Consider the following 50,785-nt stretch of genomic DNA (forward strand, 5'->3'; position numbering starts at 1 on the left):
ACGAGGGCGGCGACCTTGATGATGGCGAACCAGAATTCCATTTCGCCGAAGACCTTGACGGAGACGAGGTTCAGGCCGAGGACGACGATGAGGGCTGTCAGTGCCCAGACCCATTGGGGGACGTCGGCCATCCAGGGGACGTAGTTGCCGAAGAAGTTCATGTAGAGGGCGGCGGCGGTGATGTCCACGATGGTGGTGGTGGCCCAGTTGATCCAGTAGAACCAGCCGGAGACGAAGGCTGCCTTTTCGCCGAAGAATTCGCGGGCGTAGGAGACGAACGAGCCCGAGGATGGCCGGTGCAGTACCAGTTCGCCGAGGGCGCGCAGGATCAGGAAGGCGAAGAAGCCGCAGACGGCGTAGGCGATGACCAGGGACGGGCCGGCTGCGTTGAGCCGGCCGCCGGCGCCGAGGAACAGGCCCGTGCCGATCGCGCCGCCGATCGCGATCATCTGGATCTGCCGCGGCTTCAGGCTCTTGTGGTAGCCCTTGTCCTCGGCATGGAGAAGGTTCTCGGTGGCATGCGCCTGAACCGGAACCGTGTGGTCAGTGATGGGTTGGTTACTCATGGGAGTCCTTTGATTTCCTGTTGGGGGAGGAATCTTGCTACTTGCTGAGGTTGGCCAGGCGTTCGGGGCTGAGGAGTTCCTGCAGTTGGGTTTCGGTGAGCAGGCCGTGTTCGAGGACCAGTTCGGCCACGCCGCGGCCGGTGGCGAGGGCTTCCTGGGCGATGGCGGTGGCGGTGGCGTAGCCGAGGTGGGGATTCAATGCTGTCACCAGGCCGATGGATTGTTCCACGGTGAGGCGCAGCCGTTCGGTGTTGGCGGTGATGCCTTGGACGCAGCGGGCCCTGAGGGTGCGGCAGGCGGCTTCGAGGTGGGTGATGCTTTTGTGCAGGCTGTGCACGATGATCGGTTCGAAGGCGTTGAGCTGGAGTTGTCCGGCTTCGGCGGCCATGGTGATGGTGACGTCGTTGCCGATGACTTCGTAGGCGACCTGGCTGACCACTTCCGGGATTACCGGGTTGATCTTGCCGGGCATGATGGAGGATCCGGACTGGACGGCGGGAAGGTTGATCTCGCCGAGGCCGGCACGGGGTCCGGAGGAGAGCAGGCGGAGGTCGTTGCAGATTTTGGACAGTTTGACGGCGACGCGTTTGAGCACGCCGGAGAGGTGGACGAACGCGCCGACGTCCTGGGTGGCCTCGATGAGGTCGACGGCGGTGACCAGGGGCAGTCCGGTGATCTGGGCCAGGTGCCGGCAGGCGGCCTCGGCGTAGCCGGCGGGGGCGTTCAGGCCGGTGCCGATTGCGGTGGCGCCGAGGTTGATTTCGTGGATCAGCAGGTCCGCTTCGGCCAGGCGGAGCCGGTCTTCGCCGATGGTGACGGCGTAGGTGCCGAATTCCTGTCCCAGGGTCATGGGGACGGCGTCTTGGAGTTGGGTGCGGCCCATTTTGACGACGGTGCGGAACTCGGTGGCTTTGGCGGCGAACGCTTCCTCGAGTTCTTCCAGGGCGGAGAGCAGTTCGCGGGCGGCGAAGATGGTGCCGAGTTTGACGGCGGTGGGGTAGACGTCGTTGGTGGATTGGCTGAGGTTTACGTGGTCGTTGGGGTGCAGCCGGGCGTAGTCGCCTTTGGGGTGGCCGAGGATTTCCAGGGCCCGGTTGGCGATGACCTCGTTGGCGTTCATGTTCGATGACGTTCCGGCGCCGCCCTGGATGACGTCGACGACGAACTGCTCGCTGAGTTCGCCGTTCATGACGTCGGTGCAGGCCTGTTCGATGGCGGCGGCGCGTTCGGCATCCAGGAGCCCGAGTTCGAGGTTGGTGCGGGCGGCTGCGAGTTTCACGGCGGCGAGGCCGCGGACCAGGTGCATGTTGCTCGAGAGCGGCTGCCCGGTGATGGGGAAGTTTTCCACGGCGCGCAGCGTGTGGACGCCCCAGTAGGCCCCGGCGGGGATGTCGCGGTCACCGAGCAGATCATGCTCGGAACGGACAGCCACCGTCTGGGCGTCCGGCAGGGTTTGGGTTTCGGTCATGTGGTGCAGTCCTTAAAGAACGTCGTTGGTCGGGGACAGGGAGGAAAAGTCTGTGGCCTGCAGCAGGCCCACTTGGCGGCCTCCGCCGAGGACCGCGCCGGTGGCGATGCCTGCAAGGGCGGAGGTGTCGATGTCGAGCGCTTCCAGCGCGCGGACGGTGACGGGCATCCGGGCCCGGTCACCGCCGTCGGAAATCTTGACGGCAACGGCGCGTCCGTCCGGCAGCCCCACCAGTTGGATGCCTTCGAAGCCGTCCTTCGCGAGGGCGCCGGGCAGGAGCCGCATGAGGTCCGTGACGTCGCGGCCCTCGCCGGCCACCATGTCCGGGTGGCGGCGCATGGAATGCGCGACGGCGGCTTCCGGGCTTTCGGGGGCGGACGCACCATCGGCCAGTTCGGCCGAGGCGAGGCGCCCGAAGGCGCGGGCCATGCCGGCGAGGGTGAGGGCGAACAGCGGGGTGCCGCAGCCGTCGGTGCTGGTGCCGGCGGCTTCTTCGCCGGTCAGGTCGGTGACGGTTTCAGCGACGAGCCTCTGCAACGGGTGGGAGGGGTGCAGGTAGCCCTGCACCGGCCAGCCGTTGATGACGCAGGTGGCGGCCATGGCTGCGTGCTTGCCGGAGCAGTTCTGGGCCAGCTGGGTGGGACGACCGCCGTCCCGCAGGTATTCCTCTCGCTCGCGGACGCCGTAGGGGAGGTCCGAGCTGTTTTCGAGGGCCGCGGGCGTGAGGCCGTGCAGTTCCAGGATGCGCATGGCGCCGTCAAGGTGCCGGGCTGCTCCGGAGTGGCTCGCGGCGGTGAGCGCCAGAAGGTCGGCGGGCAGGTCCAGGCCGGCCCGGACCATGGCCACGGACTGCAGCGGCTTAAGGGAGGACCGGGGGTAGAACGAGGCCCGGGGTTCACCGGCGGAGAGCAGCGTGCGGCCCCCCGGGGCGGTGGCGATCAGGGAGCCGTAGTGCACGCTCTCCACCAGGCCGTCGCGGGTCTGGACGGCGAGGGGCTCGTGCCGCGGCAGGACCGCTGAGGCGGCGGGCGGCGCGGAAGGGTAACGGCTTGCCGGCATGGCGGGGGAAGGCATGGCGTCCTCTGGGTTGCGTGTTGATTCGAGTTGGGTGTGGCGTGGAGGAGTTGGGTGTGCTGGTTGGTCCGGGGTGCCAGTAAGGCCGGGCGGCTACCCGCCCGGGCTTACCGGTTAAGGATGGAGTCGAGGGCTTCGCCGACGGCGCGCAGGTGCTCGGCCATGGCGGCGCTGGCTTCTGCCGCTGACCCGGCTTCGATGGCGTCCAGGATGTGGCGGTGTTCGACGTCGGAGGCGTACTGGCGATCGGCCACCATGTTGAGGGTTTCGGACTGGTGGGCGAGGGCGTCGCGGATGTCAGCCACCACGCTTTCGAACACCTTGTTGCCGCTGGCGCGGGCGATGGCGGCATGGAAGCTGGAGTCGAGGGCGACCCAGGCTTCGGGGTCGGTTTCCCCGGCCATGGACGCCATGATGCCACGGAGGATTTCCAGGTCCTCGGGCGTGCGGCGCTCGGCGGCCAGGCCGGCGGCGGGGACTTCGATGTGCGGGCGGGCCTCGGTGAGGTCGCGGGCGGAGAACTGGCCCAGGACGAGGTCGTTGGCAACATGGTCGGCGACGACGAACGTGCCTCGCCCCGTCTTGGTCACGGTCAGGCCGAGGGCGGTGCAGGAGCGCAGCGCCTCACGGATCACGGAGCGGCTCACCCCGTACTGCGAGGCCAGGGCGGCTTCCGAGCTGAGCTTCGCGCCGACGGCCAGGCCCCCGCTTTGGATCTCGCCGCGGATGGCGTTGAAGACAGCTTCGGCCGCGCTAAGGCGCGCCAGCGGAAAGGTGCTGACACCGGTTTGCTGTCCGGCTGTCCGGCTGTCTGACAGGTTCACGATTAAGAATATGGCACGGGTCACAGGAATGTGTCAACCGCAGGCCGGAGACGGTCTGAGCGTGACGTCCCGCCCGGGAAGGGAGAGGTGCGTCCGGCTGGTACGTTCGTTCCGATGCACGCCTTTGCGTCCCCGTGGTCGCGGGCGTAGCGTTGAGAGTACGGACAAACCGGCACGATCGTACCTGAATGCTTGGGAGGTGTCTTGACCGATCCATTCGCCGCCGGCCTTGCGGCAGCCGTCCGCGCCCGCCGTGACGCCCTCCGGCTGAGCCAGCAGGATCTGGCGGACATGGCCGGGGTTTCCGAGCGCTTGGTCCGGTTCGTGGAGCAGGGCAAACCGACCCTCCGGCTGGACACGCTCCTGGCCGTGTTGGAGACGCTTGGCCTGGAGCTAAATCTCGGAATCCGGGCCCGGAACGCTGCCCAAACACTGGCGGCCCAGCCGCCGGCGGACATCCCGCCATCGGCCCAGCCGCCGTCGGACATCCCCGGCAACGAACCCGGACCGGAAAACCGGCCGTGAGGCACCGCATCGCTGACATCTACAAGCGGGGTGTGCTGGCAGCCCGGCTGGAACGGTACGACGGCGGCACCAGGTTCAGCTACCTGCCCGCCTACCTGCAGAGCGGCCGCCCCGCCGTCGCGAGTTCGCTCCCGCTCACCGCCGAGCCGGTGCTGTCCGGGGCGGGTGCGGCGCCGCCCTACTTCACGGGGCTGCTCCCGGAGGGCCGGCGGCTGAACGCGTTGCGCCGGTCCATCAAGACCAGCGCGGACGACGACCTCTCGCTGCTCATCGCCGCCGGCGGCAACCCGGTAGGCGACGTGCAGATCGTGGGCCACGGCGAGCCGCTGGACCCGGAGGAGCACGCCGTCGAGGTGGACCCGCGCAGACCTGTGGACTTTGACGAACTGCTGGGCGACTCGGGGCTGATCGATCCGGTGGCGCTCGCGGGCGTGCAGGACAAGCTGTCCGCCGGCATGATTTCCATGCCCGTGGCCAGCGCGGGGCGCCGCTTCATCCTCAAGCTCAACGCCCCCGAGTTCCCGCATGTGGTGGAGAACGAGTTCATCATGTTCCGCTACGCGGCCAAGCTGCGGATTCCGCTGAGCCGGGTGCAGCTGATGCGCGACGTCGCCGGCCGGCCGGGGCTGCTGGTGGAACGGTTCGACCGCGTGCCACTGGCAGGTGAGCGGGACGCGGTGCAGCGCCTCGCCGTCGAGGACGGAGCGCAGGTGCTGACGCTGTACCCGGCCGACAAGTACAACGTGGGATTCGGGACGGTGTGCCATGCGCTCGCCGAATACTGCGCGGCGCCGCTGCCGGCGCTCCGGAACCTCGCCATCCAGGCCGCCTTCGCGCTGCTCAGCGGCAACGGCGACCTCCATGCGAAGAACGTGTCCATGGTGCAGCAGCCGCACGGGGAATGGTCCATCGCCCCCGTCTACGACATCCCCTCCACAGTGGTCTACGGGGACAAAACGCTCGCCCTGACGCTCGGCGGCAAGCGCAGCGGCATCTCACGCAAGCACTTCCTGGCCTGGGCCACGGGCCTCGGACTGCCCGAACGCACGGCTGCCCAGGGGGCGGATCTGGCGCTGAAGGCCGCAGGCCCGCTGCTCGCGGACCTGGAGTCGGGGACGGCGTTTTCGTCTACTGCCGCCGCTTCAACGGCCACCACTGCAGCGCACGACGGCGGCGCCTCGCCTTTTCCGGACATGGTCACCAAAGCGTGGGTCAAGGAGCTCAAACACCGGCGGCGGCTGCTGGAGGGGTAAAACCGTCGTACCAGTTGAGCACGCGCAGGGCCCGAAGTGTGTTCCAGCGGCTGGGGCGCCCGTCGCCGTCCTCCATGGCGAAGTGGATGCGGCCGGGGTGGGTGTTCTCGAGCAGCCAGGTTCCCCCGGGCTGCCGTTTTGAGCGGAGCAGGCCGACGGCCTCGGCCAGGCGGGTGTCCGGTGGCGCGCCTGCATCCGGGAAGGCGGTGTCCAGGAAGGAAGCGTCCCGGAAGTAGTCGAGGCCGCGGAGCGCGTCATAGAACCAGCGGGTCGGGTAGGAGAACTGCAGCCAGTCCGGGTCAACCAGCTCCCCGGTACTCTTGCGCCGTAGCAGCACACGTTCCAGCAGATACTCCTCGCCCCGCTTCCGGGCAGCAACCGACTCCGGAGTTCCGCCGGTGGCCCGCTCGTGTTCCAACAGCCCTTCCAGAACGTTGATGGTGGTCGCGAAGGACGAGCGCACCGACCCCCGCTCCGCCTCGCAGTTCCAGCCGCCGTCGTCGAGCTGTTCGCCGAGGAGCCGCCGGACGATCCCGTCGACGTTCTCGCCGAAGTAGGCTCCGAGGGCCACGGCCTTGCCGTTGATGCAGGGTTCCACCTCACCGTCGAAGAACGGCTGGCCGCCTTCCTCCCAGCGGCTGTTCTCCCGGACTTTCCCCACCGCGGCGCGGGCTTCTTCGCTGCCCGGGTCGAGACCGAGGTCGCGCAGGAGCAGCAGGCTGTAGGTGGTGGCGGTCCACGGCTGGCCAGCCTCGGAGCCGTCATACGGGACGGGGAAGAAGGTGCCGCCGTCCCACTGGCCGTCGTCGCCCTGCAGGGCGAGCAGGCGCGCACCCCAGCCCTCCGTGGCCACCCGGGCGCGTTCGGCGCGGACCTCTTCCGCAGGCGCCTCCGTCAGGTCGCGCAGGACCTGCCACCGGATCGAGGGGTCGGAATCGAGCAACCAGTCGAGCACGCGTTTACCGGGCCGGAATCCGCGAGTTAAAGGTGCTGGATGCCCGCTCGCTGCATGGCGTCCTTGTAAACCTCCACGCTCTTGGTCAGGAGTTCTTCCTGCTTGGCCTCGGAAACCGCAAAGGCCCGCCCGCCGAGCGCGCTGGCCTTATAGATTTTGATGCCGTTGTTCTTGAGTGAGTAATGGTAGGTCTTCTCGAAGAGGGTCAGGAAGGTGGCGGCGTCGGTCCCGTGGGCGATGATGGCCGAGACGCGCCTGTTGATCTTCATGAACTGCCGGAAGGGGCGCAGGCCGTCGGTCTTTTCCTGGACGCTGAGGGCCGAGGGCATGTCCGGGTCGCGCACCCAGGGATAGGCGTTCCACGGCATGACGTAGCGCGGATCCAGTTCGGCGAGCTCGTAGATCTGCGTGGCGCGCCGGGCGGCCTCGTCGTCGTTGAAATGGGATACAAACCCGGACTCGGTTCCCTTGCCCGGGCTGACCTGGAGGCTGACAATCCGGCATTCGTCCTCGTCATGGACGGGGTCGATATAAGGAACGGTCGATCCCGGCTTCTTCTCCATGAGTTCATCGCACAGTTGCGTCACTGCTGCGATGTTCGGTTCCTGTAGCAGGGCTTTCTTTTCGTCCCAGTCAATCGTCACGATTTCTCCCTTAGCTGCATGGCGTCCAAGAATCAGGCGTCTTAGGCCACTCTACGCTTTTGACGGTAAGGGTGGGTGGGGGAGTTTCCGCCGACCCGACAGGACTGCTAAACCCCGGCACCCCGGAACGTGAACCGGCCCGCCACGAGCGTTGCAGCGACGGGCATCCCGGCGAACACGGCATCGGGCGCGGCAAGGGGATCCGCATCCAGCACGGCAATATCCGCCACATCCCCCGCCTGGATCCGGCCGCGCCCCCGCGTTGAGGCGAGCAGCGCCTCCTCCCGGGTCAGCGACTGCTCAGGGTGCCACGGGCCGCGGCCGTCGTTGCGCGCCCGCGCCGTGGCGGCGGACATCGCCAGCCACGGGTCCAGCGGTGCCACCGGCGCATCGGAACCCAGCGCCAGCCTCGCCCCGCCGTCCAGCAGTGAGCGCAGCGGGAAGGCCCGGCCAGTGCGGCCGGCCCAGTTCGCGTCAGCGGCGTCGCGGTCGTCGAGGGCATGGGCCGGCTGGACGCTGGCCGTCACGCCAAGCTCGCCGAACCGGGCGAAGTCCTCCTGCCGCACAAACTGGGCATGCTCGATCCGGCCGCCGGTTCCGGCTTCGGCGAAGGCATCCAGCGCCACCTGGTTGGCGCCGTCGCCGATGGCGTGCACCGCCGGCACAAAGCCCGTCTCCCGCGCCTTGCCGAGCAGGGCAACCAGCTCGGCCCCGCTCACGGTCAGGATGCCGTGGCCGCCGTGCGGATAGGGGTCAACGCAGAAGGCGGTACGGGTGTTGAGGGAGCCGTCGATCAGCACCTTCAGCGGACCCACCCGCAAAAGTCCCGCCCCGCCGTCGACCTCCTGCCCGGTCCGCATTCCCGCCGCGGCCGCCCGCTCCAGATCCTCCGGATACACGCCCGCGTCCACGCGCAGGGAACTGAATCCGCCGACGATCCGGCGCAGCCAGACGTCGCGGTTCCACGTCATCTCCAGGTCCACCACGCCCACAACACCGCGGGCGGCGGCTTCCCGGCCGGCCGCACGCACCCAACCGTCCACGACGTCGTCGGGCAGCTTTCCGAGCTCGCGCGTGAGGGCAAACGCCGGCTCCTCGCGGAGCAGGCCGTCTGCCGGAAGCTGGACTCCGTAGCGCCGGGCGGCCGCCGAATTCAGCCAGACACAGTGCAGGTCGTGGCTGATCAGCGCCGTGGGCACTTCCCGGGTGGCGTCGTCGAGCATCTCCGCGCTGGGGACGTCACCCCAGACGGCGTCCCGGAAGCCTGCGCCCACCACCGTCATAGCCGGTGCGGCCGCCCGGTCTGCCCGCGGGCCTGCCGCCGTCATCCCCTTCCGGACAAGTTCGACGGCGGCCCTCGCCGAAGCGGCGCCGGAAAGATCGATCCGGTTGGCGGCCAGCGCCCACTGCGTCATGTGGACGTGCTCGTCCCACAGTCCCGGAATGACGACACGGCCCTCAAGATCCAGCACGTGGGCACCCGCCGCCTTGAAATCGTCAGAGCGTTCCTCGGCTGGCGTGACCGCGGCGACGCGGCCGTTCCGGACATGGATGTCGGAGGAGCCTGGGTCGCCGGGCAGCCGCACGGAGGCCAGCACCACGTCCGCTGACACCGGGTCCTGAGCGGCTGGGAAGTCCTGTGGCTGATAGTGGCTGGAAGGCATAGGAACAGGCTAGGCAGGGATCCGTCCAGCGCCAATCCGCCCCGCCCCGTCATGGCGCACTCTTCGCTGGTCCGCGCCGTCGGGGATGCGGCGGAACACCTCTTCCCAGCACTGGCGGAAGGGTGCATTCTGGACGTGACACGGTTCCGACGATGAAGTCGGGGAGGCGTTGGGCACATGAACCTTAATATCCGGTCCTTTGACACGTTCCGGCCGAGTCGACGCGGGCAGCGACTGCCCGCCAGGGGGACGTGAGTGCCGTGGACATCACCGCAAGCCATCACCGCCTCAAGGTCGTGGTCCACATCGACGCGAACATGGAACGCGCCTGCATCGAGGTCCGCGGAACCCTGACGCCGGCCAACATCCGGGCGCTTTATGTGGTTGCGCGGCGTGCCAGGACTCTGTTGCCAGGCAAGGAAATCATTCTGGATCTGTCGATGGCCCGTGCCGCCATCGAGACCATCACCGCGCTGCATGATCCCGCCCAGCTCACCCAGCTCAGTGGCGAAGGCACGTCGGATAAGCCCTGCCGGCTGAGCATTCTGGACCCCCGGCCGGGCATCCACCAGCACCCGTCATTCACTCACGGGCGGGGCGACCACAAGCACATCGACCACAAGCACACCGACCACAAGCATCCTGACGGTCAACAGGGCGTCCGGTCAGGCCACGTCCAGGCATCAGGTGACGTTCAAGCGACTGCCGTGGAACCGGGCACCGCCCAACCCGGTGATGCCGAACCACGGGTGGCAGCCCGCCGCAGGGCCCGAGATAAGGAACCGGCATGAAACCTGGCCGCATGGTGATGCTCGTCCTCGGCACGATCGCCGCGCTCCTGGGACTGGGGCTGCTGGCGGGCGCGGCCGGGGTGGGCTGGCTCAACTTCCAGCAGCGCGACGAAGGTTACTTCACCACCCAGTCGCACCGGTTCGATGCAGCATCCTCCGCCATTACGTCCGCAGGGCTGGACGTGATGGTGAGCGGCAGGCTGCCGGACGTCATCCCGTCGGATACGGCCGGCAGCATCCTGCTCCGCGGATCGGCAGCCAGCCCGGGAACGGGAATTTTCATCGGCATCGCACCACAGCAGGACGCGGCGCGCTTTCTCGACGGGGTCAAGCGCTCGGAAATCCGCGAATTGAATCTGCGGCCCTTCAGGGTTGACTACACCGAAGTGCCCGGCACGCGGACCCCGGCCCGCCCCGGAGCCCAGAAGTTCTGGGTCGCATCCGCCGAAGGCGCCGGTACGCAGGAACTCAAGTGGAACATCATCCCCGGAAGCTGGACCGTGGTGGTCATGAACGCCGATTCCACGTCCCCGGTATCCGTGGATCTGCAAGCCGGCGTCCGCTCCGACCTGCTCTGGCCGCTGTTCCTGTGGCTGCTCATTGCCGGGATCGTGCTGCTGGTCGTCGGTGTCCCGCTGATCGTTGCAGGCGCCATGGGACTGGGACGGCACGGGCCGCCGCCGCACGTTCCCCCGTCACACTACCCGCCGGGCCAGTATCAACCCCAGCACCAACCCGGCCACTATCCGCCCGGTCATCCGCTCGCGGGTCAGGCCCCGCCGGCGGAAACTCCGACGCCGGGACGGCCAGCCGCTGCCGGCGCCACCGGTCCGTTCGCCAGCTCTTCCGTACCCAGGGAGAGGCCGGGTGTCCCGCCCGGCGCGGCTGCGCCATCCGGAGGTGCCGGCGTCCCTCCCGGCTATGCCGCCGTGCCGCCCGGCTATGCCGCCGTGCCGCCCGGCAGCGGAGGGCCTCCGGGCATGTCGCCGGGTCCGTACCCGGCGGCGGCCTACCCCGCTGCCGGTTATCCGGCCCCGGGTTATCCGGCACCCGGCTATCCCGCCCCGGACGGCGGGGCGGGCGCACCGCCGCCGTCCGCCGTCGTCGACCAATTTGAGAACCCGAGGTACCCGGCCCGCCTGACCGGCCACGTGGACCCGGCGCTGTCCCGGTGGATGTGGCTGGTCAAGTGGTTCCTGGCCATCCCGCACCTGATCGTCCTGTTCTTCCTCTGGTTCGCGCTGATCGTGACCAGCATCGTGGCGTGGTTTGCGATCCTGTTCACCGGCCGTTATCCGCACTCGCTGTTCAATTTCAACGTGGGCGTGCTGCGCTGGAGCTGGCGGGTGTCCTTCTATGCCTTCACGGCGATCGGCACGGACCGCTACCCGCCCTTCACCCTGGCCCGCACCGACTATCCGGCCGACTTTGAGGTGGACTATCCGGACCATCTGTCGCGCGGCCTGGTGCTGGTGAAGTCCTGGCTGCTCGCCATCCCGCATCTGGTGATTGTGGGCGTGCTCGCGGGGTCCTCCCGTACCTGGGTGGCTTCCTCCGACGACGACTTTGCAGGCGGCGCCGGCAGCTACACGGCAGGCAGCGCGGTTTCCCTGCTCACGCTCCTGGCCTTCATCGCCGGCGTCATCCTGCTGTTCACCGGCAGGTACCTCCGGAGCCTGTTCGACCTGCTCATCGGCCTCAACCGCTGGGTCTACCGCGTCGCAGCCTACGTTGCTCTGATGCGGGACGAGTACCCGCCGTTCCGGCTCGACATGGGCCCCGTCGATCCCGGCGAGACCCCGGCCGTCAGTCCACAAACCATTCCACCAAGAGGGCCATGATGAAACTCACCGTTCACACCTTCGTGAGCCTCGACGGCGTCATGCAGGGCCCGGGCGGCAGGGACGAGGACACCAGCGGCGGCTTCGAGTTGGGCGGCTGGGTGGTGCCGCTCTTTGACGAGGACATGGGCAGGATCGTGAACGGGTGGTTCGCCGAAGCCGACGCCATCCTCCTGGGCCGCACCACCTACCAGATGTTCCAGCCCTACTGGGAGCAGGTCACCGACCCGGACGACGCCGTAGCCGGCGCGCTCAACAGCCTGCCCAAGTACGTGGTGTCCTCGACGCTCACCGAGGCGACCTGGCACAACACCACCATCCTCCCCGCGAATTTCCTTGAGGCCGTAGACGACCTCAAATCAGGCCCGGGCCGGGAGCTCCAGGTCCACGGCAGCCACCGGCTGGTCCGCGCCCTGCACGACGCCGGCCTGGTGGACGAATACCGGCTGATCATCTTCCCGGTGGTCCTCGGCCAGGGCAAGCGGCTCTTCGAACCCGGCGTCACGCCGTCGGCCTTCACCCTGGCCGGGAGCAAGGCGACCTCCTCAGGGGCGGTCCACCTGACCCTGCTGCCGGCCGCCTTCGGTGCCGCTGACCTGGAGGCGGGGGAATTCGAGGTGCGGGAAGGCCGCGAGCAGGTCAAGGACTGAAGTACCGTCAGCCCTGCCCTCGCAGGCGCTCCATTTCGCGGCGGTCCTTCTTGGTGGGGCGGCCGGTTCCGCGGTCCCGCTGCGGCAGGCCGAGCGCCGGAGCCACCGGCCGCGGTGGCGTGTGGTCCGTGAAACAGTGCGACGCTGCCTCCGCACCCACGCGCTTGGCGATGAGCCGGCGCACTTCGAGGATCCGTTCATAGCCGGGCTGGCGGACGCGCACGGTGTCGCCAGGCACCAGTGACTGCGAGGCCTTGGCCGGGTTCCCGTTGATGCGGACGTGCCCCGCGCGGCAGGCGGCGGTGGCGGCGGACCGCGTCTTGTACACGCGGATGGCCCACAGCCAGGCGTCGACGCGGACGGTGCTGGGGGCTGAGGGAAGGCTGCTCATGGTTGCAGCCGAGTATAGCCGGGCGGCTGTGGAGCTAGACGTCGGCGGATGCGGAACTTGCCGCAGGACCGTCCGCCAGCACGACCTCGAAAGCCTCAACCCGGCGGTCCGTGACTGTGGTGGGGGATTCCAGGTGTACGGCACCTGTAGGCAGGATGCCGGCGCCCCCAAATTTTTCCATCACCCTCCACTGGGCCACCACGTCCTCGCCGCTGTGTTCGAGCGGAAGTTGAGTCCAGAACTGGAAACCGCCGACGTCTTCCAGCGCCTGGCGTCGGAACATGGTGCACCCGCCCAGCCAAGCCACCTTGTACGGTATCCACTGTCCGGATTTGAGCCCCAGCTCTGCGCTCAGATGGCTCAGGTTTGCGGCGCTGTGTAGCGGCCAGCGCTCAAAACCCTCCTCCCCCGGACGGATGCGCTCCGGGGTTACGGGTCCCTGCCAGGGAGCAAAGGTGCCTGTCTGCTCGGGGCGGCGGTCATTCAAAAAGGAAAGGCCCTGAGGGGCCATGCCCACAAAGCCGCAGCCCAGGGTGTCGAGGGCATGACTCATCCGGGCCAGGGCACCCGGCTCCAGCCAGATGTCGTCATCGAGGAACAGCACTTTCTCCGCCCGGGCCTGTTCGAATGCAAAGTGGCGGTGTTCGGCAAGGCCCCGGCGGGGGAGGTGGCGGTGCAGCTCGACGGCGGTGCCCTGTGCACCGAGGACCCGGAGCAGGCTGGCAGCCGGCGGATGCTCCCATGCCGGCGGACCGTCCGACTGGTCACTGATCACAAGTCGAAAGGCAGGGCTGTCCTGGGCGGCGAGCCCCGCAAGCGTGACGGCAAGTTCGGCCGGCCGGTTGCAGGTGGGGATGAGGACGTCCAGCGCAGCGTCCTCGATGGGGTGGCCTGAGGCCCAATTGGCAGATGTGTGGCGAGTCATGATCATGGCCCTTCCGAGACGATAAGGCCGTTCGGTGCACTGGTTCAGGTACCCCGGGTTCCCGCTCCCTAAACGCGCTGCAGGCGTGTCGGACCGGACGCGCTGACGGTCGCTTTCATGACCGGTGTCTTGCGCCTGAACCTACGCGACGAGGACGGCCGCGGCCGAGTCCATGTGCTCGAGGATGGTGTTGCGGGCCAAGGTGGCGTCGCCGGTTTCGATGGCGGCGACGATGTCGTTGTGCCGGTCCACGCTCATGTTCCGCACGCCCTTCTCGAGCCCGGCGAACATGATGGACATCCGGATGGACCCTTCCAGGGATTCCCACGAGTGCAGCAGGGTCTCGTTGCCGGTGAGGCGGCACATGGTGCGGTGGAAGTCGAGGTCGGATTCCACCCGCTCCTCCATGGTTCCGTGGGTGGCAGCCTCCATGGCCTGGATGGCCGTGCGGAGCGAGCCGATGACGTGCTGGCGGTCCGGAAGTTCGCAGAGCGTGCGGGCCGCGAGGGATTCCAGAGCGGCGCGGACTGAGTAGATGTCGCGGATTTCCTTCGCATCCAGGTGGCGGACGGAGAGCCTGCCGCGGGCGCCCGCGGACACGAGGCCTTCCTGCTGGAGCTGCCGCAGGGCCTCGCGGAGCGTGCCGCGGCTGATCTGCAGCATCTCCGAGAGCTCGGTTTCCACCAGGTGGCGGCCGGGTTCGAGCGCTCCGCTGGTGATGGCGGTGCGCAACGCGGCCAGCGCCTGCTCGCGGAGGCTTTTCTTTTCCAGTCCCAGAAGGGCTGCTGCGGCCATCGGATTCTCCCCAAGGTCAGAGGTCAACTGTTTACAGTTGCCGTGTTAACAATCATGCCACGGCGGGAGCGCTGGCGCGTTGTCTGCGGCGCTCCTGCCGTGGCTGCGTGTCCCGTATTAGCCGAGTTCGGCGAGTACTTTCGCCACGATGCGCTGGACGGACAGGCCGTAGCGTTCGTGCAGCGTGGGCAGGGCGCCGGCGTCGAGGAATTCGTCGGGCAGTGCCACCGGCACCACGCGCTTGCCTAGGCCGGCGGTAACGACGGCGGATGCAACGGTTTCGAACAGGCCGCCCACCACGGAGTGGTTCTCCAGCGTGACCGCGAGGCGGTCGGTGTTGATCTCGGCAAGGACGGTTTCGGCGTCGAACGGCTTGATGGTGGGGGTGTGCACGACGGCGACATCCACGTTGTGTTCCGCCAGCGCCTTGGCTGCCTGGAGGGCGCGCATGGTCATCAGGCCGCTGGAGACGAAGACGACGTCGTTGCCCCCGCGCAGGACCTTGGCCTTGCCGAGTTCGAAGGTGTAATCGTACTCGTCCAGGACCGTGGGCACGTTGCCGCGGAGCAGGCGCAGGTAGGTGGGCCCTTCGCTGGCGGCCAGCTGCGGGACGGCCTGCTCGATGTCGATGGAGTCGCAGGGGTCCACGATGGTCAGGTTGGGCATGCCGCGGAAGATCGCCATGTCCTCGGTGGCCTGGTGGCTGGGGCCGTAGCCGGTGGTGAGGCCGGGGAGACCACCCACGATGTTGACGTTCAGGTTGGGTTCGGCCGCGTCCAGGCAGAGGAAGTCGTAGGCGCGGCGGGCGGCGAACACGGAGTACGTGGAGGCGAACGGCACCAGGCCGGTTTCGGCAAGCCCTGCGGCTGCGCCGAAGAGGAGCTGCTCGGCCATGCCCATCTGGAAGAAGCGCTCCGGGAAGGCCTTGGCGAAGATGTGCATGTCTGTGTACTTGCCCAGGTCCGCGGTGAGGCCGACGATCCTGTCGTTCTCCTGCGCGGCCTTGACCAGTGCGTGCCCGAACGGGGCGGAGGCGGTTTTCTGGCCCGGATCGGCGAAGGACGCGATCATGGCCGAGGTCTTGAGCTTGGGGGCGGTGGCCTTCACAGCGGTGGTGCTCATCGGGCGGCCTTTCCTTCGTATCCTGCGGTCAGCTGCTCGCGGCAGGTCTGCCATTCGTGTTCTTCGATGCGCATGAAGTGAGCTTTTTCCCGTTCCTCCAGCAGCGGCACGCCGCGGCCCACCTTGGTGTCGCAGAGGATCACGGAGGGGCGGCCGCTGGCGGCGGCCTGGTCTGCGGCGTTGTCGAACGCGGCCAGCAGCGCGGCGACGTCGTTGCCGTCCACCCGCTGGGTGTACCAGCCGGCAGCCTCCCACTTTTCGGTAATGGGTTCGGTGCGGAGCACGGTGTCGGTCTTGCCGTCGGCCTGCAGGGCGTTGATGTCCACCATGGCGGTCAGGTTGCCGAGCTGGTGGTGGTGGGCGCCCATGGCGGCTTCCCAGGTGGACCCTTCGTCCAGTTCGCCGTCGGAGAGGAAGTTGTAGATCCTGGCGCCGGATCCCTGGTGGCGCAGGCCCAAGGCCATGCCGACGGCGATGGTCAGTCCGTGGCCCAGGGAACCGCCGGAGATTTCCATGCCGGGCGTGTAGGTGGACATGCCGGACATCGGGAGCCGGGAGTCGTCCGAGCCGTAGGTCTCGAGTTCCTCGACCGGAACGATTCCGGCCTCGGCGAGGGCAGCGTAGTGGCCGATGGCATAGTGGCCGGTGGAGAGCAGGAAGCGGTCGCGCTGCTCCCAGTGCGGGTCCTCGGCGCGGAACCGGAGCTGGTCGGAGTAGACGACGGCGAGCATGTCCGCCGCGCCGAGCGCCTGGCCCACGTAGCCCTGGCCCTGGACCTCGCCCATGTTCAGCGCGTGGTGCCGGATCCGGTAGGCGGCGGCACTGACCCGTTCGAGCCGTTCTGCTGCAGTTTCCTTTGCCATGGGTTCCTTCCGGGGGAGTGTCTGGTCCTGCAGTTCCTGCGGGCTGGCTTCGTTGACGGCGGTCATCAGGCGCTCACCGACTGGGGGGTGCTTTTGGTGATCTCATCAGCCAGCTCGCGTTCCCGCTTGCCCCAGGTTTCCCGGGTGGCGACGGCTGCCCAGAGGCCGATCAGGGCGTAGGTGCCGAACAGCAGGGCCGGCCCAATCCAGCCGAAGCTGACGAACAGCAGGGTGGTGATGAACGGGGTGAAGCCGGAGACCATGGCGGAGATCTGGTAGGCCAGCGAGGCGCCGGAAGCGCGGGTCTTGGCCTGGAAGAGCTCGGGGAACCATGCGCCCTGGGCGCCGGCGAGGGAGTTCTGGCAGACCGCGTAGGAGATCACGATCGTGGCGATGATGAAGACGAAGAGGCCGGTGTTGACCAGCAGGAACATCGGAATGGCGAACAGCGCGGCGAATGCGGTGGACCAGATGTACAGGGGGCGCCGGCCGATCTTGTCGGTCAGGGCCGCCCAAGCCTGGGTGGCGAAAATACCGATGGCGGACGCGATGCAGAGGGCCACCAGGGTCTGGGACTTGTCGGCGAGGTGCTGGCTGTTGATGTAGGAAATCATGTAGGTGATGGACACGGCGTAGCCGGCGGTCTCGGCGATGCGCAGGCCAATGCCCTTCACGATGTTGCGCCAGTCGGTCCTGATGACCTCCACGATGGGTGACTTGACGATGTCGCCGTGGTCCTTGACCTCGTCAAAGACAGGGGACTCGGGAACCTTGGAGCGGATGATCAACCCGACGATCACCAGGAGGATGCTGGCCAGGAACGGAATGCGCCAGGCGAGTTCGCTGCCCAGCTGGACGCTGAACAGGAAGGTCAGGTTGGCCAGCAGCAGGCCTACCGGGAAGCCGGCCTGGACAATGCCGGTGTACTTGCCCTTGGTTTTCCAGGGCGCGTGCTCGTAGCTCATGAGGATCGCTCCGCCCCATTCCGCGCCGAAGGCCAGGCCCTGGACGATGCGGACGAACACGAGCAGCGCCGGGGCGAGCAGTCCCACTGCGGCGTAGGTGGGGAGCAGGCCGATGGCGAAGGTGGCCAGGCCCATCAGGATGAGGGAAGCCACCAGAACGGGCTTGCGGCCCACCTTGTCGCCGAGGTGGCCGCCGATGATGCCGCCCAGTGGACGGGCTGCGAAGCCGACCCCGAGGGTGGCAAAGGAAGCCAGGGTCCCGGTGACGGGATCGCTTCCCGGGAAGAAGGCATTGCCGAAGTACAGGGCGGCTGCGGTACCGAAGCCGATGAAGTCGTAGGTCTCGATTACGGCGCCGACGCCCGAGCCAATGGCAACACGCCTGGCGTCCTTGGTGCCGTGGACCGGACCGCGCATGGTCAGAGCATCTTTGCTCATGGTGGTTCCCTTTCGAAGAGCGGCTGGAGAGGCTCCATCGCTGTCGACTGTTAACAAGATGCGTCCAGTGTGACCCACGTCATGGCTGACTGTCAACAGTCACCGTTAGGAGTTGACTGTTAACATTCAACACGACTACTGTGGTGTCCATCACTACAGCCTGCCGGGCACGACCAGAGGATCAATGACGATGTTCCATTCCCGACTCGGGTGCTCATCAATCAGCTTCCGCCACCAGGACCTGCCAACAGCCCTGCGAACCATCGCAGGGCTTGGTTTCGCCGAGATCGACCTTGGCGCCCTCCCCGGCGTCTGCGACCACGTTCCGTATGAACTCGACGCGGACGCCGTCTCTGCCGTTGCCACCGACGTGGCCGCATCGGGCCTTCGGGTGCGTTCCGTCAACGGGGATATCGGGGCCCTTAACGCCGTGCTCGACGCCGGCCGGCAGGCTGAGCGGGACAGGCACCTTGATGCGCTGCTCACCCTCACCGCTAAAACGGAGGCCAGAGCTCTTGTCCTTCCCTGCGGTGCGCTGAGCCACGAGCCGGTCCGCGGCCTCGACGGGGATCTGGACACCGTCGCGTCGCAGCTCATCCGGGCGGCGGAGCGCGCGGCCGGGTTCGGCGTCGAACTCTGGACCGAATCGCTGCATTTCCTGCGGTTCTGCTGGAACCTGGAACGCGCAGAACTGCTGGCACAGCGGCTGGCCGGTTCCCGCGTTGGAATTGTTATGGACTTCAGCCACATTGTCGCCGCCGGCGAGGACCCGCTGGAGTACCTGGCACGCCACGAGGGCCGGATAGCCCACGTGCACCTGCGCGATGCCGTGCCCGGCAATATCAACCTCAGCATCGGCAACGGACAGGCCGATTTCGCGGCCGGGCTGCGGGGCCTGGCCGAACAGGGCTACGCCGGGCACTTCAGCCTGGAACTGGAAACCCGCGACATCACCCACGACGAACGCCCGGCGGCGGCCGCGAAGGCAGCCAGCTTCATTACCGACCTCATCTGACCAATCCCACAAAAACCTCTTAGGAGCCATCATGACCACCATTCAGCGCACCGCCGTCCTCACCGGAGCCACCTCGGAACGGGGCATCGGCATCACCACCGCCCGCCGCTACGCCAGCCAGGGCTGGGGCGTGGTGATCCTTGACCTCGACGGCGAGAAGTCCGCGAAGGTCGCCAGCGAAATCGGCAACGAATTCAACGTCCCGGCGTTCGGCCACGAGATTGACGTCGCCAACGAGGAGTCCGTCAACGCCGCCTACAAGGCAGTTTCGGCCGAGGTCAAGAGTGGCGCCCTTCCCGCCGTCGGCGCCCTGGCCAACATCGCCGGCATCACCTCGCCGGTGCCCTTCCTGGAAACCACCCTTGACCTCTGGAACAAGGTCATGGCCGTGAACTCCACCGGCACCTACCTCGTCACGAAGGCCTTCCTGCCGGACATGATGGACAACGGCTGGGGCCGGATCGTCAACATGTCCTCCGTATCCGCTCAGCGCGGTGGCGGCGTCTTCGGCAAGGTCCCCTACTCCGCAGCCAAGGCCGCCATCCTCGGCTTCACCAAGGCCCTCGCCCGCGAACTCGGCGACTCCGGCGTGACCATCAACGCCATCACTCCCGGCGCCGTGGATACCAACATCCGCGTCGGCAGCACCGAGGAGCAGGAAGCCGCCATCAACGCCGGCATCCCCCTGGGCCGCAACGCCACCACCGAGGAAGTTGCCGCCGTCATCACCTTCCTGTCCTCCGAGGAGTCCGCCTACCTGACCGGCACCACCATCGACATCAACGGCGGAAGCCACATGCACTAACGCGCCGCGAAGACAGCGCCGCCACCCCGCCCAACACCCCCGCCCCGCCGCACGCCGCCGCAAAGAAAGCCAGCCATGACCAGAATCTTCAACAATCCAGCGGAATTCGCCGAGGAAGCACTTGGCGGCTTCTGCGATCTTCACGCCGGACTGGTCCGCCAGGTTCCCGGCGGGGCCGTGCGCCGCCACCGCCCCGCGGCGCCGAAGGTGGCGGTCCTCGCCGGCGGCGGCTCGGGCCACTACGCGGCCTTCGCCGGGCTCATCGGTCCGGGCTTTGCCGACGGCGCGGTGGTGGGAAACATCACGTCACCCTCCGCCCAGCAGGCCTATGCCGTGGCCGAGGCCGCGGACAGCGGCGCAGGTGTGGTGTTCACCTACGGCAATTACGCCGGGGACGTGATGAACTTCGGCATGGCCAGCGAGCGGCTGGCCGCCGAGGGCATCGCCGTCGAAAACGTCCTGGTGACGGACGACGTCGCCAGCGCCCCGGCGTCGGAAGCGTCCAAGCGGCGCGGCATCGCCGGGGACTTCATGGTTTTCAAGGTCATGGGGCAGCCGCCGAAGCCGGCGCGGACCTGGCCGAAGTCGTCCGCCTGGGCCGCAAGGCCAACAGCCTCACCAGGACCATCGGGCCGCCACCGCCCGAAGCGTGCTGAGGGCCGGCGACAGCTATTCGACGGTGACCCGCACCCGCTGGACCGTATTGTTGCCCATGCCCTGGTAATTCCAGTGCTGCTCCAGCGGCTGCACGGCGCCGGTCGCGTCGGTGGCCCGGCACGCCAGTTCGTGGTGGCCGGGGTCCGCCACCCAGGGCAGGCTCCAGCCCCGCCACGCGAAGGCGCCGGCCGGCTTGTCCAGCTGCGCCGGAACCCACTTGCCATCGATGCCGACCTCCACCTTCGTCACGGTGCCCTCACCGGACCACGCCCGGCCCTGCAGCATGACGGGCCCGCGGGGCAGGTGCCGGCGTCGGGTGAAGAAGTCCGGAATGCCCGGCGGAACCATCAGCGACCGCACCCTGATCCGTGAAACCGGGGTGCCGGCGTCGTCCGCGTTGTGCTGGTAGCGGTAGGCGACCGACTGCTGGAAGCCTTGGAACGGCGTCGTGACCACCTGGATTGACTGCAGCCACTTGACGCTCGCCATGCCGTACCAGCCGGGGACCACCAGGCGCAGCGGATAGCCGTGCTGAGGCGGCAGTTCGCTGCCGTTCATCTTGTAGGCAAGAACGACGTCGGCCCGGGACGCTTCCGAAATCGGCAGGCTCCGGGCGTACTGCTGCCGGACGCCGCCCTGGATCCCGGAATCAAGGCCGGTGAACACCACCTCAACCGCCTCCGGCTCGACACCGGCCTGGGCCAGCAGGTATGCCAACGGCACACCGGTCCACACGGCCGTCCCCACACCCTCCATTGTCCAGGGCTGGCTGAGCGGCCGCGGCCGGAGCAGGGAGCGCCCGTTGCCGGCGCATTCCATGGTCACCTGGACGCTGATGGCCGGATCGCGCTTCAGTGCCGCGAGACTCAGTTCCATGGCCCGCTCCACGGCGCCGCCGATCAGCAGGTGCCAGGCGCCGCTGACCTGCGGAATGTCGAAGTGCGTCAGCACATAATGCAACCCGGGCGGAGTCACGTCCTCGCGCAGTGCCTCAAGCGGCATCGAGTGGTTCCGCACCGCGAGCTGCAGCTCTTCCCTGGTGAGCGGGCCTTGCGTGGGTTCACCGGAAGGCGCTGTGACACCGGTATGGGGTGCGGGGCGGGCGGATGGTCGGCGTCGGTAGATCAGCTTGGACATGGCCTGGCGATTCTGCTCGGTGCTGCGGTTTCTGTGCCGCCGCGGTGCAGCGGCTGATAGGCGTGCTCCTCCTCACAGGTTTACGCTGCGCGCATATGACCGTCAACCGCCCAGCACCAGCCCCTACAGTTGCGGCAGCTTCACCAGTTCCTCAAGTTCCATCGGGTCCCGGCCGGTGAGGCCGTGCACGTCCGACGTCACCCCGGCCAGTTCCCCGGCGGCGATCGCCGTGTAGGTGCTAACCCAGGCCTCGACTTGCCACGCCGGTGCTCCGTAGGAGGCGCGGGAGGCGAATGCCTCCTCCAAGGTTTCGTTGTGGTACGTGACGGTCCTGCCGGTGGCACGCGTGAGCACCTCCGCGGCGTGCTCCAGCGAGATGTCTTCCGGCCCGGTCAGGTCATAGGTTGCGCCGGCGTGGACGGCAGGGTCGCGGAGCACGGCCACCGCGCACCGGGCAATGTCCTCCCGGGCGACGGCGGCCATCACGCCGTCGCCGGCCGGACCCCGGATCACACCGTCCGCCCCAGCCAGCATGGGCAGGAAATCCAGGTAGAAGTTGTCACGCAGGAAGGTAAAGCCCATGCCGGACGCCCTGATCCGCTCCTCGGTGGCGTAATGGTCGCGGCCCAGCGTGAAGGTGGAATCCGGCGCAGCGCCGAAGAAGGACGTGTACACGATGTGCTGCACCCCGGCTTCCGCGGCGGCGTCCACGAAGGCGTAATGCTGCTGCAGCCGGTCCTCCGCCTCCGCCGCCGACACCATGAACAGGACCTTGACGCCTTCCAGGGCCGGGCGGGACAACGCGGGGTCGCCGTAACTGACCGCCACCGCCGGGGCGTCCAACAGGCGCGGCGCCCGCCGGGCGTCCCGCACCAGCAGGCGCTGGGAGAACCCGGCATCAGCCAACTGGCGGGCCACCATGCCGCCCAGGACCCCGGTTGAGCCGGTGACGGCGAGGTCTGGAAGATCCGTCATGGGTGCTCCTAGGCCTCGCGGGTGGCGGGGGACTTCGTCTGGGCCGGGTCCCGTTCGGCGAGCGAGCCGACGGCGGCGTCGATCTTCTTCAGGACATCAGGGTCCAGGCGCACGCCGGCGGCCGCGGCGCTGTCGGCCACCTGTTCCGGCCGGGACGCACCCACGATGGCCGAAGCGACGTTCGGGTTCTGCAGTACCCAGGCCACCGCCAGCTGGGGCATGGTCAGCCCGGCCTCCTCGGCGACCGGGCGCAGCTCCTGCACGGCGGCCAGAACGTCGTCGCGCATCCAGCGCTGGATCATCTTCGCACCGCCCTTGTCGTCGGTGGCGCGGCTGCCCTCCGGCAGCGGCTGGCCCGGCAGGTACTTGCCGCTCAGCACGCCCTGCGCCATGGGGGACCAGACGATCTGGGACACGCCCAGCTCCTCCGACGCCGGGACCACTTCCGCCTCGATGACCCGCCACAGCATGGAGTACTGCGGCTGGTTGGAGATGAGCTGGAAGCCCAGTTCCTTGGCCAGGGCGTGGCCGCTGCGGAGCTGCTCGGCGGTCCACTCGCTGACGCCGATGTACAGGGCCTTGCCCTGCCGGACGATGTCCGCGAACGCCTGCATCGTCTCCTCGAGCGGCGTTTCAAAATCGTAGCGGTGCGCCTGGTACAGGTCCACGTAGTCCGTCTGCAACCGGCTGAGGGACCCGTCGATGGACTCCATGATGTGCTTGCGGGACAGGCCGAGGTCGTTCTTGCCCTTGGGACCGGTGGGACCGAAGACTTTCGTGAAGATCTCGATGGACTGCCGGCGTTCGCCCTTGAGTGCTTCGCCCAGAACGCTTTCCGCCGCGGTGTTGGCGTAGACGTCCGCCGTGTCGAACGTGCTGATGCCGGCGTCCAGGGCCGCCCGCACGCACTGGGCGGCGACGTGGTTCTCCACCTGGGAGCCGTGCGTGAGCCAGTTGCCGAACGTGATTTCCGAAATCTTGAATCCGCTGTTTCCGAGGTATCTGAATTCCATGGGCTTCACGCTAGCGGAGATGGTTGCTCAGGGTAAGGGATGCCTGCCCCTTATCTCGCGCCCTATCTCACCGCCGCTGCCGCCCTCGGCATGGAACCAGTGCCCTCAGGCGCGGGTGCGGGCGTCCGGGTGCTGCGCAAGCGACGTCATGGACCCGGTGTCCAGGACCGTGACGTGTCCGGCAACAGCAGGTTTCCGCGCAGGACGCGGCGGCTGGGCGGACAACGCCAAGGCGGACCGGACCGTTTCGCCCTTGCTGGCGGCGCCCTTGCCGGAGGCGCCGGTGCCGGCGGGGACCGTACTCGAGGCACCGGTGCCGGCGGCATCCGGGCTGGACGGTTCGGCCGGCACGGCGTCGTTGCGCAGGGCCGACTCCACAAGCGGCGCAACCTCTGTCACGCTGGCCGCGGCAACGCCGGGAGGCGGGAGGTCCCGCACGGTGACCTTGACTTCCGATGCGGCGGCCCGGGCTCGCGCCACAGCACGGGCGTCGGCGGCAGCCACGGCGTCGGCCCAGTCCTTGGCGAGGACCGGCGGTACCGGCCGCGCGGCCGTGATCAGGGGATGATGGACGACGGCGTTGCGCAGCGACTCCTGGAGGCCGGCGCGGGTCCGCAGCTTCTTCCAGTCGATCGGTGCACGGGGATCGCGGACCGGCCGGGGCGCCTTGGCGGCCTTTTTCGTCTTGGTTATTGCCGGCACCACATCTGCGTCCGCGGGAAGCGGGCTTCCGTCAGCAGCGAGCCGCACGATCTCGATGGTCTCGTTCGTGGGGAGGCGGCCGAACAGTGCCATCACGATCAGCGCCACCAGGCGTCCCAGCCCGGCAATCACCAGCGTGAGCATGACGCTGATGCACAGCCCGATAAACATCAGGAAGGCAACCCCCAGGGTGCCGAAAAAGGTCAGGTTCAGTGCAATCGTTGTCGGATCTTCCACTTCACCCTCCTTACCATCGGCGCCCGGCCCGTCACCCAGTGATCGAGCCCGGTGGTCACGCCGGAAAACAGCCCCTAACCACCATACGGACTATTTACTGCCGACATGCCCTCATGACAAGCGCCGGCAACTGTTGTTTCAAAGCTGTTATAGGACCCGGCCACATCCGGACGCCGATAGGCTGATCCGGCAAGCGCCCCTGCCAAGTTCCAAAGGATGCCATGACCGAGCCAGAATCCTTCTCCGGCAACTGCCCGTGCCTTTCCGGGGAGCAGTATGCGGATTGCTGCGGCCGGTTCCACAACGGGTCGGCGGAGGCAGCCACCGCCGAACAGCTGATGCGCTCCCGCTACTCCGCCTTCGTCCTGCTGGATGCCGGATACCTCCTCAAAACGTGGCATTCCAGCACCCGGCCGGCAGAGCTGGAGTTCGGTCCCGGCCTGGAATGGCGGCGGCTGGACATTGTGTCCGCCGAGCGCGGCGGACCGCTCGACACCGAAGGCGTCGTGGAGTTCAAGGCTCACTTCCGCCAGGACGGAGAGCGAGGCGTCCACCACGAAGCCAGCCGCTTCCTCAGGGAGGGCCGGCGCTGGTTCTACGTGGACGCCATCGCGCTTTACCGGTAGCGGCAGCTTCCTGGTTCAGTGCTCCTCATAGTCCGCCGTGGGGGTGAATCCGGCGCGGTCCACCTTGCGGTGAAAGTGCATGCCGGCCATGCCGCCAAGGACTGCACCGACCAGCGCCACCAGGGCGACCACTACGGCGGCAATGATGCCCGTGGTGGTGACCTGGCCTTCGTTGACCGGAATCCGCGGGAAGCTGTTCAGCTGCGCCAGGATGTTGAATTGCTCGCCGGCGATCATGCCGAGTACGGCCACGAGCACAGCGGCGATCAGGGCCCAGATCCAGACCATGAACCCCTGCTTCGCGCCATTGAACCGGGCCATCCTGCCTGCGACGTAACCGCCGCTGTAATAGGACGCGAAGAGGATGACCAGCAGGATGATGATGCCCGCGATCCCAACAGTCTGGTTCGAGGCGGCGCGGCCCACGGCGGCGTTCACGTCGGTGTTCGTGGCAAGTCCCACGGCAGTCCCGGCCGCAGCGACCAGGGCGGTCAGCAGCACAGCCATGCCCGTGGCGGCCAGCCAGCCAAAGAACGCCGAGCCAATCTTGATGCCGCCGAACGCCTCCCTTTCGCGGGCTGCGGCCATCTCCCGGGTGGCGAAGGCCGGATCGTCGGGCCGTGGCGTATCCGGGCGGTCGTCAGGTTCATCGTCGGGTGTGTAGTCCCGCTCGGCGTACGGCGCACCTGCGTCCGTGGTGTGGAGGGCCCGGGTGTGCGTGTCCGTCGAAGCGCCCGTGCCGGTGATGCCGGAGCGGTCCGACCGCCGGGTCTGCGTGGCATCGTAGACAGGAGTGGCTTCCGTGGGGGCGTCTGCCGCGCTGTGCTCCGGCCGACGGAGATCCGGCCGATTGAGATCGGGCCTGCTGGTTTCGGACGGAACTGATTCAGAGGAAGTGCGCCGGGGGCGTCTGTCCCCGGAGCCGGTTGGGCTGCTCATCAGCGACTCGCTTTCATTGAACGGACCCGGGCTCAGGGGCCTAAGCCGGGCAACGCAATGCCGAGGCCAAGGCACTGGCCTCAGTTTCTAGCTAACTCCGTTCAATGGGCATTAGCAAGGATGCTTAGTATCTTGGTGTGGCGCGTCTTCCCTTGTCAGGGGCGGGATGGGTGCCGGAGCGGGGGCGGACGGTCAGCGGTAGGCGCGGTGCAGGTTCTCCCTGGTCGATTTCCGGGCGGACGCGTCGGCGATCCACGGGCCGGTCCCTTCGGACTGGTCCAGCACCCCGGCCTCCAGCCACGTGTAGTCGCCGGCGAGCACCTTGCGCGCGACGTCGCGGTCGCCGTCGTCGGTGTTGCGCCACAGCTGGTCAAAGTATTCGTCCACACGGACGCGTGCCTGCTCGCAGAAGGCGTCAGCCAGTTCAAACGCGGTGGCGCCGCGTTCCGGGGCGGTGCGGAGCAGCATCTCGGCGCGGGAGCAGCTGGCGGCCATGGCGAACAGTTCGGCTCCGATATCCACGATCCGGCCCAGGAACGCCTGTTTGTGCTCCAGGCGGGCCTGCCAGCGGCCCATGCCATAGAAGGTTTGGCGGGCCAGCCGGCGCGAGGACCGCTCCACGAAGCGGAGGTGTTTGGCCAGCCGGCCGAAATCACTGTAGGACCGCGGATCCATGCCTGCGCCCGTAACCAGCTTGGGCAGCCACTTTGCGTAGAAGCCGGAAGCGCCGACGGCGGCCCGCGCCTTGTCCGAAAGGCTCGCCTCCGCGGAGGCCAGGTCCCCGGCGGCGGCGAGGTGCGCGTCCACGGCCTCGCGGGCGATGAGCAGCCGCATGATCTCCGACGACCCCTCGAAGATGCGGTTGATCCGCAGGTCGCGCAGCTGCTGCTCGGCGGGGACTGCCCGCTCGCCACGGGCCTCGAGCGATTCGGCCGTCTCGAAGCCGCGGCCGCCGCGGATCTGCACGAGTTCGTCCGCGATCCGGTAGCTGATCTCGGTGGACCACAGTTTGGCCAGCGCGGCCTCGATGCGGATGTCCTTTAGCCCGGCGTCGGCCATCTCCGCGGACAGTTCGAACACGGCGTCGAGGGCGAACGCCGTGGCGGCGATGAACGCGATCTTCTTGCCCACGGCTTCGTGCTTGCCCACCGGGCGGCCCCACTGCGTCCGGGCGTTGGACCATTCGCGCGCAATCTTGAGACTCCAGCGGCCCGTCGCCACGCACAGTGCGGGCAGCGAGAGCCTGCCGGTGTTCAGCGTGGTGAGCGCAATCTTCAGGCCCTGGCCTTCGCGGCCCAGCCGGTTGGCGGCCGGCACCCGGACCTGGTGGAACCGGGTCACGCCGTTCTCGATGCCGCGCAGGCCCATGAAGGTGTTGCGGTTCTCCACCGTGATTCCCGGCGAGTCCATCTCTACTACGAACGCTGTGATGCCGCCCTTGTGGACGGCGCCGTCGGCGTCGGTGTGTTGTGGCACCACGGCCATCACCACGACGAGTTCGGCGATCACGCCGTTGGTGGTCCACAGCTTCACGCCGTCCAGAACGTACGATTCGCCGTCGGCGGTGGGAACGGCGGTGCTGCCCATCCGGGCGGGGTCGCTGCCGACGTCGGGCTCAGTCAGCAGGAAGGCGGTGACAGCCCCCTCGGCGCAGCGCGGCAGATACTTGCGTTTCTGCTCGGGGGTGCCGAACACTTTCACCGGTTCCGGCACGCCGATGGACTGGTGGGCGGAAAGCAGGGCGCCCAGGCTCGGGTGCACGGATCCCAGCAGGGCCAGCGCCCGGCCGTAGTACACCAGGGACAGGCCCAGTCCGCCGTACTCCTGTGGAATCTTCATGCCGAACACGCCCAGCCCGGCCAGGCCGCGCAGATACTCATCGGGAATCTTGGCGTCGCGTTCGATCGTTCGCCCGGACATAGTGCGGCAGAACTCCGTCAGCCGCGCCATGAAGGCCTCGCCGCGTTCCACGTCGCCGGGTTTGGCGGCGGGCCAGGGGTGGATGAGGCCCAGGTCAAAGCTGCCAAGGTACAGACCCTTGGCGAAGCTGGGCCTGGCCCACTCGGTTTCGCGTGCGGCCTCGGCGATGGCGCGGGCGTCCTCGGCAGACGCGCCCGCGCCGATCTTCTCGGGAGCAACAGGTGTTTCGGACGCTGGACTGTCCACGGGCGGAACGGCGCCAGCGCCGTCCGCAGCTGTGGCGGTAGCTGTGGTGTCTGTTGACGTGCTGTCAGCAGCCCGGCGTTCAGTCGCCTGGCTGTCAGTGGCGGAGCTCACGGGGCATCTCCTCTAACCGGATGACCGGCTCTAAGCCCTGGGTCCGCCGCGGGTGGAGAACCCTTCAGCTGTCCCTCAATGCTACCCGCGGGTAGGTTCCGGTGCTAGGGGACGGCTGCCCCTGAAACTCCGCGGGAAACTCGACTGTAGAGGCGTGGTGCACCAGCCTGTCCCAGGCGTGGTTGATCGAGTGGACCGTCCTGAGCAGCGCCGCGGCAACGACCAGCCATGCCAGCCTTCCCACGCCAACCAGGACGAGCGCGGCGAAGGCCGCCGCCGCCACGAAGAGGACAAGGGCCAAGGCGAACACCAACGTACCGATGAACACCAGGGTGCCTGTCTCCACTGCACTCAAGTCGAACTCCATGCTTCCCCCTGCGCCGTTGCTGCGGATGGATCAGTAGCTCGAGACTAGAGCCAGGAGCGGAGCTTCCTCCAGCCTCTCAGCCATGCTGTGGCCGCGTTGATACGGGATCGAGACAATACTCTTCCGTAGGTCACGGAGTGATTGCGAAAACCTCATCTGTCACATCCGTAACGTTGTGTGGCAGGCAACGGGGACCGCTCCCGGCTTGCATGGGAGGGCGGCGCGGCCGGGCCAGCGGCTCTGCGTTAACCTTGTAGTTGCCAGTTTTTGGGTTTCCGCCGCCCAGACCATCCCCCGAGTTGCTGAAGGAGAGTGTGTGCCCAGGTCCGCCACGTCCTCCGCTGACGCGATCAGCGCACGGCTTAGGGACCTTGAGCTCCTCACCAAAGGACCGGCGTGGGCCCTCACGCGCTCCGCGCCTTGGGTGATTGCGGTCCTGCAGGCATCCTTCACCCGGACCCGGCCGCAGCTTCCGCTGGAGGAATTCCACGCCGACGTCGACTCCTTCCTTGAGCAGCTGCGCCGCCAGGATCCGGCGCTGGGCGGCCATGCCAACGGGAAATCCTTCGGCGACGAGTGGACCCGCAAGCAGTTCCTGACGCGCCGGAACCAGTCGGGGCAGATCGTGTACGAGGTCACCGAGCCGGCTGCCCGCGTGCTGGCGTTCCTGGACAGCCTCTCCAGCGAACGGTCCACGCTCAACGGGTCCCGGCTGGGCACGCTCCTGGGCGACGTGGAGAAGCTCGCCAACGAGACCAACCCGGACCAGAGCGCCCGGCTGGAAGCGCTGGAGGAGGAGATCGAGGAACGGCAGCAGCTGATCGAGGACATCAGCTCCGGCGACTTCGACGGCCTCCTCGATGACGACCAGGCGGTGGAAGCGGCCGGCAACATCCTGGACCTGGCCGCCAGCCTGCCCGCGGACTACAAGAAGATGCGTGACCGGATCGAGGAGCTCGTGGGTGAGCTCCGGAACCAGATCATCGAGGAATCCCTGACCAAGGGCGCCACGATGGCACAGGTACTCGAGGCGGACAAGCGGCTGCGCCAGAGCCCGGAGGGCAGGACCTTCCGTTCCTTCACGGCATTTCTCGAGGACCCGCAGCAGCAGCTGCGCTTCCGCTCCGCCATTGGCGAAGTTCTCAGCCGCCAGTTCGCGGACGACCTGTCGCCGGAAGACCGCGAAACCCTGAAAAACCTGGTGGCGGAACTCCGGCAGCAGCACAGCCAGATCCAGCGCATCTACGGCAAGCTCAGTGAGAGCCTGAACACCTACGTCCAGAGTGATGACTTCCGCCAGTCGGTGCGGCTCCGCAAGGTGCTGCGCGAGGCGGAGCAGGCCATCCGCTCCATGCCTTACGAGCGCGAAAGGCCCGGCCTGGTTCGTGGCCCGGTGCTGTTCAATGCCGGGTTCGAATCCCTGGCGATGGTCAAGCTTTTCGATCCGGACGAGTTTGCTGCCCCGCCCAAGCTTGCGGAGCCCATCGCGTTCAGCGACTCGGACCGGGTCCGCTCGCCAAGGACCGCCAAGGCCAGGCCGGAGTCGATCCGCGCCGCGGCCGCCGGCGCGTCCACCCTCGCCGAGGCGTGGGAGCAGCTTCCACCGGAGGAACAGCACATCAACTCCATCCGGGCGCTCCTCTCGCACGCGCTCCACACCGGCGCCGGCTTTGACCAGCTGGCGTGGGAGGCCCTCGACTTCGAACAGATAGACGGCACCACCCGCAAGGCGTACCTGCCGGTGGTAACGCTCAAGAAGGATCAGCAATGACTGAAGAGATTACGACGGCGGACGCCGGGGCGCCGCTGGCTGAGCCGGCCGAAACCAGTTCAATCAGCGCAGGCGTTGGTCCCCGAGACACCTTTGTGGACGGCGCAGCATTGTTCACCGGGGATACCGGCGTGCTGCCCATGAAGGTGCGCCAGGCACTGGTGAAGCTGCTGAAGGGCCCTTACGTCGACGGCGGCCGGGACGAGAAGCTCTGGACAACACTGCTGGACAACCAGCTGATCCTTCGCAGCCGGCTGTCCGAGCTGTTCCTCACGCTGCAGCTGGACCACGAACGCAAAATTGCCGTGCTGCGTCCCGTCGACCCCGAGGCCATCGGCGGCAGTGCCCGTTCCAGCATCCTGCGCCAGCAGCGTGCCCTGAGCCGGGTGGAAACGATCGTGCTGCTGCGCCTGCGGCTCCTGCTGGACCGCCACGTCACGGCGCAGACGGACCCCACCATCACGAAGGAAGAAATCGCGGAGCTCGTGGCCCACTACCAGCCGGCCGGCCAGCAGGATGCCCTGCGCGACTCGGACGTGGTGAACCGTGCAATCACCAAACTCCTAGCCCGCCAGCTCCTGCTCACCACAGGCCTGGACGACGTCTACACCATCTCAAACGCCCTGCCCCTGGCCCTCCCCTTCGACAACATCGGCGACATCCCCGCCCAAATCGAGGCCCTAATAGCCGCCACCGCAGACTCCACAGGCACTGAACCCCTAATAGAACTCGACGGCGAAGATCCAGTCCGCTCGGATGATGGCTCTGAGGACGAATCGGAAGGTGACGTGCCAGCAGAAGACGGCGACGGCAATGCCGCCCCGGGAGTGGCATCGGGCCTGTCGGAGCCGCGCGCTGAGCTGATCGAAGATCAGCTGCGCGGCGAAGGGGCGGGGGCGGCATTGCCGTCGACGTCCCGCAAGTCGGTATCTGAAGAGGCCGCCAAGTGAGTATTGCTAGCATGCTTCCGCTGGGCGAGGTCGTTAACCCGGGCCAGATGCGCCTGGCCCTGGTGCAGGTGGTCAACTGGGGCACGTTCCATGGGGCGCACACGATGCACGTGGACCGCAACGGCACCCTGCTGACCGGCAACTCCGGCGTGGGCAAGTCGACGCTGTTCGACGCCATGCTGAGGGTGTTCGATGCCCGGCCGCGCTCCAACGAGGCCGCAGCCCAGCGCTCGGGCGCCGTGGAGGACAAGCGGACCACGTTCACGTACATGCGCGGCAAGGTGGGGGACAAGGCCGTGGGCGAGGGCTCGGCCAGCGCGTTCCAGCGCCCCGGTGCCACGTGGTCCGCCGTCGCCCTGACGTTCGACAACGCGGCCGGCACCAAGGTGACGGTGTCGGCACTGTTTGACTTGCCCAAGAACGGTACGGAGTCGAGCGTCGGCAGGTACTACGTGATCGACAACAGGCCGCTGGACCTCGCCGCCATCGAGGACATCGCGGAGAAGCGCTTCACCCGGGCTGCGCTGGAGAACATCTTCCCGGCCGCCCAGGTCTTTGACGTCCACAAGGCGTTCGCGGAGCGGTTCCGCCGGCTCCTCGGCATCAACTCGGACCAGGCGCTGCCCCTGCTCCGCGTCATCCAGGCCGGAAAGGGCCTGGGCGGCAGCGTGAACACCTTCTTCCGCGACCAGGTGCTGGACGCCCCGGCCACCCTGGCGGCTGCGGACGACGTCGTCGAGGAATTCAGCAACCTCATGTCCATCCGGCAGCGCCTGGAGGACGTCCGGCAGCAGCGCGACCAGCTGGCCCCCGTCCCGGGGCTGAACCGGGAGTACGCCCAGTCGCTGCTGGACGCGAACCGGCTCCGCGAGCTCGCGGGCGAGGAGTTCGAGGCCTACCGGCAGCAGTTGGCGGTCACCGTGCACGAGAAAACGCTGGCCCGCTTCAGGGCGCTCGCCCAGGCGAAGGCCAAGGAGCTCGCGGCGGAGCGCGGCGTGCGGGACGGCCTGGCCAAGGAACTCCGGCAGCTCGAGGCGGAGTACAACAACCAGGGCGGCAACGCCATCTCCTCGATCGAGCAGTCCCTCGAGAACGCCCGGGTGGGGCTGAAACTGCGCCAGCAGGTGGAGGAGGCGGCCCGGCAGGCTCTGGCGGAGGCCGGCCTGGACCTGGAGTGGACGGCTGAGGGCTGGGAGCAGGCCCACGAGCAGGCGGCCACCCGCTCGGCCGAGCTTAAGGACGACTCCGCGGCCCTGCAGGAGCTCCGCTTCGAGGCCTTCGACGCCCACGCCACGAAGAAGCGCGAGCTTGCCGCGGCCGAGCAGGAACTGGTGTCGCTGAAAACGCGCAAGTCCCTGTTGCCGCCGTCGAGCATTGAAAACCGCGCCGCGATCGCGGCCGCCACCGGCGTCCCCGAGGAGCAGATGCCGTTTGGCGGCGAGCTGATCGACCTCGCCGAAGGGCAGGAGCAGTGGCGCCCCGCCGCTGAACGTGCGCTGCGGAACCTGGCCACCACGCTCCTGGTCCCGGGCGAGCACTTCGCCGCCGTCACCCGCTACCTCAACGGCCACACGGTCCGCGGCGCTCTGCGCGCGGTGGACGTGTCCAAGCCGCTCGCCGGAGCGGCACTTGCGGTGGAGGACGTGGCCGACGGCGACCTGCTGACCAAGCTGGACATCCTCACCACCGGGACAAACGGCGAAGCCGGCATGTGGATCCGGGAGCGGATCGCCCTCGACTTCGCGTACCCGTGCGTGGAGAACCCCGACGACCTGGCGGCCCTGGACAAGGGCCTGAGCCTCGGCGGTGTGGTCAAGCGCAACCGGCACACCGTGGAGAAGGACGACCGGTTCACCAGCCGGCAGGACTACGTCCTCGGGTTCGACAACGCCTCCAAGCTGGAACTCGTGGCCGGACAGGCGGAAGACCTGCGCCAGGAACTGGCTAAGGCCGCGGAGCTGGCCCAAAGCCGCGAGGAATCACACCAGGGCATGTCGCGGCAGCTCGAGGCCCTGCGCAGGGTTGCCGAGGACCACCGACCGTGGGAACAGGTTTCGGCGGCGGTCGCTGCGGAGGAACTCGGCAGGATTGAGCAGCGGCTCAAGGACGCCCTCGCCGCCCAGGCTGACCTCGAACCGCTCCGCGCCAACATCGAAGCCGTGCGCCAGAAACACCAGTCCAGCACCGAGGCGGCCGCGGTGCTGCAGAGCGAATACAAGGCACTGGACCAGCAGCTCACTGCCTCCGATTCACTGCTGGAAGCCGCGCGTGCCCGCCTGAACCAGGCCCCGCCGTCGGACTCCACCAGCGCGGCTCTGGCGCCGTACTTCGCCGAATTCGGCGACGTCACGGAAATGCACGAGCTGGACAACCTCGCCGGCCGGGTGCGTACCCAGCTGCTCGGCGACCTGCACGCCGCAGAGTCCCGCGCCCAGGCCACATCGGAGCGGCTCACCCGGATCTTCGAAGGCTTCGTCCGCGACTGGGGCACCGCCATTTCGGCCGACCACGGCACGTCCATCGGCGCCGTTGGCGAGTTCGAGGCCCGCTACCACGCAATCATCAACGATGGTCTGCCCGCGCAGGAGGCCGAATTCCGGCAGTTCTTCAACCAGCGCACGCATGAGTCGTTCAGCACCCTGCTCCACCTGCTGGATGAGGAGCGCCGTTCCATCACCAGCAGGATCCTGCCGCTGAACGGGATCCTGTCCGAGGTGAATTTCCACGAGGGCAGCTACCTGGAACTCGACATCAAGCAGACCCTCCCTGCCACGGCCAAGCAGTTCAAGGACGCCATCCAGAACGCGCTGAAGACCCGGCACGCCCGGCACGGCAAGGCGGACGCCGCCCACGCCGGCCAGAACGACGACGCCGAACTGACCGCGCGCTACAAGTCGCTGGAAACACTGGTGAAGCGGCTGGGGTCGCAGACTCCCGAGGACCGCCGCTGGCGGGCCGAGGTGCTGGACGTGCGCGGCCACCTGTTCATCCAGTGCAAGGAGCACCGTGAGGTGGACGCCCCCGGGAAGAAGGGCAGCAAGCGTACGGACGTCTTTATGCACGCCGACACCGGCTCCATGTCCGGCGGCGAACGCCAGCGGTTTACCGCGTTCATCATGGCCGCGGCGCTGAGCTACCAGCTGGGCATCGCGGAGCAGGGCTTCACCACCTACGGCACCGTGATGATGGATGAGGCGTTCGTGTTGGCTTCCGAGGAATTCGCCGGCGCGGGCATTAAGGCGCTCCACGAGTTTGGCTTCCAGCTGCTCCTGGCTGCGCCCGAGAACGTCATCGACCTTTCCCGGCACCTGGGCTCGGTCACCGAGATCCTGCGGGACAGGCGGACCAACCGCTCCGGAGTGCTCACCGCCCCCGTTATCACCCCGAGGCCCGGCACGGAAGGGCAATGGCGGTCGGAGGCGAATCCCGTGGATATCGTGCTGCGGTAGTTGGTAACGCTTCGGTCCCATTTATAACAAATCGATGGATTTATTGGGCCGTGCCTAGTGGCGGGCCGCTGCGCCGTGCCACTGTGGTCACTTCACCAGTCTTCGCCAAACGCTCCACAGGGTCTTGGACACTCCCATGCGGCGGGCAGAGCAGCCCCTGCGAGAGCTTGCACGGCGTCATTCATGAAAGGCACCATCATGCGCCCTGCGTTCCGCGCCCCCGTCGTCTCTGTCCTTGCTGCTGCCGCCGCCCTGTCCCTGGCCGGCTGCGGTGCCATGGTTTCGGCATCCCCGTCGTCGTCCTCCCCGGCTGCCACGGCCTCTGCTTCAGCCGGCGCTTCTGCTTCAGCCACGGCTTCCGCCTCACCCAGCGCTTCAGCCTCCGCAACACCATCCGGCTCTTCGGCGGGTGGCGCCGGGGATGCCGGGGGTACGGCATCGCCTGGGACCACGCCGTCGTCCGCTCCGGCTCCTGCCGAGCTGAAGTCCTTCACCTTCCCGAACGGACATGTGTCTTTCAAGTACCCGGCCGATTGGAAAGTTGAGCTCTTCACCGGCGGCGGCTCGCCGTCGGAGTCGGCCACCGCGACGGTTATCGACGCCAACGGCACCGAGCAGGCCACGGTGTACTCCGGGCCCATCGCTGACGGCGTCTCGCACCCCGTCACGCGCACCGTCTTCGAGTCCGCACCCGTTCCGGGACTCGCGGCGCAGCCCGCGCCGGCCGCCCACTATGCGTTCTACGTAGACCGGATGGACAGCAACGCAACCTACCGCATGCACCTGGCGGCAGGCGCGCCCAAGTCGGGGCAGGGGGCCGCGCTGGACGGCATCATCCGCGCCGGGGACGGTGTCATCCTGGCGGACGTGAAGTTCATCGAGAAGCCCTTCGCCAGTGACGCCGCGGCCAAGTCCTGGCTGGCAGGCACGGAAGGTCAGGCCCTCAAGGCCCTCCTGCTCAGCATCTCCTACCAGTAACCTCAGCCTTCGCCGGTTGAGCTGGGGCCACGACCGCCGGGTTCCCTGGCCGAGCTTGCGAGGTCAGGGGGCGGCTGGGGAGGCGTGCGCGGCCGCGCAGGCGTCGATCTGGGCCTGGACGATTCCGCCGTAGTAGGCCACCAGCTCATCAAAATCCCAGCCGTCGAAGAGCCCCAGGGTCCGCACGGTTTCACCGAACCCGGTCATCAGCGCGGTGACCGTGGAGGCATAGCGGCGGTCCGGCGTCGCATCCCCGATCAGCTTTGCAATGCTGCCGAGGTAGCGTTCACGCAGTTCGTTCCGCGCCGCCTCGGGATCCGGGGCATCGTGGACGTTGATCGGAATGATCGCCCACGGTTCCTGCATGCCGCGTTCCCGGCGCATCAGCACGCGGAAGACGAGTGCGCCGCCGAGTTCGGACGCCGGGACGGTCAGTTCGGTGAGCAGGGACTCGTCCGGCTGCACGGCGGCGAACAGCTTGGCCTTGGAGATGAACAGTTTCATCACCAGGGCCGCGGACACCCCGGCTGCCGCGGCGATGTCCCGGACCGTCACGGCGCGGTAACCGCGTTCGCCGAACAGCCGTCCCGCTGCGGTGAGGATGGAGTCCTGGCTGGGGCTGCTCATGCCCGCACCGGGTCCCCGCCGGTCCGGCCTGCGCTGCTCCCCTGCGCGAGGTGTTCGGCTGAAAGGTCCACGGTCATGGACCGGTTGTCGACGGCGAGCTTCCGCGCCACGGCTTGATGAGTCACGGGATGAAGCATAGTCACTATGTACCGTCCGGCGGCGGGCAGCGGAAGTGTGTACACGCCGCCGTCGTCCGTCCTGGCGGTGTCCACATGCTCGCCGGTGGCGTGCAGCAGCGTCACCACGGCGCCGGCCACGGGCTCGCCGCCGACGGCCGCGCGGCCGCTGATTTCCAGCCGCTCGTGCAGTTGGAAGTTCTGCTTCAGCGTGTGGCCGTCGAAGTCGAAGACCTCCGCCATCGGCGCCCAGCCTGCCGCGTTGGCCACCACGAGGTACTTCCCGGCGCCCGGCAGTGCCACCGAATAGTTGCCCTCGGTGTCCACGCGGCTCCAGTCCACCGGCTCGCCTTCCGTCTGGAGGACGGTGACGACGGCGGGCGTGAGCGGGCGGTGGTCGGGTGCCAGGACGCGCCCCTGCACCACGAGCTCTGCTGCCGCCGGCGCGGCAGGACGGTGCGTGGTCATACGGGGAATGAACACGGCGGCGAGGGCAGAGGCGGCGGACGCCAGGGCGGCCATCCAGAACACGTCCCTGAACGCATCGAACGAGGGCAGCCGGGCCGCGCCGAGCGAAATGGTCACCGAGGTGAGCACGGCGGCGACGGCGGCGCTGGAAGTGGACGTGCCGATGGAGCGGACCAGGCTGTTGAGGCCGTTGGCGGAGGCTGTTTCCGTGATCGGGACGGCGCCCATGATCAGCGTCGGCATGGCGGCGTAGGCGATGGCCGTGCCGACGCTCACCACCGTGGAGCCGATGATCACCGAGGTGATGGAGTCGTAGAAGAACACCCGGCCCACGTACCCGACGATCATCACGCCGGCGCCGGTCATCAGGGCGGACCTGCCGCCGAAGCGCCGGATGATGCCGCCGGAAACGGGAGCGAACACCACCATGGCAAGGCCGGAGGGCACCATACACAGGCCGGCCGTGATGACGTTCAGTTCAAAGCCGTAGCCGGTGGCGCCGGGGAGTTGGAGCTGCTGGGTGGTGAGGAGCATGTTGGCGAACATGGCGAAGCCGATCAGCAGCGACGCGAGGTTGGTCATCAGCACCGGCCGCCGCGCCGTGGTGCGAAGATCCACCATGGGCTGGCCCACCCTGAGCTCGTAGGGGATCCAGGCAGCCAAGAGCAGTGCTGCCGCAAGGAACAGCAGGAGCACGGGCTCGGAGCCCCAGCCCCAGGCGCCGCCCTTGGAAATGGCCAGCAGCAACGAGCCCAGCGCGGCGGAGAGCACCAGGGCCCCCGCGTAATCGAAGCGGCCCGGGGTGCGCACCCTGGATTCCGGAACCACAAACACGACGGCGATCAGCAGCAGCGTTCCGGCGGCCGCGGAAACCCAGAAGATCGACGTCCAGCCGAGGCTTTCATACAGGACGCCGGCCAGCGGAAGGCCCATGGCGCTGCCGATGCCCAGGGTGGCGCTCATGAGTGCCACAGCGGAGCCCATCTTTTCCTTGGGCAGTTCATCGCGCATGATGCTGATGCCCACCGGGATCAGTGACGCGGAGAACCCTTGCAGGGCGCGGCCGATGATCAGCCACAGGAAGGTCCCGCCCATGGCCGCCATCACCGAACCGGCCACCATGATGGCCAGGCAGATGACCATCATCTTCCGCTTGCCGTACATGTCGGCGCTGCGCGACACGATGGGGGTAGCGACGGCGCTGGCGAGGAGCGTGGCGGTCACCAGCCAGGACGCGTCGTCGGGTGTGACTGAGAGGATCCGCGGAAAGTCTGGCAGCAGCGGAACCACGAGGGTCTGCATGAGGGCCACGAGCGTGCCGCTGAGCGCCAGGACCGTGGTGATGGCGGACGGGCTGCGGGTTGCTTTCGGGGCGGGGGGTGCTGTCATGAGCGGCAGGCCTTTGTGGGGATAGGGGTACCCGGGCTAGGGGTGAACGGGCGTTTACTCCTTCGAGTGAACCATTGTTCACCCTTGGCTGGCAAGGTGCGGGAACGTTAGTCTGGCCACTTGGGGCCATTACGTGACGCAAACCTTTCGTAATGCAGGAAAGGATAGGCTACCCTTACTTGGGTCGTCTCATTCACCTAAGGAGTTCCGTGACTTCCCCCCACTTCCCGCGCCGAGAGGCCGTTCCCGCCATCGCTGCAGCCGGCACCACGCGTCGCTCCCTGCTCAGGACCGCCGGCAACGCCGCCGCCGTCCTCGCCGCCGCGGCACTTTCCCTGTCTGCCTGCTCCACCGGCCCGGCCTCCACCGCTTCGGAAGCGAGCGCCACCTCATCCGCCAGCGCGCAGTTCCCGGTGACCATTGAGCACGTCTACGGCGAAACCACTATCAAGGAGCAGCCCAAGCGCGTCGTCACCGTCTCCTGGGTCAACGACGACGTTGCCATCGCGCTGGGCGTGGTTCCAGTGGGCGTGCCCATGAACGAATGGGGCGGCAACGAGAAGGGCTCCACGCCGTGGAAGGACGCCGCGCTGGAAAAGCTCGGCGCGGGCTTCGGTTCGGACAAGGCTCCCGTCCAGTTCTCCGAGGCTGACGGCATCAACTTCACCGAAATCGCCAAGCTCAACCCGGACGTCATCCTGGGCGCCTACTCGGGCCTGACGGAGGAGGACTACAGGAAGCTCAGCGAGATCGCCCCCGTGGTTGCCCATCCCGAGCTGGCCTACGGCACCTCCTGGCAGGACTCCACGAGCATCATCGGCAAGGCGCTGGGCAAGGAAGCCGAGGCCAGGAAGCTGATCGCCGACACGGAGGCCACCATCAAGGACAAGGTCTCCGCGTACCCGCAGCTCGCGGGCAAGAGCTTCATCTACGGAAACCTCGAGCCGGCCAAGAGCGACGGCGTGAACGTCTACACCGCCAACGACAACCGCCCGCGGTTCCTCAGCGAGATCGGCATGAAGCTCGCCCCCGTGGTGGAGGAAAACTCGAAGGGATCCAAGGAATTCTTCATCCCGTGGTCCGCGGAGAAGGCCAACGAGCTCAAGTCCGACATCTTCGTGACCTGGGTTCCGGACGCCAAGACCACCGACTCGATCAAAGCTGATCCGCTGCTGGGCCAGATTCCGGCCATCAAGAACGGCGCCATGGTCGCGGACTCGGACAACACACTCACCCTGTCCATCTCGGCCTCCTCGCCGCTGAGCCTGCCGTGGTCGCTGGACACCTTCCTGCCGCAGCTGGCGAACGCAGCGGATAAGGCCGCAGGCGCGGTCTGAGCCCGGTCCGGTCCGCAACCTCCAGTAGGCAACTTCCCATGACATCGAGCACGACCCCGGCCCCCGCCGCCCAGCGCGAACTGGCAGTTAATGACGCCAAAATGCGCACGAAGGGGCATTACCTGCCAGTTCGCGTCCAGCCTGCGCGCAAGGTCCCCGGGCCGCGCGCTGCCTGGCTGCTGGCCGCCGTCGTCGTGCTCGTTGTTGTCTGCGGCGCCTCACTGGCCGTGGGGGCCCGGGGACTGTCCCTCGAAACCGTGTGGCAGGCCCTGACCGAGTTCAACCCGGCGGACGGCGACCACGCCGTGGTGCACGCCCGGATCCCGCGGACCGTCCTGGGCCTGCTTGCAGGTGCTGCGCTGGGCCTGGCAGGTGCCGCCATGCAGGGCGTGGCGCGCAACCCGCTGGCCGACCCCGGCATCATCGGTGTCAACGCCGGCGCCGCCCTGGCTGTGGTTACTGGAATCTACGTCTTCGGCATCTCCTCGCTGACCGGCTACATATGGTTCGCGTTCGTCGGCGCGGCGGTTGCCGCCGTCGTCGTTTACCTCATCGCCTCCATGGGCAGGGACGGCGCGACGCCGGTCAAGCTCGCCCTGGCGGGCGCCGCCCTGAGCGCCGGGCTGTTCTCGCTGATGAATGTCATCCTGGTTTCCAGCCAGGACACCCTGGACCGCTTCCGCTTCTGGCAGGTGGGCGGCATTGCGGGGCGCGACTGGTCCGTGGTGCTGCCCGGCCTGCCGTTCCTGATCGCGGGGGCACTGATCGTGCTGCTGGCCGGCCGGGTCCTCAACAGCCTGGCGCTCGGCGACGACGTCGCCCGCGGCCTCGGCCAGAACGTCGGGCTCGCCCGGGGCGTCACCGCGCTGGGCATCGTTCTACTGTGCGGATCGGCGACGGCCCTGGCCGGCCCCATCGGGTTCGTGGGCCTGGTTGTCCCGCACGCCGTCCGCTCCCTGAGCGGCCCTGATTACCGCTGGATCCTGCCGTTCTCCGCCGTGCTCGCACCGGCGTTGCTGCTGGTGTCCGACGTCGTGGGCCGGGTGATCCTGCTTCCCGGCGAGGTCCCGGCCGGCATCATGACTGCCCTGATGGGCGCGCCGGTCTTCGTGTGGCTGGTCCGCCGCGGCAAGGGGGCAGGGCTGTGAGTATCAACGCTCCTGCCCTGAACCGGACGCTGCTGAACCGGACGCTGTTGAACGGGACCCTGCTGAACCGGACAGCGGTCCTGGCTGCCGGCGTCGTGCTTCTCCTGGCCGCCAGCGTCCTGCTGGGCAGCTACACGGTGACCGTCCCCGACTTCTTCAAAATCCTTGCAGCCCACTTCACCGGCGGCGAGAAGATCCCCGGCGCCAGCTTCATCGTGATGGAGGCCAAGCTGCCGCGGGCGGTCATCGGCACGCTGATCGGACTGGCCTTCGGGCTCTCGGGCGCACTGTTCCAGACCATGCTCCGCAACCCGCTGGCCAGCCCGGACGTGATCGGCATCAGCTACGGCGCCAGCGCGGCCGCGGTCCTGGCCATCGTGGTCTTCGGAGCCTCGGGTGCCGCGGTGTCCGGTGCTGCCCTCGGCGGTGCGATGGCCGTGGCGGCGCTGATCTACGGCATCTCCCGCAGCCGGGCGCTGGCCGCGGGCGGCGGCAGTCGCGGTAACGCCGCCGGGAACCGCCTCATCCTCGCCGGCGTGGGCATCGCCGCCGCGCTGCACGCCATGGTCAGCTTCCTCATGACCCGGGCCGACATCCGCACCGCCGCGGAGGCGCTGATCTGGATCAACGGCTCACTCAACTCCGCCAGCTGGGATCGTGCGGGCGTGCTGGCCCTGACCCTGATGGTCCTGGTCCCGGTGGCTGCCCTGCTGGCCGGGCCGCTGCGCATCCTCGAACTGGGGGACGACGCCGCCGCAGGACTCGGCATCCGCGTGGGTGCTACCCGGCTGGGACTCGTGCTCACCGCCGTCGCGCTGGCCGCGGTGGCGACGGCGGCCGCCGGGCCGGTGGCGTTCGTCGCCTTCCTGGCCGGCCCCATCGCCCGCCGCTTCGCCGGCAAAGCCAGCTTCCCGGCGTCGGCCCTGGTGGGCGCCCTGATCGTCCTGGCGGCAGACTACTGCGCCGCCAATATCGCCCCGCTGCTGCTGGACGGCACCGTCCTGCCGGTCGGCGTCGTCACCGGTGCCCTCGGCGCCCCGTTCCTGCTGTGGCTCCTGGTCACGTCCAACCGAAAGGATGCCTGATGGCTGCTCTGCAAGCCCGGGACCTCACGCTGCAATATGACCAGCGCCGGGTCATTGAAAACCTCACGGCGGAGATTCCCGAGGGCAGGGTGACCATGATCGTGGGCGCCAACGCCTGCGGAAAATCCACCCTTCTGCGCGGCCTGTCCCGGCTCCTGAAGCCCGCCGCCGGCACGGTCACCCTCGACGGCAAGGACATCCACTCCCGCCCGGCCCGCGAGCTGGCCCGCACCCTCGGCCTGCTGCCGCAGCATCCGACCGCCCCGGACGGCATCACCGTCCGTGACCTCGTGGGCCGCGGCCGGTACCCGCACCAGGGCTTCTTCCGCAGCTGGTCGGAGAAGGACGACGCCGCGGTGCAGCGCGCGCTGGAAGCCACCGAAACGCTGGAGCTCGCCGGGCGGAACGTCGACGAACTCTCTGGCGGGCAGCGCCAGCGGGTGTGGATCGCCATGGCGCTCGCCCAGGAAACGGACGTGCTGCTGCTCGACGAGCCCACCACCTACCTGGACCTCGCCCACCAGGTGGAGGTACTGGACCTGGTCACCGACCTGAACCGGCAACGCGGCACCACCGTGGCGATCGTGCTGCACGACCTCAACCTCGCCGCGCGGTACGCGGACCATGTCATCGCCCTCAAAGCCGGGCGGATCGTGGCCGAGGGTGCATCGTCCGATGTGATTACCGAGGAGCTGGTCCGGAGCGTTTTCGGGCTGGAATCCCGCGTGGTGCCGGACCCGGTATCGGGCACCCCGCTGATCATCCCGCTCGGCAGGCACCACACCGACCCAAAAGTTCTGACCACGACCCTGGAGATGGCCTCATGAGTGCAGTACAGAACAGTTCCGCGCCCGCGTCCGTTGCGCAGCGCCCCGGCGTCGCCACCGAGCCGATGACGCTGGCGTTCCATGTCACGGTCTCGGCCGTGCAGGAGCTCAGCCCCAACTTCCGACGCGTGACGTTAGGCGGCTATTCGCTGCGCGACTTCGGCGTCCACGGCGACAGCCTGGACCTGCGGATCAAACTCATGATCCCGTCGCTGGCGCCGGACGGCAGCCGGCTTCCGCTGCCGAAGTTCCGGATGGAGGAGAGCGGCTGGTACCGGGAGTGGCTGGCCATGGATCCGGCCACCCGCGGCTCCATGCGCACCTACACCGTCCGGCAGGCCCGGCTGGACGCTGTGTACCCGGAAATCGACGTCGACTTCGTGATGCATTTCGACGCCGACGGCAACGGCGGTCCCGCGGCGAACTGGGCGTTGACGGCCACGCCGGGCGACACCCTGACCCTGATCGGGCCGAACAACCGCGCGGCGCACTGCGTCACCGCGGAAACGTACTCGGGCATCGAATGGCGCCCCGGCCTGGCTGGGCGCGTGCTCCTGGCCGGCGACGAGACGGCCGTCCCCGCGATCAGCGCCATCCTCGAAGGCCTGCCCGCGTACATGACCGGGCACGCCTTCCTGGAAGTGCCTGAGGCCGGCGACTTCCTCGATCTGGAGTCGTCGGCCGGCGTCGAAATCACCTGGTTGGCACGCGGCGCCTCGATTGGCAGGTCCCGGCCGCACGGTGAACTTCTTCAGGAAGCGGTGCGGGCGGCGGTTCCCGTGCCGGGCTGGGTGGGCATCAAGTCCGCCGACGCCGCCGGCCCGGAGCCCGACGACGTGAACGTGGACCAGGAGATTCTGTGGGAAACCCCGGCCCGGCTCGATGCCGCCGCGGTCAGCGCCACGAAGAACCCCGGCAAGCCCGCCGGCGCCCTGCCGTTCTACGCGTGGATCGCCGGTGAGGCGGGCGTTATCAAGGACATGCGGCGGTACCTCGTCCGCGACGTCGGGATCGACCGCAAGCAGGTGGCGTTCATGGGGTACTGGCGCCAGGGCAAAGCCGAACTTTAACCCTGGGTGTTGGGCTGGATCCGCCTCCGCAGGTCTTGTCGCTTGCCCCGGACGCTCTCTCAGCTTTTGCGGGTTTTTCCCGGAGGCTCTCTCACCGGAAAGCGAACGGTGAAAGAGCGTTTAGTGGATTCCTGCAGGAACTGAGAGAGCACCCATGTTCATCTTCGGTTTCCCTGGGCGTTGCTGCGGATGTGTACCTTGTCCGGGTGGGTGTTTCTCCATTGCTTCCGGACCGGGGCCGGCGGCTGTTCGTTGCCCTCGGGGATTCCTTCACCGAAGGCGTGGGCGACCGCAGTTCCCGGATGCCGAACGGCGTGCGCGGCTGGGCGGACCGTGTGGCGGAGAAGCTCGCCAAGGCAGAACCCGGCTGGCACTACGCCAATCTGGCCATCCGAAGCAAGCGGCTGCGCCACATCGTGGATGAGCAGCTGGAGCAGGCCCTGGCCATGGAGCCCACGCTGATCACCCTCTATGCCGGCGGCAACGACATCCTGGACTTCGGCACCGACATGGACCACCTCCTGGCCCAGTACGAGGAACTGGTGGCCCGGCTGGCGGCCACCGGCGCCACCCTTGTCCTGTTCACGGGGTTCGACGTCAAGGTGTCAGCGGTGCTGGAGCCGCTGAAGAAGCGGAACACCCTGTACAACCGGCGGGTGCGCGAGGTTGCGGCCAAGCACGGGGCGGTACTCGTCGACTACTGGTGTTTCGAGGCCTTCCATGACCGCAGGATGTGGGACGCCGACCGGCTGCACATGTCCAAAGCAGGTCACAAATACCTCGCCGCCCAGGTCCTGGACCATCTGGGCGTGCCGCACAAGATCAGCCTCAAGGAATGGGAACCGCCGGCCAGGATGACGCTCCGCGACTGGGAGCGGCGGCAGCGCCGCTGGGTGAATGACTGGGTGCTGCCGCTGTTTGGCCGGAAGCTCCGCGGCGTCACACTGGGCGACAACCTTAGCCCCCGCTGGCCGCAGCCGGTGAAGGTCCCCCGTAAAGGCGGCCTGAAAAAGCTGATGGAGCCGCGCGACTAGTCCAGCAGGTTCTCGAACCCCGGTGCAGTGCGGTTTGCGGCGAATTCCGTGACCTCGAAGTCGGCAACGCCGTGCACGCTGAACGGGTCCTTGGCCAGGGACTCGTCGAGCGTCGGCCGGTCGGCTTTGGAGAGCAGCACACCTCCTGTGCGCGGAACCTTGCGGCCGGCGGCGATGAAGACGCCCTCGTCAAAGGCATCCTTCAGCCAGTCCACGTGGGCATCCAGGTGCTGGTCCACGATCTCTTGGGCAACCTTGTAGGTCAGGGAAACTACGTACATGACCGCCAGCCTACCGTCAGGGCCCCGGCCCCCGGCGACTCGCCGCCGCGGTGACCGGCCTTGAACCGTCAAGCGTCAGTTCTCCTAGGATGGAGTAATGACCGAACCGCGCTGGCTCAACCCCAATGAACGACGGGCCTGGCTTGCCCTGCTGAGCATCAACACCATGCTGCCCGCGTCGCTGGACACCCAGCTGCACGCCGCAGGCAAGGTATCGCTGTTCGACTACAACGTGCTGGCCATGCTTTCCGAGGCCGAAGGGCGCTTCCTGCCCATGAGCGAGCTGGCGGCCAGGACCAGCGCCTCGCTCTCCCGGCTGTCCCATGTGGTCACCAAGCTCCAGAACCGCGGCTGGGTGGAACGCCGGCCGCATCCCGGTGATGCCCGCGTCACCACGGCACACCTCACCGAAGAGGGCATGTCCACCATCGTGGAACTGGCCCCGGGCCACGTGGAATCGGTGCGCTCGCTGTTCCTCGACGCCCTGACTGAGCGTGACGTGGCGGACTTGGCCCGCATCGGCGAAAAGATTGTGGGCCGCCTGGACAGCGCCCACTGGATCCTCCGCGAGCCTCAGCAGTAGCACCCGCGAGCCGCGGCGTTCTTGGTTGCTTCCGGCAACGGGTGGCAGACTTGCTCCCATGGATTTCACGGCCCGCTACGTCGCTCTTGGAGACTCCTTCACGGAGGGCGTCGGCGACGACGACCCGACGCGGCCCAACGGGGTCCGCGGTTGGGCTGACCGGGTGGCCGAGCAGCTGGCCTTGGCTGACAACGGCTTCGGTTACGCCAACCTCGCCATCCGTGGCCGCAAGCTGCGGCAGATCCTGGCCGAGCAGGTGGACGCCGCCATCGCACTCAGGCCCACCTTGGTGACCCTGTACGCCGGTGCCAACGATATTCTCCGGCCTAAGATCGACATCGACGACCTTCTCGAGGACTACGAAAAAGCCGTCGGTAAGCTGGCAGCCACCGGCGCCACCGTGGTGCTGTTTACCGGCTTCGACGCGCGGGGCTCGAAGGTTTTCGGCACCATGCGGGGGCGTACAGCCATCTACAACGAACTCGTGCGCGGCATCGCCGGCGACCACGGCGCCCTGCTGGTGGATTACTGGCGCTTCAACGAGTACTACGACTGGGGTATGTGGGCGAAGGACCGGATGCACATGTCTGCCGCCGGCCACGCCAACATGGCCAAGCGCGTCCTGACAGTCCTCGAACACGAGCACTCCATCGAGGTTCCGCCCATGACCCCCGTCCCGGAGCTCAGCAAGGCTGAGGCGCTGCGGGCCAACGCCCGCTGGGTCCGGGAATTCGCCGCGCCGTGGGTGGTGCGGCGGGTCACGGGGAAGTCCTCCGGCGACAACCTCCAGCCCAGGTACGCCCAGCTCACCCGGCTCTAGGCACCTCACCCGGCCCGCCAGCCGGTTCGGGCCGAGATTACCGCCGGAACCCGCCCGTCGCCAGCAAGTCACCATTTGCCCGGACGGCCAGCGCCTCGATGTCCCACATGGCGGCCGCGTGGTTGAGCATGGAGACCCCGCCGGCCACGATTGCCGTCGCCAGCACGTCGGCTGTGACCGCGTCCGCTGCCGCCACGGAAACCTGGAGGAACTCCACGGTGCCGGCGGTGGCGCTCCAGATATGATCCCCGCGCTCTGCGGAACCGGAAGTGGCCAGCGCCACCCGGGTCCCGCCGTCGGCCGTCTCTCCGCCGCCCAAGGGGAAACCGGCCAGCAGCGTCCTCCGGTCCGCAGGGTCGACGATCCCCGCCCGCCAGGGCACATCGGTGCCGGGGCCCGGGGAGCCGCTGACCAGCACGTCCCCGCCGGCGTTCAGACACCAGTGGGCCATGCCGAGCGCCAGCAGCGATGTGCCCGCCTCCCTGATGGCGTGCCCCTTGACGATTCCGGAGAGATCCAGGGCCCCGTCCGGACGTTCCGGCGTGAACGCACCCTCAGTGCGGAGCCTCCATTCCGCCGCCTCCTCGTACCGCGCGCGCATTTCCGCCGACGCCGCCGGCAGCGCGAGTTCGCCGCGCACCAGCCGGCTCGCCTCCGAATCGGGGCGGTAGAGGCTGAAGATGCTGTCCAGTTCCGTGAAAAGGCGTTCGACGACGGCGGTGGCCGCTGCCAGCTCATCCGCCGCAGCCTGGGGTGCTTTGTGCGCGTCCGTGGGAACGGTCAGGCTGATGACAGTGCCCATGCAGCTGAAGGTCCGGGCCCGGAGACGGTGTGTGGTCTCAGAAGTTTGCTGCATCGAGGGCCGCCTGCAGGGAGGTGAGGTAGGCATCGCTGGTCACGGTGGCGCCACCCACGGTCTGCACGTTGGCGGACTGTGCCTGGAGCACCTCGTCCCGAAGAATCGGCGCAGCGTAGTTGCTGATCTGCACGGACCGGCCCTCGGCGTCGGTCAGTTTCAGGGCGGTGACGTCGGTGATCTGCCCGGACTTCACGGTGACCTGGACCTGCACAGTGCCGAAGCGGGTCTGGACCACCTCGCCGTCGTACGTGCCGCCGGCCTTGGCCGCCGCCCCGGCGGCACCCTCGGCGCCCGAGGTGCCTGTGGATCCCGAACTGCCCGTCCCGGAACTTCCCGCCGTCCCGGACGACGCCGACGATCCCGACGGCGCTGTGCCGCTGCCGTCCGTGGTTCCCATCCCCGACGCCTGATTTCCCGTTGCCGCTGCCGCGACCGCGCTGCGGGTATCGGCCACATGGACACCTGATTGCCAGCCGGCCAGGAGGATGCCGGCCGAAGCCAAGGCGGCTGAAACCGCTGCTCTGATTCTCACCAGTCGAACCTTTCGTGATGGAGCTGATCTTCGTGGACGCCGGCGGCGCGGGCGGCGTTGAGGACGTTGCCCGCCCACCGCGAGGGGCCGCATACATAGACGTCGGCGCAGGCGATTTCCGGAACGTAGTCCGCCAGCGCGTACCCGGCACGGTGTTCGACGGCCGGAAGCCAGCTGTCAGGTGAGCCGGGGTCCCGTCCGCCGGTGAGGTGGAACAGGGTGGCGCCGCGCTGCCTGCAGAGTTCGAGGATTTCTTCGCCCAGGTAGAGCTCCCGGTTGCTGTGCCCGCGGAGCAGGACCGTCGCCTGGCCGGGGGCGAAAGGGGTGGTCTCAAGGAGCGCACGCAACGGCGTAATGCCGATGCCGGCCCCGATCATAACCACGCGGTCCTTGCTCCGTGCTGCTGAGCTGAAGAGTCCGTACGGCCCTTCGACGGCGACCTTCGTTCCGCGCCGCAGCCTTAGCAGTTGCGCCGAGCCCCGGCCCAGATCACGAACCGTGATCCTGAGCCGCCCGTGCCCGTCAGGTCCGGTCCGCCCCGGCTCCGCAGACAGGCTGAACGGATGCGGATGCCACCACAGACCCGGGGCGAGGAAGCGCCAGATGAAGAACCGCCCGCCGTTGCCGGCCAGCAAGCCGAGCTGCAGGCCGCTCATTTCGATGTTGACTACCCCGGGGGCCACAGAGGTGACGCGCTCAACCGTGAGCTGATGCCTGAAGGTTGCCCGTACAGGCTGGATGACCCGGTAGTGCAGCAGGGCCGCCCCGGTGGCGATGCAGATCGCGAGCCAGTACCCGCGCTGCCAGCTGCCGACGGCGAACAGCCCGCCCACGCTGAACTGGTGCGGCAGCGAGGTGAGAACGGCAGCGTACGTGAGCAGGTGCACGGCGTACCAGAATTCGTACGGGAACCGCCGGCGGACCGCCACCAGGGACGTCACAACAACAGCGAGGAAGAGGGCCAGGGAGATGAACGCGAGCCACATGTCCGGCACCAGCACCCAGAGCGCCACAGCTTCACTGACCGGGTCGAGCCCTTCTGCCATCCCGTAACCCACCACGATGAGGAGGCCGTGGGCCAGCAACAGGTACAGCGAGGGCTTCCCCAGCTTCCGGTGAAACTCCAGGGCCCGGTCGTGCCCCACCGCGGCGTCGATGAACGGGATTCTGGCCGCCAGCAGCAGCATGAGCAGCACGAGGTCCATGCCGGCAAGGCCGGCAACGATGCCCAGCGCCGTGACCAGGCCGGCGGGCGAGGCCGCCGTTGCCAGGCCGCCGTCGGCAAGCCAGAGCGCAACTGAGGAGGCCAGCGAGGACCAGGCCGCCACTGTCAGGGCATCGGCACGGAGGAGTCTGCGCCGGTGCTGGCCGGCGAAGCGGCCGGACTCCCGAACCGGAGCTGGCCGGCGGTCCGGACGTGTCGGTGTGCCGGTCCCGGGAGAGGGCAAGAGCTGTGTGTTCATGGCTCAAGATTCCGCCTCGAGCCTTTGACTTTGCTGTGAAGAGCCTTCTTTCCGGATATGTCTTGAAGGAAAGCCCTGCCAACAGTTGGTTGGGCTGCCCTATAGCACCGTTTCCCACCGGATTGGTCTTTAATTCGCGTGTCTCGTAGACTTGGTTGGCGCTAGGTGGCGCGGAGCGTGTGCAATTGCTCCGGTTTGCGGTGGCTGTAGGCAGTATTCACAGCCCCTTCAGGCCGGCAGTTAGGGGCTCAAGTTGCGTGCATTCCTGTATTCGCCAGCATCCCGGCACTTCGCAGTGGCTTCCATTGCCAGGTGTTCGTGGCTCATCGTATTCCGCCGCAGTAAACCCGGTTCGCCGGAGTTGGGTCGCGCGGAGGCGTGAGGCTGGATCCGGACGCCGCCTGCCGCACGGTGAAGCAGAACTCTGCCAGCCGTTTCATTCATTTTTTTAGAGGAGAGTCGTCATGGCAGCACACTGCCAGGTGACCGGAGCCGAGCCGGGCTTTGGACACAGCATTTCGCACTCGCACCGCCGCAACAAGCGCCGGTTCGACCCGAACATCCAGAAGAAGCGCTACTGGGTTCCGTCCCTGCGCCGTAATGTCACTCTGCAGGTCTCTGCAAAGGGCATCAAGACCATCGACGTACGCGGCATCGACGTTGTCGTCGCCGACATCCTGGCGCGAGGAGTGAAGCTCTAGTGGCAAAGGACAAGGACGTACGTCCGATCATCAAGCTCAAGTCGACCGCGGGCACGGGTTACACCTACGTAACCCGTAAGAACCGTCGTAACGATCCGGACCGCCTGGTCCTGAAGAAGTACGACCCCAAGATCCGCCAGCACGTCGAATTCCGAGAGGAGCGCTAAACACATGGCTAAGAAGTCCAAGATTGCTCGCAACGAGCAGCGCAAGGTCATCGTTGAGCGTTACGCTGCAAAGCGCCTCGAGCTGAAGAAGACCCTGGTTGACCCGAACGCGACTGACGAAGCACGCGAAGCTGCACGCCTCGGCCTGCAGAAGCTGCCCCGCAACGCCTCCCCGATCCGTCTGCGTAACCGCGACATCATCGACGGCCGTCCGCGCGGTACCTTCCAGAAGTTCGGTATCTCCCGTGTTCGCTTCCGCGACATGGCTCACCGCGGTGAGCTCCCGGGCATCACCAAGTCTTCCTGGTAATCCAGCACCGCTGATTCCAGCTGCATGAGGAGGGCCGGCAACCAAATGGTTGCCGGCCCTCCTTTGCGTTAACGGGCTGCTTGATGGCCCCCGGTTGACTTGATGGGCCCCCGGTTGACGGGGGTGACGCACCACACAGAATGGAATTACGACGGCGATAGCAGCCTTTTCGACTCCCGCGCCTCATTCGCCGCGAACCGCGGTTTTGGCCGGGTGTCCGGCCGATTTGCGGTTGGGTTCGGGGGCGTGTAATGTTCTTCGAGTCGCCGCCGCTGAAGCGGAAAGATGGCGACCGACTCCCTTTCAAATGGCCTGG

49 protein-coding genes and 1 pseudogene are annotated in these 50,785 nt (G+C 67.7%); 24 read left to right on the plus strand and 26 right to left on the minus strand.

Annotated features, from left to right (window positions below):
* The 4 genes from ACFTSA_RS23010 to ACFTSA_RS23025 all read right to left on the minus strand — a co-directional run.
* Nucleotides 1-566 (minus strand): amino acid permease (locus tag ACFTSA_RS23010; protein WP_377954314.1); only part of this gene is annotated, 566 nt, incomplete at its 3' end.
* A gap of 37 nt (nucleotides 567-603) precedes the next feature.
* Entirely contained in the window at nucleotides 604-2,034 is a 1,431-nt protein-coding gene (locus ACFTSA_RS23015) for an aspartate ammonia-lyase (protein WP_377954315.1), read from the minus strand.
* Between the two features lie 12 nt (nucleotides 2,035-2,046).
* Nucleotides 2,047-3,108 carry an asparaginase gene (locus ACFTSA_RS23020; RefSeq protein WP_377954317.1) on the minus strand — a complete coding sequence of 354 codons (1,062 nt, stop codon included), beginning with the start codon at nucleotides 3,106-3,108 and terminating at the stop codon, nucleotides 2,047-2,049.
* 107 nt (nucleotides 3,109-3,215) lie between these two features.
* Nucleotides 3,216-3,932, minus strand: a complete 717-nt coding sequence (locus tag ACFTSA_RS23025) for a FadR/GntR family transcriptional regulator (RefSeq protein ID WP_377954318.1) — start codon at nucleotides 3,930-3,932, stop codon at nucleotides 3,216-3,218.
* Nucleotides 3,933-4,136: 204 nt separating this feature from the next.
* On the opposite strand from ACFTSA_RS23025, the gene ACFTSA_RS23030 reads away from it, so the two are divergent.
* Both ACFTSA_RS23030 and ACFTSA_RS23035 read left to right on the plus strand, forming a co-directional pair.
* Nucleotides 4,137-4,457: a helix-turn-helix transcriptional regulator gene (locus ACFTSA_RS23030; RefSeq protein ID WP_377954320.1), complete on the plus strand. Its 321-nt coding sequence runs from the start codon at nucleotides 4,137-4,139 to the stop codon at nucleotides 4,455-4,457.
* Nucleotides 4,454-5,710: a type II toxin-antitoxin system HipA family toxin gene (locus ACFTSA_RS23035; protein ID WP_377954322.1), complete on the plus strand. Its 1,257-nt coding sequence runs from the start codon at nucleotides 4,454-4,456 to the stop codon at nucleotides 5,708-5,710. The genes ACFTSA_RS23030 and ACFTSA_RS23035 overlap by 4 nt, the downstream gene beginning before the upstream one ends.
* Here ACFTSA_RS23035 and ACFTSA_RS23040 read toward each other — a convergent pair.
* The 3 genes from ACFTSA_RS23040 to ACFTSA_RS23050 all read right to left on the minus strand — a co-directional run bounded on the left by ACFTSA_RS23040 (nucleotide 5,679) and on the right by ACFTSA_RS23050 (nucleotide 8,973).
* On the minus strand, nucleotides 5,679-6,665 hold the full coding sequence (locus tag ACFTSA_RS23040) for a hypothetical protein (protein WP_377954323.1): 987 nt from the start codon (nucleotides 6,663-6,665) through the stop codon (nucleotides 5,679-5,681). The two genes, ACFTSA_RS23035 and ACFTSA_RS23040, sit on opposite strands and share 32 nt — an antisense overlap.
* A gap of 26 nt (nucleotides 6,666-6,691) precedes the next feature.
* Complete coding sequence (locus ACFTSA_RS23045; protein WP_331574690.1) at nucleotides 6,692-7,309, minus strand: uracil-DNA glycosylase; 618 nt, start codon at nucleotides 7,307-7,309, stop codon at nucleotides 6,692-6,694.
* A gap of 107 nt (nucleotides 7,310-7,416) precedes the next feature.
* Nucleotides 7,417-8,973: an amidohydrolase gene (locus ACFTSA_RS23050; protein WP_377954324.1), complete on the minus strand. Its 1,557-nt coding sequence runs from the start codon at nucleotides 8,971-8,973 to the stop codon at nucleotides 7,417-7,419.
* Nucleotides 8,974-9,233: 260 nt separating this feature from the next.
* Between ACFTSA_RS23050 and ACFTSA_RS23055 the strand changes: the two genes are divergently transcribed.
* The 3 genes from ACFTSA_RS23055 to ACFTSA_RS23065 are packed head-to-tail and all read left to right on the plus strand — an operon-like array spanning nucleotide 9,234 to nucleotide 12,255.
* Nucleotides 9,234-9,764, plus strand: coding sequence for a hypothetical protein (locus ACFTSA_RS23055; protein WP_377954326.1), 531 nt, complete (start codon nucleotides 9,234-9,236; stop codon nucleotides 9,762-9,764).
* Nucleotides 9,761-11,605: a DUF4389 domain-containing protein gene (locus tag ACFTSA_RS23060; protein ID WP_377954328.1), complete on the plus strand. Its 1,845-nt coding sequence runs from the start codon at nucleotides 9,761-9,763 to the stop codon at nucleotides 11,603-11,605. The genes ACFTSA_RS23055 and ACFTSA_RS23060 overlap by 4 nt, the downstream gene beginning before the upstream one ends.
* A complete protein-coding gene (locus ACFTSA_RS23065) occupies nucleotides 11,602-12,255 on the plus strand; it encodes a dihydrofolate reductase family protein (RefSeq protein ID WP_377954329.1) in 654 nt (217 codons plus the stop codon). Before ACFTSA_RS23060 ends, ACFTSA_RS23065 begins: the two co-directional genes overlap by 4 nt.
* A 7-nt stretch (nucleotides 12,256-12,262) precedes the next feature.
* Here ACFTSA_RS23065 and ACFTSA_RS23070 read toward each other — a convergent pair whose 3' ends face one another.
* The 6 genes from ACFTSA_RS23070 to ACFTSA_RS23095 all read right to left on the minus strand — a co-directional run bounded on the left by ACFTSA_RS23070 (nucleotide 12,263) and on the right by ACFTSA_RS23095 (nucleotide 17,754).
* Nucleotides 12,263-12,646 carry an RNA-binding S4 domain-containing protein gene (locus ACFTSA_RS23070; protein WP_377954331.1) on the minus strand — a complete coding sequence of 128 codons (384 nt, stop codon included), beginning with the start codon at nucleotides 12,644-12,646 and terminating at the stop codon, nucleotides 12,263-12,265.
* A 34-nt stretch (nucleotides 12,647-12,680) separates the two neighbouring features.
* Nucleotides 12,681-13,571 (minus strand): glycosyltransferase family 2 protein, encoded by an 891-nt coding sequence (locus tag ACFTSA_RS23075; RefSeq protein ID WP_377954332.1) that lies wholly within the window; start codon nucleotides 13,569-13,571, stop codon nucleotides 12,681-12,683.
* A 141-nt stretch (nucleotides 13,572-13,712) separates the two neighbouring features.
* Entirely contained in the window at nucleotides 13,713-14,366 is a 654-nt protein-coding gene (locus tag ACFTSA_RS23080; RefSeq protein ID WP_377954333.1) for a GntR family transcriptional regulator, read from the minus strand.
* Nucleotides 14,367-14,483: 117 nt separating this feature from the next.
* Entirely contained in the window at nucleotides 14,484-15,488 is a 1,005-nt protein-coding gene (locus ACFTSA_RS23085) for a transketolase family protein (RefSeq protein ID WP_377954335.1), read from the minus strand.
* Nucleotides 15,485-16,351 (minus strand): transketolase, encoded by an 867-nt coding sequence (locus tag ACFTSA_RS23090; protein WP_377954372.1) that lies wholly within the window; start codon nucleotides 16,349-16,351, stop codon nucleotides 15,485-15,487. Before ACFTSA_RS23090 ends, ACFTSA_RS23085 begins: the two co-directional genes overlap by 4 nt.
* A gap of 65 nt (nucleotides 16,352-16,416) precedes the next feature.
* On the minus strand, nucleotides 16,417-17,754 hold the full coding sequence (locus ACFTSA_RS23095; protein ID WP_377954337.1) for an MFS transporter: 1,338 nt from the start codon (nucleotides 17,752-17,754) through the stop codon (nucleotides 16,417-16,419).
* 190 nt (nucleotides 17,755-17,944) lie between these two features.
* On the opposite strand from ACFTSA_RS23095, the gene ACFTSA_RS23100 reads away from it, so the two are divergent.
* The 3 genes and pseudogenes from ACFTSA_RS23100 to ACFTSA_RS23110 all read left to right on the plus strand — a co-directional run.
* Nucleotides 17,945-18,769, plus strand: coding sequence for a sugar phosphate isomerase/epimerase family protein (locus ACFTSA_RS23100; RefSeq protein ID WP_377954373.1), 825 nt, complete (start codon nucleotides 17,945-17,947; stop codon nucleotides 18,767-18,769).
* Nucleotides 18,770-18,800: 31 nt separating this feature from the next.
* Nucleotides 18,801-19,574 (plus strand): SDR family NAD(P)-dependent oxidoreductase, encoded by a 774-nt coding sequence (locus ACFTSA_RS23105; protein ID WP_377954338.1) that lies wholly within the window; start codon nucleotides 18,801-18,803, stop codon nucleotides 19,572-19,574.
* A 75-nt stretch (nucleotides 19,575-19,649) separates the two neighbouring features.
* Nucleotides 19,650-20,206: pseudogene (locus ACFTSA_RS23110) on the plus strand (dihydroxyacetone kinase subunit DhaK); the annotation flags it as partial.
* Between the two features lie 37 nt (nucleotides 20,207-20,243).
* Here ACFTSA_RS23110 and ACFTSA_RS23115 read toward each other — a convergent pair.
* The 4 genes from ACFTSA_RS23115 to ACFTSA_RS23130 all read right to left on the minus strand — a co-directional run bounded on the left by ACFTSA_RS23115 (nucleotide 20,244) and on the right by ACFTSA_RS23130 (nucleotide 24,295).
* Nucleotides 20,244-21,368, minus strand: a complete 1,125-nt coding sequence (locus tag ACFTSA_RS23115; RefSeq protein ID WP_377954340.1) for a sulfite oxidase — start codon at nucleotides 21,366-21,368, stop codon at nucleotides 20,244-20,246.
* A gap of 123 nt (nucleotides 21,369-21,491) precedes the next feature.
* On the minus strand, nucleotides 21,492-22,343 hold the full coding sequence (locus tag ACFTSA_RS23120; protein WP_377954341.1) for an SDR family oxidoreductase: 852 nt from the start codon (nucleotides 22,341-22,343) through the stop codon (nucleotides 21,492-21,494).
* 8 nt (nucleotides 22,344-22,351) lie between these two features.
* On the minus strand, nucleotides 22,352-23,356 hold the full coding sequence (locus tag ACFTSA_RS23125) for an aldo/keto reductase family protein (protein WP_377954343.1): 1,005 nt from the start codon (nucleotides 23,354-23,356) through the stop codon (nucleotides 22,352-22,354).
* A gap of 105 nt (nucleotides 23,357-23,461) precedes the next feature.
* Nucleotides 23,462-24,295: a hypothetical protein gene (locus ACFTSA_RS23130; RefSeq protein ID WP_377954345.1), complete on the minus strand. Its 834-nt coding sequence runs from the start codon at nucleotides 24,293-24,295 to the stop codon at nucleotides 23,462-23,464.
* 221 nt (nucleotides 24,296-24,516) lie between these two features.
* Between ACFTSA_RS23130 and ACFTSA_RS23135 the strand changes: the two genes are divergently transcribed.
* A complete protein-coding gene (locus tag ACFTSA_RS23135) occupies nucleotides 24,517-24,921 on the plus strand; it encodes a YchJ family protein (protein WP_377954347.1) in 405 nt (134 codons plus the stop codon).
* A 15-nt stretch (nucleotides 24,922-24,936) separates the two neighbouring features.
* Here the strand turns inward: ACFTSA_RS23135 and ACFTSA_RS23140 are convergent, their stop codons facing one another.
* From ACFTSA_RS23140 to ACFTSA_RS23150, 3 genes are all read right to left on the minus strand, one after another.
* Nucleotides 24,937-25,860 carry a YrzE family protein gene (locus ACFTSA_RS23140; protein WP_377954349.1) on the minus strand — a complete coding sequence of 308 codons (924 nt, stop codon included), beginning with the start codon at nucleotides 25,858-25,860 and terminating at the stop codon, nucleotides 24,937-24,939.
* Between the two features lie 192 nt (nucleotides 25,861-26,052).
* Entirely contained in the window at nucleotides 26,053-28,026 is a 1,974-nt protein-coding gene (locus tag ACFTSA_RS23145; RefSeq protein WP_377954374.1) for an acyl-CoA dehydrogenase family protein, read from the minus strand.
* Between the two features lie 175 nt (nucleotides 28,027-28,201).
* Entirely contained in the window at nucleotides 28,202-28,504 is a 303-nt protein-coding gene (locus tag ACFTSA_RS23150; protein WP_377954350.1) for a hypothetical protein, read from the minus strand.
* A 316-nt stretch (nucleotides 28,505-28,820) separates the two neighbouring features.
* On the opposite strand from ACFTSA_RS23150, the gene ACFTSA_RS23155 reads away from it, so the two are divergent.
* The 4 genes from ACFTSA_RS23155 (at nucleotide 28,821) to ACFTSA_RS23170 (ending at nucleotide 35,652) form a co-directional block, all read left to right on the plus strand.
* Entirely contained in the window at nucleotides 28,821-30,275 is a 1,455-nt protein-coding gene (locus ACFTSA_RS23155) for a DUF3375 family protein (protein WP_377954351.1), read from the plus strand.
* Nucleotides 30,272-31,225 carry a DUF4194 domain-containing protein gene (locus ACFTSA_RS23160; protein ID WP_377954353.1) on the plus strand — a complete coding sequence of 318 codons (954 nt, stop codon included), beginning with the start codon at nucleotides 30,272-30,274 and terminating at the stop codon, nucleotides 31,223-31,225. The genes ACFTSA_RS23155 and ACFTSA_RS23160 overlap by 4 nt, the downstream gene beginning before the upstream one ends.
* The gene (locus ACFTSA_RS23165; RefSeq protein ID WP_377954355.1) at nucleotides 31,222-34,674 is read left to right on the plus strand and encodes an ATP-binding protein; all 3,453 of its coding nucleotides are present in this window, start codon (nucleotides 31,222-31,224) and stop codon (nucleotides 34,672-34,674) included. Before ACFTSA_RS23160 ends, ACFTSA_RS23165 begins: the two co-directional genes overlap by 4 nt.
* A 183-nt stretch (nucleotides 34,675-34,857) precedes the next feature.
* Nucleotides 34,858-35,652, plus strand: coding sequence for a hypothetical protein (locus tag ACFTSA_RS23170; protein ID WP_377954356.1), 795 nt, complete (start codon nucleotides 34,858-34,860; stop codon nucleotides 35,650-35,652).
* A 63-nt stretch (nucleotides 35,653-35,715) separates the two neighbouring features.
* Here ACFTSA_RS23170 and ACFTSA_RS23175 read toward each other — a convergent pair whose 3' ends face one another.
* The gene (locus ACFTSA_RS23175; RefSeq protein WP_377954357.1) at nucleotides 35,716-36,279 is read right to left on the minus strand and encodes a TetR family transcriptional regulator; all 564 of its coding nucleotides are present in this window, start codon (nucleotides 36,277-36,279) and stop codon (nucleotides 35,716-35,718) included.
* Nucleotides 36,276-38,252, minus strand: a complete 1,977-nt coding sequence (locus ACFTSA_RS23180; protein ID WP_377954358.1) for an MFS transporter — start codon at nucleotides 38,250-38,252, stop codon at nucleotides 36,276-36,278. The genes ACFTSA_RS23175 and ACFTSA_RS23180 overlap by 4 nt, the downstream gene beginning before the upstream one ends.
* Nucleotides 38,253-38,503: 251 nt before the next feature.
* On the opposite strand from ACFTSA_RS23180, the gene ACFTSA_RS23185 reads away from it, so the two are divergent.
* From ACFTSA_RS23185 to ACFTSA_RS23210, 6 genes are all read left to right on the plus strand, one after another.
* The gene (locus ACFTSA_RS23185; protein ID WP_377954375.1) at nucleotides 38,504-39,589 is read left to right on the plus strand and encodes an iron-siderophore ABC transporter substrate-binding protein; all 1,086 of its coding nucleotides are present in this window, start codon (nucleotides 38,504-38,506) and stop codon (nucleotides 39,587-39,589) included.
* Nucleotides 39,590-39,627: 38 nt separating this feature from the next.
* Nucleotides 39,628-40,737 (plus strand): FecCD family ABC transporter permease, encoded by a 1,110-nt coding sequence (locus tag ACFTSA_RS23190; RefSeq protein WP_377954360.1) that lies wholly within the window; start codon nucleotides 39,628-39,630, stop codon nucleotides 40,735-40,737.
* Nucleotides 40,738-40,784: 47 nt separating this feature from the next.
* A complete protein-coding gene (locus ACFTSA_RS23195; RefSeq protein ID WP_377954376.1) occupies nucleotides 40,785-41,822 on the plus strand; it encodes a FecCD family ABC transporter permease in 1,038 nt (345 codons plus the stop codon).
* Nucleotides 41,822-42,649 (plus strand): ABC transporter ATP-binding protein, encoded by an 828-nt coding sequence (locus tag ACFTSA_RS23200; protein WP_377954361.1) that lies wholly within the window; start codon nucleotides 41,822-41,824, stop codon nucleotides 42,647-42,649. Before ACFTSA_RS23195 ends, ACFTSA_RS23200 begins: the two co-directional genes overlap by 1 nt.
* Nucleotides 42,646-43,719, plus strand: a complete 1,074-nt coding sequence (locus tag ACFTSA_RS23205; protein WP_377954362.1) for a siderophore-interacting protein — start codon at nucleotides 42,646-42,648, stop codon at nucleotides 43,717-43,719. The genes ACFTSA_RS23200 and ACFTSA_RS23205 overlap by 4 nt, the downstream gene beginning before the upstream one ends.
* A 206-nt stretch (nucleotides 43,720-43,925) precedes the next feature.
* Nucleotides 43,926-44,753 carry an SGNH/GDSL hydrolase family protein gene (locus tag ACFTSA_RS23210; RefSeq protein WP_377954363.1) on the plus strand — a complete coding sequence of 276 codons (828 nt, stop codon included), beginning with the start codon at nucleotides 43,926-43,928 and terminating at the stop codon, nucleotides 44,751-44,753.
* On the opposite strand, the gene ACFTSA_RS23215 is transcribed toward ACFTSA_RS23210, so the two are convergent.
* The gene (locus ACFTSA_RS23215; protein ID WP_377954364.1) at nucleotides 44,750-45,034 is read right to left on the minus strand and encodes a YciI family protein; all 285 of its coding nucleotides are present in this window, start codon (nucleotides 45,032-45,034) and stop codon (nucleotides 44,750-44,752) included. The two genes, ACFTSA_RS23210 and ACFTSA_RS23215, sit on opposite strands and share 4 nt — an antisense overlap.
* A 97-nt stretch (nucleotides 45,035-45,131) precedes the next feature.
* On the opposite strand from ACFTSA_RS23215, the gene ACFTSA_RS23220 reads away from it, so the two are divergent.
* Together ACFTSA_RS23220 and ACFTSA_RS23225 are read left to right on the plus strand one after the other, a co-directional pair.
* Nucleotides 45,132-45,617 (plus strand): MarR family winged helix-turn-helix transcriptional regulator, encoded by a 486-nt coding sequence (locus ACFTSA_RS23220; RefSeq protein ID WP_377954365.1) that lies wholly within the window; start codon nucleotides 45,132-45,134, stop codon nucleotides 45,615-45,617.
* 58 nt (nucleotides 45,618-45,675) lie between these two features.
* A complete protein-coding gene (locus tag ACFTSA_RS23225; RefSeq protein ID WP_377954366.1) occupies nucleotides 45,676-46,437 on the plus strand; it encodes an SGNH/GDSL hydrolase family protein in 762 nt (253 codons plus the stop codon).
* 37 nt (nucleotides 46,438-46,474) lie between these two features.
* On the opposite strand, the gene ACFTSA_RS23230 is transcribed toward ACFTSA_RS23225, so the two are convergent.
* The 3 genes from ACFTSA_RS23230 to ACFTSA_RS23240 are packed head-to-tail and all read right to left on the minus strand — an operon-like array spanning nucleotide 46,475 to nucleotide 49,291.
* Nucleotides 46,475-47,293, minus strand: a complete 819-nt coding sequence (locus tag ACFTSA_RS23230) for an FAD:protein FMN transferase (RefSeq protein ID WP_377954367.1) — start codon at nucleotides 47,291-47,293, stop codon at nucleotides 46,475-46,477.
* Entirely contained in the window at nucleotides 47,277-47,828 is a 552-nt protein-coding gene (locus ACFTSA_RS23235) for an FMN-binding protein (protein WP_377954368.1), read from the minus strand. Before ACFTSA_RS23235 ends, ACFTSA_RS23230 begins: the two co-directional genes overlap by 17 nt.
* Nucleotides 47,825-49,291, minus strand: coding sequence for a ferric reductase-like transmembrane domain-containing protein (locus ACFTSA_RS23240; protein WP_377954370.1), 1,467 nt, complete (start codon nucleotides 49,289-49,291; stop codon nucleotides 47,825-47,827). Before ACFTSA_RS23240 ends, ACFTSA_RS23235 begins: the two co-directional genes overlap by 4 nt.
* Before the next feature lie 464 nt (nucleotides 49,292-49,755).
* On the opposite strand from ACFTSA_RS23240, the gene rpmB reads away from it, so the two are divergent.
* The 3 genes from rpmB to rpsN are packed head-to-tail and all read left to right on the plus strand — an operon-like array spanning nucleotide 49,756 to nucleotide 50,469.
* Nucleotides 49,756-49,992 (plus strand): 50S ribosomal protein L28, encoded by a 237-nt coding sequence (gene rpmB, locus ACFTSA_RS23245; protein ID WP_003798559.1) that lies wholly within the window; start codon nucleotides 49,756-49,758, stop codon nucleotides 49,990-49,992.
* Entirely contained in the window at nucleotides 49,992-50,159 is a 168-nt protein-coding gene (gene rpmG, locus ACFTSA_RS23250; protein ID WP_003798558.1) for a 50S ribosomal protein L33, read from the plus strand. The genes rpmB and rpmG overlap by 1 nt, the downstream gene beginning before the upstream one ends.
* A gap of 4 nt (nucleotides 50,160-50,163) precedes the next feature.
* Entirely contained in the window at nucleotides 50,164-50,469 is a 306-nt protein-coding gene (rpsN, locus tag ACFTSA_RS23255) for a 30S ribosomal protein S14 (protein ID WP_003798555.1), read from the plus strand.
* Nucleotides 50,470-50,785: the final 316 nt, after the last annotated feature.

Origin of the sequence: Arthrobacter sp. NPDC057013 (assembly GCF_042674585.1) — a bacterium.
GTDB lineage: Bacteria > Actinomycetota > Actinomycetes > Actinomycetales > Micrococcaceae > Arthrobacter.

Bases quoted from the DNA above. Each gene is read 5' to 3' on its own strand.
- ACFTSA_RS23200 (WP_377954361.1), top strand. From the start codon at position 41,822: ATGGCTGCTCTGCAAGCCCGGGACCTCACGCTGCAATATGACCAGCGC.
- ACFTSA_RS23175 (WP_377954357.1), bottom strand. From the start codon at position 36,279: ATGAGCAGCCCCAGCCAGGACTCCATCCTCACCGCAGCGGGACGGCTG.
- ACFTSA_RS23215 (WP_377954364.1), bottom strand. From the start codon at position 45,034: ATGTACGTAGTTTCCCTGACCTACAAGGTTGCCCAAGAGATCGTGGAC.
- ACFTSA_RS23135 (WP_377954347.1), top strand. From the start codon at position 24,517: ATGACCGAGCCAGAATCCTTCTCCGGCAACTGCCCGTGCCTTTCCGGG.
- ACFTSA_RS23100 (WP_377954373.1), top strand. From the start codon at position 17,945: ATGTTCCATTCCCGACTCGGGTGCTCATCAATCAGCTTCCGCCACCAG.
- rpsN (WP_003798555.1), top strand. From the start codon at position 50,164: ATGGCTAAGAAGTCCAAGATTGCTCGCAACGAGCAGCGCAAGGTCATC.
- ACFTSA_RS23050 (WP_377954324.1), bottom strand. From the start codon at position 8,973: ATGCCTTCCAGCCACTATCAGCCACAGGACTTCCCAGCCGCTCAGGAC.
- ACFTSA_RS23090 (WP_377954372.1), bottom strand. From the start codon at position 16,351: ATGGCAAAGGAAACTGCAGCAGAACGGCTCGAACGGGTCAGTGCCGCC.
- ACFTSA_RS23160 (WP_377954353.1), top strand. From the start codon at position 30,272: ATGACTGAAGAGATTACGACGGCGGACGCCGGGGCGCCGCTGGCTGAG.
- ACFTSA_RS23075 (WP_377954332.1), bottom strand. From the start codon at position 13,571: ATGACTCGCCACACATCTGCCAATTGGGCCTCAGGCCACCCCATCGAG.
- ACFTSA_RS23125 (WP_377954343.1), bottom strand. From the start codon at position 23,356: ATGGAATTCAGATACCTCGGAAACAGCGGATTCAAGATTTCGGAAATC.
- ACFTSA_RS23150 (WP_377954350.1), bottom strand. From the start codon at position 28,504: ATGGAGTTCGACTTGAGTGCAGTGGAGACAGGCACCCTGGTGTTCATC.
- ACFTSA_RS23240 (WP_377954370.1), bottom strand. From the start codon at position 49,291: ATGAACACACAGCTCTTGCCCTCTCCCGGGACCGGCACACCGACACGT.
- ACFTSA_RS23015 (WP_377954315.1), bottom strand. From the start codon at position 2,034: ATGACCGAAACCCAAACCCTGCCGGACGCCCAGACGGTGGCTGTCCGT.
- ACFTSA_RS23120 (WP_377954341.1), bottom strand. From the start codon at position 22,343: ATGACGGATCTTCCAGACCTCGCCGTCACCGGCTCAACCGGGGTCCTG.
- ACFTSA_RS23020 (WP_377954317.1), bottom strand. From the start codon at position 3,108: ATGCCTTCCCCCGCCATGCCGGCAAGCCGTTACCCTTCCGCGCCGCCC.
- ACFTSA_RS23105 (WP_377954338.1), top strand. From the start codon at position 18,801: ATGACCACCATTCAGCGCACCGCCGTCCTCACCGGAGCCACCTCGGAA.
- ACFTSA_RS23060 (WP_377954328.1), top strand. From the start codon at position 9,761: ATGAAACCTGGCCGCATGGTGATGCTCGTCCTCGGCACGATCGCCGCG.
- ACFTSA_RS23190 (WP_377954360.1), top strand. From the start codon at position 39,628: ATGACATCGAGCACGACCCCGGCCCCCGCCGCCCAGCGCGAACTGGCA.
- ACFTSA_RS23085 (WP_377954335.1), bottom strand. From the start codon at position 15,488: ATGAGCACCACCGCTGTGAAGGCCACCGCCCCCAAGCTCAAGACCTCG.
- ACFTSA_RS23230 (WP_377954367.1), bottom strand. From the start codon at position 47,293: ATGCAGCAAACTTCTGAGACCACACACCGTCTCCGGGCCCGGACCTTC.
- ACFTSA_RS23115 (WP_377954340.1), bottom strand. From the start codon at position 21,368: ATGTCCAAGCTGATCTACCGACGCCGACCATCCGCCCGCCCCGCACCC.
- ACFTSA_RS23170 (WP_377954356.1), top strand. From the start codon at position 34,858: ATGAAAGGCACCATCATGCGCCCTGCGTTCCGCGCCCCCGTCGTCTCT.
- ACFTSA_RS23080 (WP_377954333.1), bottom strand. From the start codon at position 14,366: ATGGCCGCAGCAGCCCTTCTGGGACTGGAAAAGAAAAGCCTCCGCGAG.
- ACFTSA_RS23070 (WP_377954331.1), bottom strand. From the start codon at position 12,646: ATGAGCAGCCTTCCCTCAGCCCCCAGCACCGTCCGCGTCGACGCCTGG.
- ACFTSA_RS23095 (WP_377954337.1), bottom strand. From the start codon at position 17,754: ATGAGCAAAGATGCTCTGACCATGCGCGGTCCGGTCCACGGCACCAAG.
- ACFTSA_RS23140 (WP_377954349.1), bottom strand. From the start codon at position 25,860: ATGAGCAGCCCAACCGGCTCCGGGGACAGACGCCCCCGGCGCACTTCC.
- ACFTSA_RS23065 (WP_377954329.1), top strand. From the start codon at position 11,602: ATGATGAAACTCACCGTTCACACCTTCGTGAGCCTCGACGGCGTCATG.
- rpmB (WP_003798559.1), top strand. From the start codon at position 49,756: ATGGCAGCACACTGCCAGGTGACCGGAGCCGAGCCGGGCTTTGGACAC.
- ACFTSA_RS23225 (WP_377954366.1), top strand. From the start codon at position 45,676: ATGGATTTCACGGCCCGCTACGTCGCTCTTGGAGACTCCTTCACGGAG.
- ACFTSA_RS23205 (WP_377954362.1), top strand. From the start codon at position 42,646: ATGAGTGCAGTACAGAACAGTTCCGCGCCCGCGTCCGTTGCGCAGCGC.
- ACFTSA_RS23220 (WP_377954365.1), top strand. From the start codon at position 45,132: ATGACCGAACCGCGCTGGCTCAACCCCAATGAACGACGGGCCTGGCTT.
- ACFTSA_RS23180 (WP_377954358.1), bottom strand. From the start codon at position 38,252: ATGACAGCACCCCCCGCCCCGAAAGCAACCCGCAGCCCGTCCGCCATC.